Here is a 54,698-nt window from a genome sequence, read left to right as displayed (position 1 = left end):
GGCGAAGAAGCTTGACTCCAAACAATAATAGAAAGCATGCTGATTATTCAAGCTGTGACAGAGTCTCAACGATGAGGTGAACGATGGAGTGCAATGAAGAACAGCACGCTGTGGTGTCGGTGATCAACACCCTCGCCGGCAGGTTTCCCGGCCGCCCCAGGGCCGACATCGAGGACGCCGTCTGCGAGGAGTATTCAGCGTTCAACTCGGGCCCGGTGCGGACGATGGTTCCCGTCCTGGTCGAGCGCGCCGCCACCAAGCGACTTCAGGGCAGCCCCGTCTAGCAGTGCTGCGGACACCTTCCCCATGGTCCACGCCCTGCGCTGCCGGCATACCGACCATCGTGGTCAACGAGCCCCAGCAGGGACGACACCTACTCATCCGGGCCCAACAGGCGCACGCGCGTACGTCACCGCAGCTGACCGACCCTTCTCAGGCACCTGGGGGCTGCCGCTGGGGGAACCTGCGGGGATGACCACAGTCGCCGGCGGCGGCACGTATCGTGCGCACCGTCAGTGAAAATGGCAGCGAGAGCAACGCGCCCTCAATGGCGAGTAGTAGCCTGCTAAAAACCCTTAGATTATGCGGCTAAAGCCCTATTCATTCAGTTGAATGATTGCTAAAATTGAGGTAGCAAGTCAGCCAGACGAACGAAACTCATTTGATACGAAACCAGGTGCTGAAAATGACTGCTTCACCCACCGCTTACACGGTCTACACCAAGCCCGACTGCCCGAACTGTGAGAAGACGAAGGACTACTTCGACTCCAAGGGCATCACCTACACGGCCGTAGACATCACCGAAGTGCCGGCAGCACTGGAGTACATCACCGCCGAACTCGGCTACTCCCAGGCGCCCGTCGTCGTGAACAACGCCGATGACGAGGACCACTGGTCCGGGCTGCGCCGCGACAAGCTCGTCCAGGCGGCCATGAGCCACAAGGCAGCGTGAGGACCGTGACCACCCTGCCCCCGGCCGTCGGGTACAAACTGAGCCCACGGATCCCATTGGAGGTGGACCTGTTCCGGCAGGTCAACCCCAGCGGCAGGATTCCCACCGACGTTGTGGACCCCTACGTTGTGGAGCCCGCCATCGTGGAACCCCTCGTTGAGGATCTATACGACGACTACGCCAACTCAGGTAACGGTGGGGATGACCGGTACCTTGATGCGATCAACCTCGCCCCGCTCGGGGAGGGCGGGCTCTGGGACGAACACACCGCGGACCAGTACCAACCCAACGACCTCACCCACGAGGAACCGGGTGGGACGGAACTTCAGAACGAACCCACAACACCCACCGAGAACATCACCAGCACACGGGGAAAAGGAACCATCATGGCCGGCGAAACCACCATCACAGTCATTGGAAACCTGACATCGGACCCGGAGCTGCGCTTCACTCCGGTTTCCCGTGAGTTCGGTAAAACTGAAGGTACTCCGGTCGCGAACTTCACCATTGCATCCACGCCCAGGGTGTTTGATCCCCAGAGTAAGGAGTGGAAGGACGGAGAGACTCTCTTCCTCCGGTCCACGGTCTGGCGGGAGGCGGCAGAGCACGTCGCGGCGTCCCTGACGAAGGGCAGCCGGGTGGTCGCCAGCGGCCGGTTGAAGCCGCGCACCTACGAGACGAAGGAGGGGGAGAAGCGGACCGTTATCGAATTCGAGGTCGAAGAGATCGGGCTCTCCCTTCGCTTTACTGCGGCTCAGGCCATCGATTCGCCGGCGAAGCAGCCGGCCCAGGAACGACCTTCGGCACAGCAGGAAGTGCCCGTACAGGACGAGACACCCTCGGCGGGCGAGCTCCCGCGCATCGGTTGGCGGGACCGGCTCAAGGCCCAGCAGGACGCAGCTGCCGCTGAAGGCGGGAACGCTGGGTACGCCCACGACGATCCATGGTTCGGCAAAAACGCCCCGCGTACCGGGTATGTCCAGACGGACCGCTCAGTGGAGCCCACGTTCTGACATCGGACGAGAACCCGCATCAGAGAGAACCTCACCGCAAGAAAGCAGCGGATGCCAATTCCCAAGAAGACGAGCACCGTCTCCCCATACTTCACAGAGGCGGACGCGGACCAGATCCGCGCAGCCCTCCAGGCCGTAGGACACCTGGAGGGCTACTCCTCCATCAGCGAACTCGTCGAAGCAGCGACCCTGCGTGAACTCCGGCGACTGCAGCGCAAATACAACGCCGGCAAGAAATGGCCAGGAGTACCCGCGGGGCAGCTCCGCCGGGGCCAGCGAACCCGTGACGAGGCCCGCAGGAGCGCTATCAGGGTGGACAGGTCTGCCGGTTCATGAGCCCGCAGTACTCTTGGGACCCGCTTGGGACGACGGCCTCCCCGCCCAAGGTTTTTCCACTCTGGCTTGCGTAGCCTCGAGCCAATGGATCAGTCTGTCCCTGTTGGGAGGAGGCACAGATGAACGTTCTAGGTCCGCTGGGCCGTCCGGCCGCTGCAGCGCGTTCAGTGACGGAAGCGAGTCTACGCGCCATGATCCGCGGGCTGGTTGGCGTACTGGTCCTGCTCCTCTTGGTCCTGGCGCCCCTTGCGCCGGCAGGCGCCCACGACGCGATCGAGGGGGCCGAGCCCGCCGACGGCTCCGTTCTGCCAGCCGTTCCGGCAGCGGTTGAGCTGACCTTCAATAACCCGCCGCTGGCTCTTGGCGCCGTCGTTCAGGTCGTGGACCAGGCGGGTGTCAACCAGTCTGATGGCGGCATCGCCATCACCGACAATGTCGTCACCCAGCCTTTGAAGGCAGGAGCTCCTTCCGGCCGGTACACGGTCTCTTGGCGTGTAGTGTCATCGGACTCCCACCCCATCGAGGGCCGGTTCACCTTCACGGCCGGAAGCGCGTCGGCGGAGTCCTCGACCGCGTCGCCTGTTCCCGCCACGGCCCCCGCCCGTGATGAACCGGCCGATGCGGCAGTTACTCTCTGGACATTGGCTTTAGGGGTTCTGGTGCTCGCCTTCGGGCTGGTCGCACGGTCCCGCTTGTCCCGCAGCGGTTCGTCATGAGCGCTCCGAGATGGGGCACCTGGCCTGCTCCCACCGTAAAATCGGGTGCGGCTCTGCCGCAGATCGCGCCGGGGCAAGGTCGAAAGGAACGCCGATGACGCCTCGCGCCTCGTTCCGGTTGTTCCGCACCGGCCTCATCGGATCAATCGTCCTCGGACTGGCGGCTGGAGCGCACTCAGCCGGTGGCGGCGAGCTGCCCGCCCTGCCGCTCCTTGCCGCCGTGTGTGCGGTGACAATGGTCCCGATCGCTGCGCTGACCCGTTTCCGCCTCTCGTTTCCACTCCTAACCGGCGTCATCGGCGCCGGCCAGTTGTGGCTGCACTGGGCGTTCGATTCCCTTGCTGCAGGAAGCCCACCGTCACTGGCCGTGACCGCCGCCATGCTCACGGGCCACGCCGACCACGCCGGTCATTCTCTGCCAACGCGGGCAGCGGACGCACTGGCCATCACTGCTGCTCCCGCCCACACGGGATCCCCGGACGCGCTCATGACGCTGGCGCACGTGGTGGCCACCCTGGCCACTGCGCTGCTGTTGGCCCGCGGTGAACGGGCCCTTAGTATCTTGGCCAGCTGGTTCGAACCGCTCCTGCAGACCACTGCACCGGCCATCATCCTCCCGCCGCGCGAACCACGCCTGTCCGTCCTGATGGTCGTTGTCCCGTCCTCACAGCCCACGCTGCTGCTCCCGTCACGGCGCGGCCCACCCCTGGGTGCCTTCGCCGCCTGACGCCTTTCCTCCTTGGCAGGAACCGACGGCGGCATCAAACCGCTTTTACCGGACCCCGTCCCTCGTGGCACGGGTTCCGTTCCTGACCAACCCCTTTTGTGAAAGGCATCCGCCATGAAGACCTCCATCCGTCGTACCCTCACAACGACCGGAACCGCCACGCTCACCGCCATCCTGCTCGCCGCCGGCACCACCGCCGCACGTGACGGTGGATCCCTCCGTGACCGAAGAGGGCGGCTTCACGAAGCTGACCTTCAGCGTCCCGAATGAATCGGCCACCGCCAAAACCGACCGGCTCGAAGTGAAGCTGCCCACCGACACTCCGCTGAGCTCAGTGTCGGTCAAGCCCATCGACGGCTGGACCGCCCAAGTCATCACCAGCGACCTGCCCGCCCCGGTCCAGGTCAACGGGGCTACCGTCACCAAGGCACCGTCCAGTGTCATCTGGACCGCCGACACCGCCCACCAGATCGGGCAGAACGAGTTCCAGATGTTCACCATTTCCGTGGGCAGGCTCCCGGCGGCCGGGACCACGATCGTGCTGCCCGCGGCCCAGGGCTACACCGACGGGACCACTGTCAATTGGGCCGACACAGAAGCAGCCGGCCACGACCACGCCGCGACGTCGCCTTCAACTGCGTCGGCCGAGGCGCCGTCCCACCCGGCACCATCTTTCGTGGTCACGGCAGCAGGAGCCGAAGCCACCCAGACCGCGTCCACCGAGACGACGTCCACCGCACCGGCTGCCGCTGCCTCCTCGGACGGCGGGAACACGGCCGGCTGGTTCGGACTCGCAGCGGGCCTGATCGGCCTCGCAGCGGGCGTGACCGCGCTGGCACGCACCCGTCCCGCCAAGACCAACTAGGCCCCTGCTTCCTGCATTCGACGGCCCCGCCGGGCATGACCGGCGCGGGTTCCTTTGCACTGCCTAACGCCCGGTGCTGCCGTGGACCGATCCGCCCACGGCAGCACCGATGAGACGCGAAAGACAAAGACCATGACTGTATTAGCCAACCCCCAAAGCCAAACCCCAACAGATCCGGACGCACCCGGTGGGGACAAGACCGCACCGGCAAGCCGGGGCTGGTTCCGCCAGTTCCTGCTACGGCTCCACTTCTACGCCGGCATCCTCGCCGGCCCGTTCCTGCTGATCGCCGCCCTCACCGGCGGGCTCTACGCCATCACACCCCAGCTCGAACACGCCCTCTACGCCAAGGAACTCCACGTTCCCGCCGTGACCGACCCGCAGCCCCTGTCTGCCCAGGTGCAGGCAGCCATGGACGCCACTGGCGGCGCCAGCCCGGTCGCGGTTCGTCCCGCGCCCGGCCCGGAAGACACCACCCGTGTGCTGTTCGCGGACCCGTCCCTGGGCGAATCCGAAAACCGGACCATCTTCATCGACCCCGGAACGGCCGCAATCCGTGGGGACCTGACAACCTATGGCAGCAGCGGCGCCCTGCCCATGCGGACCTGGATTTCCAACCTGCACCGCTCCCTCAATCTGGGGGAACCCGGCCGGATCTACAGCGAGCTGGCTGCCTCCTGGCTCTGGGTCGTGGCCCTGGGCGGCCTGCTCCTCTGGATCGGCAGATTTCGCCCGCGCCAAGGCACCCCCAAGAGGGAACGCCCCGTCTCCGGCCGGAAACGGCTCCTCTGGCTCCACGGCACCACCGGCACGGTCCTCCTGGCGGGGTTTTTATTCCTCTCAGCCTCCGGGCTGACCTGGTCGGCCAACGCCGGCGCCAACATCACGGCGCTGCGGACCAGCCTGGGCTGGCTGACACCCAAGGTCTCGACCGCTCTGAACAACCAACCGGCAGCAGCAGGAGGAGCTGATCACTCCGGCCACGGAGCCGGGGCAGCACGCGCTGCCGGGACCGTGGTGGACCCGGCCCTCTACGACACGGTCCAGCAGATCGCACGCGAAGACATCATCACCGCGCGCGCGATTGCCATCAAGCCACCGGCAACAGCCGGGACAGCATGGACGGTGACCGAGATCGGCCGCGAATGGCCCGCTACCGCCAGCGCCGTCGCCATCGACCCGGCGACTGAAAAGGTCACCAGCCGCGCCGACTTCGCCGACTTCGGCCCCGCGGCCAAGCTGACCAGCTGGGCGATCGCCGCGCACATGGGACTGCTCTTCGGCCTGCCCAACCAACTCGTACTCCTCGCCATCGCCGCCGGACTGGCCGCCATGGTCATCTGGGGCTACGTAATGTGGTGGAAGCGCCGCCCCACCCGCGGCAGTACCTGGGCTGTTGGCAGGCCAGCGCCCCGCGGAGCGTTCCTCCGCGGCGACTGGCCAGGGATCCTCGCCACCATCACCGCCATGGTCCTCCTCGGCCTCGCAGTCCCCCTGCTCGGCTGGAGCCTGCTCGGCTTTGTCCTGCTGGACACGGCCATCGGTGAAATCAAACGCCATAGAGTGCGCACTTAAGCGTCCAGAGACACCGCGAAACCTCGTCACCTGAGAGGGCTTCGGGACATATCGGTTTGTCCCGGGGCCCTCCATGCGGACTTGGATTGGCGGGTCTCAGTGGATGTGGTCTGTGGTGCTGAGGTAGCGTTCAGCGCCCTTGACGCTGAGGCCGAAAAGGTCGCAGAGCCGGCGCGCGTCCCGGGTCGCGTGTGCTTCATCGAGGATCCGGTCTTCCCGAATGGCCTGGGCGGACATACCCAGGGTAGTGGTGACCCAGACATTGCTGACCTGCGTGGTTCTAACGGCGCTTTGTTTGTTGATGAACAGGTAAGGATTCGGGGTCCCCGGCCACCTCTTGGCACGGTAGTCCAGCCATGCTGCAAGGCTTCGCCGGACGTGGACTGCCAGGAGCACGGTCCGGTCAGGAAGGTGGATCCGCCGGTCGCGGACATCCGTGAGCAGGAGTCCGCGGACTTGCTGGCTGCGCAGCGCGTGAAATCCGATAAGGGCAGCTAAGGCAGCGCGGGCCGTGTCCTCGGAGTTGAGGGCAGTGCGCATCGAATCTTCATTGACGGGCAAGGGGATCCGGGTCTCCGCCCGGCCGGTCCGAAAATGAGTTGCCGGGTTGGCGAAAACGAGGCGCCTTGCCTTCAACGTCCGGAACAGTGACCGAAGGGCCGCACCGACGAGGGCCCGGTCACTGCCCTGCGACGGCAGAACGGCCTTGATGTCGTCACGGGAGATCTGCCGCAAGGACTGGCAGCCCTCCAAAACCCAGGAGTTCACTGCGGGCAGTGCCGCGCGGACGCTTCCCTTAATCGTTGACCGTGCTCTTGGGCGCGATCTTGGCGCGGTGGAACTACCGTGCAGCATGACATCGAACCACACCCTCAGTTCTTCGGCGATGGGTTCCGGAAGGCCGCGCACTTTCTGGGCGAACCAGGCCAGAATCGAGGGCTCCCGGTCGTCCTGCAACAGCCCGGCAGCGGCCAGCACCTCGAGGATTGGCTGGCTGCTGAAAGCCGGACGGAGTCGCGCGACTTCACTGGCCCTGATCGGGGCGCCGGGGGTGTCCTGGGTGCACGCCAGGATCCGCAGCCCTTGCCGGGCGGTGGTGACCCGTGTCTTGCTCCAGCCATGCACCCGGGCATGATCACGCACAGACTGGTCAAGGACCAGGGCAAAAACCGGGTCGGGTGGGACAAAGTGGTCGGGGATCCGGGATAGGTCCCGGGGAACGTCCAGCAGCGTCAGCTGCTGATAGCTCACCGGATAGGGGTGGTTGCGCAGTGTCTTGGCGCCGGGCGGAGGTTTGAGTGGACGTTTTTGCCGGAACAGTCCCACGAAGTAGAGCTGCTGCCCGTGCCGGTTTATTTCTATGACGCTCGGCCCGGTTCCATGAGGACGGGCACCGACGGCGGTGCGCCAGCAGAGCCGGCAAAAACCCTCTGTGCTCAGAGGCTTTGACCACCGGCATGACCGGCAGGGACCGACGTCAGGGAAACGCCGCCGCCAGCTCCTGCAGGGCTCGCAGATCCACCCGGTGGTCCTGGTGACGCCCCAGCCGAGGCAGTCACGGCAGCTATCGATAAGGTGCGGTGCAAAGCGGTGACACCGTCGGCACAGGCCACCGGAGAAGTACAGGTCGTTGGAGCCGCATTTGCGGCAGGGCGGGGGAGTGAACGGCCCGCCGGGCATGCACTGATAACAGGAGGCATCCCGGGCGGTTGCTACCGGACGTTCGCCGCACTGCGGGCAGGTCCGTGGTGCGCTCACGCCGGCGGCAGGGTGCGGTTACGCCCAAGTCTTGGCGTGATGACCTGCCCGCCGCCGACCACGGCGATGTTTTCCTTCACAGGGCGCCGCGCAGCGACCGCATCGGGTTCCCTGATGAGCAGTTCGGTTGGCTCGCAGTCCAGGACATGGCAGATGACGTCGAGGTCATCGAGCCGGACCGAGGTGGGGGTCCCGGTCCAAAGTGCGGACATTTTCCCGGCGCTGATGTCGAGGCCTGCCTCGGACAGGCGCCGGCGCAGTTCGGTGGATTTCCAGATGCCGCGTTCTGCGGCCTTCATGCGTAAATTCCAACGCATTGGTTCACCTCGTTCCTGTTCCCCATCGCAATGCGACGCGATCGTTCGCCACGGCCCATGCGGCTTCCACATGGTTGTCGTGGACGTGGATATAACGGTGGTTGTTGAAAGCCATTCATGTCCGAGCAGATCCTGGATTGCCTTCAGATCCATTCCGCGTTCATACATGGAGGATGCGCAAAAGTGGCGCATCCCGTGAGGAGTCAGCCGGCCCGACCATTCAGGTAGCCACAGCGCGACTGCTTTAGCGAAACCTTAGGGCGTCATCCCCGGCCCTGCGGCTGCATCCGAGCGCCACGTCGCGTCGTTCGCTAGGAAACAGCGGCGCTTCAGGGTTTTCCCAGTCGTCCCCGAACTGATGGCGGACATCAGCGAGCCACCAGTTCAGCAAGGCATCGACACCGTTGATCGCCGGGACCATCCTCGTCTTGGGTCCGCGGCCCATACTGCCCTTACCGAAGCGGACATGCAGCTTGCCCCGCTCACCCAGATCCGGTCGCCAATCACGGATGTCGAGCATGACGGTTTCGCTGATTCGCAGCCCAACCCGGCGCCACAGCGAGGCAGCGAGGTAGTCCCGTGCTGCGGGGAGGTATTTACGGGCGCCCGGCAACGCCTCACGCCATCCTGAAAACATCGCCTCCACCTCGGCCGCGGCCGGTGGCACACGAATCTTGCCGCCGTAATCGGCCTTAGCTGGTCGATTAAATTCATCCACCGGCTGCGTGACCACGTGCCCCGTGAGCTGGTGAATCTCGCCCTGATAGCGGCTGGTCAGGAAGTCGAAAAAGCGTGCAAGAGTTCCGGCCTTCGAATGGATCGTGGCTTTGGCCAGTCCACGCATCTTTCGTTCCCTGTGGAGGAAACGGTCGACGTCTTCGGGCTGCGCGGCCCACAGGTAGTTACCGAGGAACCGCAGGAAGCCAAAGATTACCGACCGTTCCTGGGAAATATGGTCGTCCGTGACGCCGGCCGCGGCCGCCGCGAGAGCGAATTGGTCAACGAGCTCCTGCTCGAAATCGTCCAATTCCTGCGGCGACAAGGCACGCCGGGCCATGGCCGGGCGGACGACCGCCAGCTTAACCACGCGCACCTCACTTCAACCCGTATGAAAGAACCTCGGCAATACAATAGTTCTTTCGGGAATCCTGAAAAAAACTCATTACGGGGGTGGATGGGCGAGTCTCCTTGCGTTTGCTGGCCTCATGTCCCAGTTGAGAAGAAGAAGCATTAGGCAACCCACGACAGTTGCGACAAGTGGGTCTGCGGTAGGGAACTTCACCATCGCGTCCACGCCCAGGACGTTCGACCGGCAGTCCAACGAGTGGAAGGACGGGGAGACGCTTTTCCTCCGTGCCAGCGTGTGGCGGGAAGCGGCCGAGAACGCGGCCGAGTCCCTGACCAAGGGCATGCGTGTGATTGTGACGGGCCGGCTGAAGTCCCGGTCCTACGAAACCAAGGAAGGCGAGAAGCGCACCGTAATCGAACTCGAAGTCGACGAAATCGGCCCCTCACTGCGGTATGCGAATGCCAAGGTCAACCGCTCCCAGCGCAGCAACCAGGGCGGACAAGCCGACGGTGGCTTTGGCGGCCAGGGGAACGTCAACCAGGGCTCGCAGTCAGCCCCGCAGGATGACCCGTGGGGCATTCCGGCGACCAGCAACGCTGCCGGCGGCTGGGGCAAGGGACCCGACTCCGAACCCCCTTTCTAAGCACTACAACTGTAGGGGTCAGCGGATACGCTGGCTCCTACAGGCTTTCCCATTTACCGGATCACGAGCACAAGGGACACGATGACGCACGCAGGAGCCCTCCGGCACGACAACGGCAGCCACCAACACTCCGATATCCGCTTCGACGAGGACATCTCCGTGACCCTCCGCCGGCGGTTTTTGGGAAGCCTGCATCTGTGGCCGACGGCCCAGCATGCCGCGTAGGACGGGCACCTGTTTGATGGCCAGAGAGAAGAAGATACCCGCGTTCACTCCGTACTACACGGAGGACCAGGCGGGGCAGGTCCGGGCTGCGTTCAAGGCTGCCGGTTTGGCCGAAGGGGATGCGAGCGTTTCGGACTTAATCGTGCGGGCGACGATGCGTGAGGTAAAGCGCCTGCAGCGCAAGTACAACGGCGGCAAAGCATGGCCTCCCGTGAAGGCCGGCGAACTTCGCCGCGGACAGAGAACGATGGACGAACTGCAGCACCGAAACGAGGAAAGATAAACCGTGGCTAAGCGGACCGAGGAAGTACGCAAGAACAGCGCGCCGGTGGCTGTCCCGTTTTCCAGGATGCTGACGTTGGACCAGGTCGAGGAAGTCCTGAACCTTGGCAAACCGCTGGTATACGCGCTGGTTCGGAGTGGCGAGTTGCGGGCGGCGCAGTTCGGCGGGAGGGGTGTCTGGAGAGTCCGGGAAGACGATCTGGCCGCGTACATCGACGCGGCCTACGCGAAGACGGCGGAGCGTATCGCCGCGGGGCAGGTCGATGAAGGCGATGCACCCGCTGAGGACTGACAACGAAGCCCGAAACGCTGCGAAGGCCGGCACCATCAAAGGTGCCGGCCTTCGCAGCGTTTTCGAGGCACGTCGTTTCAACTAGGAATGGATCAAAAGGTCTACTCATCACCGATGGATGAGGCCGTTTCCTGGTCAGTTCCCTGTTCCGGACCGGCGGACCGCTTTGATGTCCGACGGCGCTTCACCGCCGATGGTTCCAGACCGAGCTTCTTCAATTCGTCTGCACTCCATCCGTCCCGGGTGGCCTGCACATAGGCGCGCTTGTCATCGCGCTCGGCGGCAACAAGCTGGTCCCGCAGATCGTTGATTCTTTGGCGGCTCTTTACCAGGGCGGTGACGGATTCAATGCGGGAGTCCAGCAGCGCGCGGGCTTGGTTTCGTGTCTGTTCAATGTCGAGGGTAGCCATGGATCCAGCCTAACGATCACCCCGACGCCGGCTCCGCCGGACGCGCCCATCCTGGCATGACATGTCCGAGGTAGCCGGAGGATCTTGCGCCAAGAGGTGGGCGTTCCGGGGATCGTTGAACCAGTCCCGCAGATATTCGTCAGAGTAGCTGATGGTGCGTGCTGTGAACTGGAAGTATTCGGGACCGATGCCGCGCCGCCGCCATTGCCGCAGCTGCGCCGGGGAGACTCCGTATTGCCTGGCCACTTTGGTGGGTGAGATGAGAGCCAAAACTGTACCTTTCGCTTGCCCTATGCCGCGTTCCTTTCGGCGCGCCCGAAAGCACTTGGCCGGTGAAGGAATTGGCCAGTCGGAGCGGCCGGACCGTGGAATACCGGAGCGCAGCGAGGATATGCCGCGAAAGCCGGCTGCGGAGACTTGCCAAGGAAGGACCGGGCAGTAGCCTCAACCAGCCGAAACGGAACGACGCAGTCGTTTTGAACAAGTCAGACGCGCAGCGTCCTGCAGGGCAGTGCCCAGGAACCACCCCAACCGCCAAATGCAGGTGCAGGTGATTTTGCGGAGCAAGCTAGGCGGTTATGTGCCATAACCCGCGTGTTGATCCACAGCCTGCGGCCCTGGATGCGGCACACTCGTCAGTGTGGCCCGGAGATTCCGGGGCGCTGCGCTGGGCATTGGGGGAGGGGACCGGGATGACTGAAGAGCCGAAGTCGCCACGCCGGATCTCCCGCCGCCGCCGCGCCAACATTGACGGCGACACCCAGTACGTGCGGGTGTCGATGTCGGAGTTCGAACGCGCTCAGTTGAAGGTGCTGGAGGAACGGACCGGGCGCAGCCCGTCGGAGATCCTTGTCAGCGCTGCCCTGTACGCGGAGAACTCGGAGTCGCTGGCCGAGCGGCGGGCGATGGCCGTGGAATTCATCGCGGCCCGCCGCTACCTCGCTGCCCTGTCAAACAACGTCAACCAGCTCGCCCGGCACGCGAACGCCACGGACGAATTCCCGGAAGCAGCCCCCACTGTTTTGACCCGGGTACGGGGGGTTGCTGACCGCATCAATACGATGCTGGATTCGATGGTGCGCTGATGATTCCCAACATCACCAAGGGCACCCGCATGCACGGGCTTATCGCATACCTTGCCGGTCCCGGGCGGACGAACGAGCACACCGATCCGCACCTTGTCGCTGGCTCACCGTCGATCATGGCCTGGCACAACGACGATGAACTGAACGCCGATGCCGCCCAGGCCATTGCCAAGGAACTGGACCGGGCCAGGAGCGTCCTGGGCGTCGAGATTCCCGGCGGGCATGTCTGGCACTGCTCCCTTTCGCTGCGAGCCGAGGAAGGCGACCTTACCGACCAAAAGTGGGCTGAGATTGCGCAGGACTTCATGGACGAGATGGGGTTCACCGAAGCCAGCGGACGGGCGCCGGCCCAGTGGGTGGCGATCCGTCACGGTCACAGCAAAGCCGGGAATGACCACATCCACATCGCCGCGTCCATGGTCCGCGAGGACGGCACGAAGTGGAGCAGCTGGCGGGACTTCCCCCGCGCACAACAAGCCGCCCGCGAGCTTGAGAAAAAGTACGGTCTGGAAGAACTTTCACCCACGCATTCCACCCGTGGCCTCTGGCCCGGTGAACGTGAAGCCTCCGAACGGCGGGGAGCGCCGGAACCGGAACGCCGGTCCCTGGAACGCAAAGTCCGTGCCTGCGCGACTTCCGCCCAGGATGAGGCCGAATTCATTCGACGCCTTCGCCGCACCGGTGCCCTTGTCAGGCCGCGGTACGCGTCCGGACGTGACGACGTCGTGGTCGGCTACAGCGTGGCAGAACGTCCCCCCAAAGGTGGCCGGCCTGTTTGGTTCGGAGGCGGTCACCTCGCCAAAGACCTCGCCCTGCCCAAACTCCGTGGCGAGTGGCCTGACAGCCCACAAGGTGCCGCCGATGCGGTCGCAGAATGGCAGGCAGCTGCACGCGGACGCCGGCCGGTCACCATCGGCCGAGAAGCCAACGAACCGGACCCGCAAATGTGGGAGCAGTACAGCGACGAAGTTGCCCGGCTCCGCGAAACGCTGCGTTCCGTCCCGCTGGACGATCACGCGACCTGGGCGCACGTTGCACGGGAGACATCCGGTGCCTTCGCGGCCTGGTCCACGGCGACCGAGGCAACGCCCGGACCACTTGCAGCAGCAGCCGACGAGCTGTCCAAGACAGCACAACTGCGACGCTACCCAGTCCGCCCCATCCGCAGCGCAGGACCATCTGCCCGCGGAGCCTCGCTCATGCTCATGGCAGCTTCGATGGGCGGCACCGGAACCGCCGCGCAGGCAATCATGCTGCGCCAGCTGCTCAACGTCGCCAAGGCCGTCCACGACATGCACAAGGCCTCAAATGATCTGCGCAGAGCACGCCAGATCAGCCACATGGTCAAGCACCACCTGAGCCAGGTCGCAGCCGCACTACCCAGCGTCCCAGCAACCACGCCCACAGCGGATAGCGAAGCGACCGCCGCGGTACGCGCGAGTACAGCCGGCCAGGTTGCCGGTCGGTCCGCGGGCTCCGTGCTGCCGCCGAAATACGTGCAGGCACGCACCCACGCGAGCACCCGAAGCGGGAGCACCCGCCCAGACATTGAGAGATAACACCAAGGAGGGGAACCATGAGCGAATCTGACGGCATTGATGAGGCTCTTGAGGGAATGTCGCGCGTTGCGCTGACTGTCGCCGGCCGGCTCGGTGAGCAACTGGCCAGGGCACGCGAGCAAGAGCTGCGCCGCGCCCAAGCCGCCGAGGAACAACAGGCCCGCGAACTGCAGGCCCGGTTCGATGCGGAGCGGGCGGCTGCCCGTGCACAGCTCGCCCCCGTCATGGACAACCGGTGGTGGGACACAGCCACCGGCCGCGACGTCGAAAGGGCACATGAGGCGGCCACCGCATGGAAAGACCACGACCCGGCGGCGAGCGACGCGGCAGAGGTGATCCGCGACCAGGTACAGCGACGGTACGGCTTGGACGTGGACAACCTTGGCGCGAATGAAGCAACGGTGGCGGAGTCCTTGGCTAAAGCCGAGCGGGACCGCGAACAGGCAGAACAGGAACGCCGTGCCGGCCATGATGAAAACGCCCAGGCTGTGCAACTGCTGGCCGAGGCCGACCGGGAAGACAGGAAACGCGCGGAGGCCGTTGATCGGCCCTCAAAGGAGGACTTGGACGAAGCGCTGGCCTGGCTCCGGGAGACCAAACCCATCGAAGCGCACAACTGGGAACAGCGGCACAAATTTGCAGACAGCGTGGCCGAGGAGGACGACATGGAAAGGCGGCTGATCACAAACTGGACAGCCGCCCGTGCCAATCACCGCCCCGAGCAGTTGCGTGACGAAGCAGGAGCCACATACGACTCAGCCGAGCGCCGACAGGAACTGGCGGCCAGCCTCGAAGGGGTTGTTGACCGCGAGGCTGTACAAGCACGGCTCAATTCCGATCAAGACCAGGCCACACCGCCCAGCGCAGCCGTAGGCAAGGGATCAAGGCCTGCGAAGGCCCGCAAGACGCGCGGAGCCAACGGCCCGACAAAGCTCCTTCAAAAGGGCATGAGCCGGTAAGCCCTGCAGGCCGTCCAGCCCAAGGAAATCTCACGGGTTGGCCGGGGCCCGCAAACTGGCCCCGGCTGGCTGCTGCTCACATTAGGATGTCCGGGTGACCGCTGAACACGACAAGCGCCGCTTTTTGACCATCGAGCAGGTCGCCGAAGAACTGAACTCCAAAAGCAGCCTCATCCGGAACCTCATTCATACTGGAGAGCTTCGCGCTTTTCAGGTTGGAGCGAGGGGGCTCTGGCGCGTCGGCCGCCAGGATCTCGAGGACTATATCGCAGATGCATACCGGCGCACCGCCGAGCGGATCGCCGCGGGCGAACTGGCGGACGACGTGTCGGAAGGGGAATAGGGACGCTGAAGGGGCGGAAACCCTTGTGCTCCGGGGCGGTCCGGCATCGCTCCAAGCGCCCTACGCTGGCGTGCGCTCATCCGCGGATACACCCTCCCAGCCTTTCTGGCACCCCGCCGGCTGATCCCGAAAGCCCTGCCGATCTTTCCCCAAGAGACGCCCCCGCCCTCGCGGTGGCCACGGCTTCATCGAGCAGGCCTCCAGCTCCTTGAGGCCCCCGTCCAAGGTGCGGATGCGGTGCAGCGACACGTCCGGGGCGACATGGCGGTGCCAAACACCGGAGCAGAGCGGCCGTAAATGCTGCCACTGCATCCTGAGTCACAGTCACCCCCCAAACGTTCTGCCCTTCGAAGCAGCCAGGACAAATCATCCCCGGCACAGTCAGACCCGAATGGGACTCCTTGCACTCAAGAAGTAGTAGTAGGAAGCGTGTACTCCTACTCCTACTCCTACTCCTACTCTTTTCGTGGACGCGATCGTCCCCAAGGCAAGGCTCTTGGGCGGCGCCCCACGAGGGATCCCGCTACCCAGCCCCTCGCCTGAGGCCTACCCCACCCAACATGGACGGGGGCCGCGGGCTCGGGACAGCGCGGTATTGCCTATGAGTAGTAGTAGGAGTAGTTTTGTTACTACTCCTACTACTTTTAAGGGTTTTCGAATGAGCTCGAGTGCTAGAGACCGGGTTTTTGCTGCTGCTGAGCAGATCAGCGCCGAGCGGCGCCCCACCGTGTCCACTGTTCGATCTGCTGCGGGCGTTAGTAACGCCGACGCCACCCGCTATCTGAAGGAATGGGCCGAGGAGAAGCAGTCCGCAGGAGGTCAGGTCGCGGCGACCCCGCCGGCCATCCTCGAGCAGGCGGCGCGTCTGGCCGGGGCTGTCTGGGCGGAAGCGTCCACCCTTGCGAACGAGCGCCACGCCGCCACCGGCGAGCTCTGGGCCCGGGAGAAAAAGGAGCTAAATGAAGAAGTCGCCGAGCTTGTTGCCGACCTCGACAAAGTGACGGCCGACAAGGAGTCCGCTGTCTCCGAGCTGGTGGCCAAAATAGAGGAGCTGGAACGCCAGCTAACGACCAATGCCGAGCAGTTAGAACAGGCCCGCTCAGCCGGCCAGGAAGCAACGGCCGAAGCTGCGGCAGCAGCAACCCGGGCGGCCGCCGCGCAAGCCCGCGCGGACGCGCTCCAGGAAGCCCATGACGCGCTGCTGCAGCGCATTACCCCCGAGCAGCCTCAGAGTGGCGAAGAACCTGATGCCTGATCTAGCCGGCGCTCGGAAGATGTCCTTGATTTCACGGGCGAGCTCCGAGGACCGGTAGACCGTACAGTTCGGCTACACGGTGGAATTCAGGGTCCGGTCCGACATTTTCGGAGGTCAGCTGCAGGAGGCCGTTGCGGCTGGGGGAGAGGCCTTCGTCAGCCCGACGGTCCCAGTAGGCCCAGCACCTTCCAGTCAGTGTTTTTGATGGGTAGCTGATACCCAGTGGTTCTGAGCCATCGTCTAACACCGTTCCGCGGATGACATGCGCGAGCAGGGTTGTCAGATCACGGTCGTCACCGGTGAGGGAGCCGGCCGTGAGGAGCTGCAGGCGTTCGGTCAGCCCCGCCGTGGTTGGTGTGAGGGCTTCAAGGGCGCGGAGGGTGGCCGCGTCGTCTATCTGAACCCACCACCCCTGACCAGGGAGGCGAATTTCGTAAATCGAACGGTCCATTTGCCAGTCAACGGATATGGCCCATGGGACGTCAATCCCGTTCTCCTCGGCCTGGGCCCGGACACTGGTGATGTAGTCCTCGACCGTCCATCCGATGGATTCCGCGGCCTTGGCTACGGACGCGCGCTGCTGCCGGAAGCCGAGCAACACCTCGGCGTAGGCGCACTGGCGGGAGTCGGCGAGGTAGACCGTTGAGCCTATGCTGTCGTACCGTCCCCGGGAATCGCTGGTCGCGGCCGTTCCGATGGGCATCGGGCCAACGATGGAATTTTTCCTGACCGACACCGCACCGTAGCGGTCCTTCGCCACCCTGAACGAAATCTGGCCGGCGGCCTGGACAAGGGTGAGCCCCGTCGAGGCGCACCGGCGCCCCTTGGCGGTCGTGATCATGCGGCGTAGGTGTCATTCACGAATGCTTCGGCGGCTCCCAAAACCTCACGGGAACGCAGCTGCTGAATGTAAAGGACAGGAAGTTCCTCGTCCAGGCGCGGATTGGCACCCATCAGCCAGGCCAACGCGACATGCTTTCCTTCAGCGAGCTCAAGGGTCTTCCAGACGCGATGACCCAGGCGCAGGCGGGACTCGACTTCCGGGCGGGGCTCCGGGCCGTCAGGCTTCGCCCAACGGAACGGAGACGTGCGGTCCTTCACGCCGGCCATGGTCTGGACGACCGTCGTACCCAGATTCTCATTGAGTTCGCGCACAAGGTCGTGAATGTTCATCCGGGTGGTCCCCAAATGAATGTCATGCCGGGTCGTTGCTTCCATGTCTCAATCGTCGCAGGCTTGCAAAAGTAAAACAACTGAAATGCAACATAAAACGCGCGAAATGTCGGCTCGTCGAGTGGAGGGGTGACGTTCAGGGGAAGTTTCGCACCGCTGGCGCGTGTTCCGGATGGCGCAGCACGCGGGGTGGATGTAACCTAAAGATGAGAGATTACTTGAATATTAAAGCAAACAACTTTACATAATATCCATTATCGGCTCTTTCGAAATGGGCGGGGGAGTGCCTGCAGAAGGTGCTGTTTCCTGCTGTCATTGTAGGGTTTTCTCCCCCACAATCCCCTGATCAACCTCGGGCTGATACATTTCAGCCTGCGCGAGCTGCAGCTTCTGGCGTATCTGATCCGGCTTGATGGCCGGGTCGCAAGCGCGGAACAAATCAGTGAGGCAGTGTGGGGCAAACCGCCGGCCACCAATACCATCGCGGTACACATCACACGACTCCGCGTAAAACTGGGTGACAACCGCAAACAAGGCGACATGATCCGGACCGTCAACGGCGCCGGATACCGCCTCGGCCCTGCCCTAAGCAGCTAAACCGGTACCTCCTCAACCCAACGCCCCCACCGGGACCACTGGGGGCGGATCGGGCGATGGGCCTAGAGGCTCGTGATGGTCGCCGCTGCCCGTTCCAGCGCCCCGGGAACCAGGGAGTAGTAGGCCCACGTACCGCGCTTTTCGCGGTGCAGCAGGCCGGCGTCAACCAAGATCTTGAGGTGGTGTGACACCGTGGGCTGGCCCAGGTCCAGCGGCTCGGTGAGGTCACACACGCACGACTCCCCCGTATCGCACGCCTTGACGATGGATAGCAGGCGAAGCCGGTTCGGATCCGCCAGAGCCTTCAGCAGCGTCGCACGCTTCTTTGCCTCGACGCCGCCCAGGGCAGCTTCCTTTGCAGGGGTGTAGCACTCCTTGATCACGGGCTGTTCGTGAAGATGCGCGACGGTCATGCATCCATTATGCACATAATTGACAGTGATCGATATGTCTGGTCATACTTCTAACCGACGTACATCAATCATTCAGGAGCACCGTGACCACGCTGACCACGAACTGTGCCCGCGGCTGCCGTCGTTGGTAATCTCTCCTCCCCTGACCGTTTCCTGGTATGGGTCATTGCCGCCACGGCGCTGGGCCTGCTTCTGGGCAGCATGATCCCCGAATTGAACACCGCCCTTGAGGCCATGAAGATTGGTGAGGTCGCACTACACATCGCCGTCGGTCTGCTGGTGAAAATGTACCCGGGGCGAGGGTCCGCTACGACCAGAACGCATCCCACCTCGATACCGTCACCGTCGAACTGGATATCCAGGTTGACTGCAGCTGCCCCAAAACTAAACTCCTTACGTCAAGATCGAGGCCCGCTGATGGATCCGAGAACGAAGAAACGAGCGGTTTATTATCGCTCGTTGGGCCTGGAAAGGGCCGAGGCTGGGAGAACAGCGGAGTGGAGAAGATGCTGAACAGGTCAGGCGCATCAATGGACGCCCGGCAGATGGCTGGATTTCAGGCCCGTGTAGCAAAGTACGCCGCGCTGGCGGACCCTGCGCGGCTGCACATCGTTGACCTTCTGACCTTGGGCGATCTGTCACAACACGCCACCAGTCGGAGGCGGATAGGCGGCGCAGCTACGTGGTACTTACCCCCGGAGCCCTCGAGCTACAAAGGAGCATGCAGGAAGTCCGTGTACGCCGGGTCCTGTTCGTGTGCACGTCCAACAACGCCCGATCTCAATTCGCCGCGGCACTTTGGCAGCAAGTCAGTGAGATCCCCTCGGCCTCTGCAGGCCCGCACCCCGCTAAGAAGATCACCAGAAGAGTCATCAAAGTCGCCAGCCGCCACGGGGTGGACCTCACAGGGCTCACCCCGCGCCAGCTCGACGACGCAGTGGGTGGAGATGACTTCATCGTCACCGTGTGCGACAAGGCCCACGAGGAGCTGCCCGAGCTTAGCGGCATCCACTGGTCCGTGCCCGATCCGCTACGGCTTAACAGTGAGAGGGCGCTTCAGGACGCATTTGCCGACATTTCATACCGCGTCCATGACTTGGCCCCGCGTCTGCGTGCAACCTAGAGACCCTTCTATGGTGGTGAGTCATGGCCTATGCAAGCGAATACACCCTGGTGGTCAGCGCACTTCAATGGTGGATGCCTTCGACAGCAAGAAGCGCGTCAGCCCGCTCGCACCAGCGACTGCCGGCAGGATTCGGAAGCTTGGTCGCTAGCAATTCAAAGAGGTCGGGACCTCTCTCTTCCGCACCACGCGGGAGCGGCATCACTCACGCTCCTGCCCGCGCTTCAGAAGGCCCTAACCACGCTCGTCTGCCAAGGGCCCGTTTGAGCGCCGACCAGATCGACGCGATTGTCTTCTCTCTCGGATGACCCGAGGTTGGCAGTGGACCAGGAGTCATCGAACTGCTCGACGGCACCGGACACCAGCCAACTATGGTCGACGACCAGACTCGCGAGTCGCAAGCGTTGGCGTGGGGGTCAAGCGGCACTAACGTGGGACATTGCGGAGCCCTGCTGGTCGCTTCAGCGGTTGTCTAAGCAATTCCACTGTGCAGCCGGAGGTCCTCATCCGTGAGTTAAGGACTCTAGTGAGTCATCATATTCACCGAACCAACGTCCCCTGGGCAATACACGTTTCCAGCACGACAACCTTTGATTGACGATGGCACGGTCATCGGTGGGGTCGACACCCACAAGCACACCCACTACGCCGCCGGGTTTGACGACCACGGTCGCATGCTCATCCACCAGCAGTTCGCCACCACCTCTGCCGGGTACGAGGCACTACGGTCATGGATGCACGGTTATGGCAACCTCGCCTCGATTGGAGTGGAGAGCACGGGAACGTTCGGCGCCGTCCTCGTTCGTGAACTAACCCGTCAACGTGAACGCGTAATCGAGGTCAACCGACGGTTTGTCCGCTGCAGGCTCAATCAGCAGCATCGGCCTTGGGGGTTGGAGTCCTGACGGTCGGTCCGGTCCCGCCAGAACCCGCGCTCGCTCAGGACAGGCGTGCTGTGGCCTGCGGCCCGGTGGTGCTCCATGTACTTGGCGTAGGCATCGGCCCCCAGCACGCCGCCGAAGTAACGCGCGAACTCCCGGAACCCTTGGGCAACCGCGGCGAGTCCGGAACTCATCAGTGGTGGCCTGCCCTCTCGAACCTCAACTCGGCGGGGACCTTGTCCCACTCAGCCATCAGCTCCCGTTCCGCCGGCGTCGGAATGAGCCCAGCGGGGGCGAAGACGCGCGACGGCCGGGCGGGGTCCTCGTTGCCCTTGCCGGCTGTCCCGTCCGCACGGGTGCGGAACGCCTTGATGGTGGCAAGCACGGCCGTCGCGATCACAATGATGCTGAGCACCACGAAGATCACCGACAGCCAGCCCTGGATGGCGGTGTTACGCACCACGGCTTCCATGGCGGCCACGGACTTAGCTGTGCCGAACTCCGTCTTCCCGTCGGCCAGGGCCTTGCTGAAGGCGGCGTTGTTGGCGAAGTACCCCACAGCCGGGGTGGGCGAGAAGATCTTCTGGTAGCTCGCCGTGATGGTGACCACCGCTGCGAACGCCAAAGGCAGTGCCACGATCCACAGGTACTTGAAGGTTCCGCGCTTGGCGACAATAGCCAGGCATACGGACAAGGCGATGGCGGCCAGCAACTGGTTGGCGATGCCGAACAGCGGGAACAGCGTGTTGATGCCGCCCAGCGGATCGGTGACGCCCATCAGCAGCACGGCACCCCAGGCACCTACCATGATGGCGGTGCACAACCAGGCGCCGGGACGCCAGGAGTGCTCCTTGAACTTGGGGACGAAGTTGCCGATCGAGTCCTGCAGCATGAACCGGGCCACGCGAGTGCCGGCGTCAACTGCCGTGAGGATGAACAGGGCCTCGAACATGATGGCGAAGTGGTACCAGAAGGCCATCATGGCGGTGCCGCCAATGAACTGCTGCATGATGTGCGCCAGGCCGACGGCCAGGGTGGGAGCGCCACCGGTGCGCGAGACGATACTTTCCTCACCGACGTTGGCGGCCGTTTGGGACAGGAATTCGGGAGTGAGATTGACACCGGTCAGGCCCAGGCTGTTGACCCACGTGGCGGCTGTTTCGACCGTTCCGCCTGTCAGTGCCGCCGGGGAGTTCATGGCGAAGTAGAGGCCGCGGTCAATGGAGATCGCGGCGACCAGGGCCATGATGGCTACGAACGATTCCATCAGCATGCCGCCGTAGCCGATGAAACGGGTCTGCCGTTCCTTTTCCACAAGCTTCGGGGTGGTGCCCGAGGAAATCAGGGCGTGGAAGCCGGAAAGGGCGCCGCAGGCGATGGTGACGAACAGGAACGGGAACAGTGAACCGGGGAACACCGGGCCGTTGTCCCTGCTGGCGAACTCGCTGAAGGCCGGGACGGTGATCTCTGGGCGGACCACGATGATGGCCAGCGCGAGCATCACGATCACGCCGATCTTCATAAAGGTGGACAGGTAGTCGCGGGGTGCCAGGAGCAGCCACACCGGGAGGATGGCAGCGATGAAGCCGTAGATGATGAGACCCCAGGCGATGGTGACCTTGTCCAGGGTGAAGAGCTCGGCGCCCCACGGGGTTTCGGCCACGATGCCGCCGCCGATGATGGCCGCCATCAGCAGTACGAAGCCGATGAGAGAAACTTCCATGATTTTGCCGGGCCGCAGGTAGCGGAGGTAGACGCCCATAAACAGGGCGATCGGGATGGTCAGGCCGACGGAGAAGACGCCCCAAGGGCTTTCGCCCAGTGCGTTGACGACGACCAGGGCAAGGATGGCCACAATGATGACCATGATGAGCAGGGTGGCGATCAGCGCGGCGGTGCCGCCGATGACGCCGAGTTCCTCACGGGCCATCTGTCCCAGGGAGCGCCCGCCGCGCCGCATCGAGAAGAACATCACCAGGTAGTCCTGCACTGCACCGGCCAGGACCACGCCGATGATGATCCAGATGGTGCCGGGCAGGTATCCCATCTGGGCTGCGATGACTGGGCCCACCAGCGGCCCGGCACCGGCGATGGCGGCGAAGTGGTGGCCGAACAGGACGTTGCGGTCCGTGCGGACGTAGTCCTTGCCGTCCGCCTTGTACTCTGCGGGCGTGGCCCGGCGGTCATCGGGCCGGGTGATGTAGCGTTCGATGACCTTTGAGTAGAAGCGGTAGCCGATGAGGTAGGTGCAGACCGAGGCGAACACGAACCAGATGGCGTTGACCGTCTCGCCGCGGATGATCGCGAGCATGAACCAGGCGACGCCGCCCAGCAGGGCAATTGCGGCCCAGAGCGCGATCTTCCCGGGCGTCCATTTTTTGTCTTCCGCCTCGCGGACCTTTTCATCCAGCGCCGAAGGAGGGAGGACGGTATCGGTGGCCACCGATCCTTCTCCCCGGGCTGCGTTCCGTCGACTTTCAGGCGTTTCGGCCATGTCTCCTCCTTGAGATTCTTTCCGCTTCTGCTGACAGGCGCCCTACCAACGACGTGTGAGGAGTTGGATGGTCACTTACTGTCTTACATCCATTGGTGAAGGCCGAGGAAAAGGGTGTTCTATTCATCGACTGTTGTCAATAGAATCCTGATATCGATCACTGAGATCAGCTCCGGTGGCAGAATGAAACCTTCCCCGGATCAGGGCGAGCGAGTTGGGGTGAGTTGCGGAGAAGCCGTCTCGGGTCACCATCCATCGAGTTGTATGTAGGAGCTTCGGTGGCACGAGTCAGAATTGGCTTGATCGACACCTTGGCGATATAGTGAGAGGTTACTATCTCGCCGCGCCCAAGGAGAGGTTGATCGCGGTCGCGCGGCACGGGCACCGTCTTTCGTGATCCTCGACGATCGCGACGAACCCGGCGGAGCGTGGATCAATGGTTGGGACAGCCTTCGGTTGTTCTCACCAGCCGCATCGAGTTCTCTGCCCGGCCAGCAGATGCCCCCGTGGGGCGGCCCAGGCACCCCTTCGGCGGAACGCGTCGTGTCCTATCTGGCCGGCTATGAACAGCGATACGGCCTCCCCGTGTCTCGTCCGGAGAGGTGCGCTCGGTGATCAAGAAAAAAGAGGGGTGGTGGCGCACTGCCCTGCGCCTAGATTGACATTCATCGATATGGATGTGAATATTGCGTATATCGATGATCATCAGTTTTGCCGCTGTACGCCGCGGTGCCAGCCAAGAGCCGGAAGTAGGGAACCCCGCATGAACACCACCCAGACCATCCAGATCGAGAACGTCGGACACCAGGACACGGTCACCGTCCATCTGGACCTGGACGTCAGCTGTGACAGCCAGGCAGGCAGCTACATCACCACCGCACCTACCAAGACCAAGAAGCAGGCATGAAATCCCATGGCCGGGCCCTGACTTTCCTGCTCGCCACCACGTGCCGGCCACTTTGGGGAGAGCTGTCACCATGAGCGAGCACTTTGATGTCGTGTGTCTCGGCGGCGGCCCTGGTGGCTACGTCGCGGCCATCCGCGCCGCCCAGCTCGGATTGTCCGTCGCTGTCGTGGAAGAAAAGTACTGGGGCGGGGTGTGCCTGAACATTGGTTGCATCCCGTCCAAGGCTTTGCTGCGCAACGCAGAACTCGCCCACATTTTCCACACCCAGGCGAAAACATTTGGTATCTCCGGGGAAGTCACCTTCGACTTCGGCGCGGCCGTCGACCGCAGCCGCGAAGTCGCCGACGGGCGCGCCAGAGGCGTCCACTTCCTGATGAAGAAGAACAAGATCACTGAATACGACGGGCGGGGCTCCTTCGTCGACGGACACACCCTTGCGGTGACCCTCAACTCCGGGGAAACGACAACCATTACTTTCGAGAACGCCATCATCGCCACTGGGTCGACTGTGCGGCTGCTGCCCGGAGTCGAACTCAGCGACAACGTCGTCACCTACGAGCGCCAGATCCTGGACCGCACCTTGCCCCGGTCGATCGTGATTGTCGGGGCCGGCGCCATCGGAATGGAATTCGCCTACGTCCTGCGGAACTACGGCGTGGAAGTAACCATCATCGAGTTTCTCGACCGGGCCCTTCCCAACGAGGACGCGGACATCTCCAAGGAAATCGCCAAACAGTACAAGAAGCTGGGCGTGAAGATCCTCACCTCGACAAAGGTCGAAACGGTGACCGACCATGGCGCTGCCGTCACCATCACCTACACCGGGAGCGACGGCGCCCCCGGAAGTATCGAAGCGGACCGGGTACTGATGTCGATCGGATTCGCGCCGATGACCACAGGCTTCGGCCTGGAAAACACGGGCGTGGAGCTCACGGACCGCGGGGCGGTCGCGATCGATGACTTCATGCGCACGAACATCCCGCACATCTACGCAATCGGCGACGTGACAGCCAAACTCCAACTCGCGCACGTCGCCGAAGCGCAGGGCGTCGTCGCGGCGGAGAGCATCGCCGGAGCGGAAACCATGACCTTCGGTGACTACCGGATGATGCCTCGCGCCACCTTCTGCCAGCCCCAGGTAGCCAGCTTCGGCCTGACCGAACAACAAGCACGCGATGAGGGCCACGACGTCACGATCGGCACCTTCCCCTTCAGCGCCAATGGCAAGGCACACGGGCTCGGCGACACCACGGGATTCGTCAAACTCGTCGCCGAAGCCGAACACGGGGAACTGCTCGGTGCTCACCTCATCGGACCCGACGTCTCCGAACTGCTGCCAGAACTGACCCTTGCCCAGAAATGGGACCTGACCGCCACGGAACTCGCCCGCAACATCCACACACACCCGACCCTTAGCGAGGCCATGCAGGAGTGCTTCCACGGGCTCACGGGACACATGATCAACTTATAAACCGCCCCGCGACCTCCGTCATTCGATCCCGGACCGCTCCTTGCCATGCGGCCGGCCTTGACGTTTGTCAGCCATGTCATGACGCCTTCAGGGTTCAGCTCATGGTGCTGCTCCCGCCGGGACTCCAATGATCAATTGCGCCATTCGGATTGTACCGAACGGCGCGACCACAGGCTGGCGTACCTCACGGACTCAAGTCCGATTGCGACTTCGGACATACGATCAGGCCGGCTCCGACTGATACCAGCGTGGCGTTGCCTTCTGGCTGCGGTTATGGGTCGCGTCGGCTGTCGGCCGGCAGCTTGCCGGTGTTTCGGCAAAGCTGCCGGTTTGCGTCGGTGACGGCGGCCCGGGCCATGACGCCGATGAGGGTGGCGGAGGCCGGTCCGCACCAGTCTCCGTAGCCGAGGAAATACAGCCCGGGAACATCGGCCGAGCGGGTGGTCAGGCGGGCGGTGGTTGCCGGTACACCGTCCTGCAGGATCAGCCCCAGCGGGTCCAGGTACTTCAGGTCAGGCCGGAATCCGGTGCACCAGATGACGGCGTCGGCCTCCTGCCGGCGCCCGTCCTCCCACCGGACACCGCCCGGGGTCAGCGACGGGAACATGGGCAGGGCCGTCAGGAGTCCGGCTTTCCGGACCGGCGGGACCGCGACGATGTCACCGAAGGAGGCCACCGCTCCGGGGGTGGGCTCGCCGCGGGCGATGGCACGGGCGTGGGCGATCCGGAACAGAGCATGTCCGTCGATCTCGTCGGGCAGGTAGCGCGGGGGGCTTACGGGTACCCCAGGTCACGGAGGCCCAGAGGTGGTGCACGAGGATTTGCCATGTCGCAGGTTCGTTGTCGCTGATCAAGTTGGGCTCCACACCGCTGAGCAGCTCCTGGGCCCTGGCACTGGTGAGGCCGGAATTCGCGGCGGTCGCATGGCCGTGGGACTGCGGCGCCGACACCCCTCCCTCGACGACCCTGTCCCCAACGTTCCCGGATGTCATCTCCGCACCACCGACAGCAGGCCTGAGCCAGAGGAGGCCAACAACACCACAGGAACCGGCTGGGCGTACTTGCAGCCGGGGCAGCGCTGCATGTCAACCGCCGAAGCTGTCGACATGAACGCGTCCCCGTGGGATGCCGGCGCGGTCCAGCGCCGCGAGGCGGCGGAGATCATCGCGGGAGCACCGGCAAGGTATACGTCAGATTCCTGCATATCGCTGAGTCCGGCGATGGCCTGGTCGATCCGGCCCGTGACGGTGCGGACCCCGACGGGGGCATCCATCGGTGTGTCGTTGTTCTCGATGGCCAGGGCGGCATGAAAGTCCGGTGAGGTCCGGGTCCAGGAGCCGATGTCCTCGAGGTCGTAGAAGTCGTCCGCTTCGCGGTTGCCCCTGATCAGTTGGATGGGCTGGCACAGGTTGAGTGCGAGCCCGGGTGTCATCAAGGGGGGTGTCCCTATGCTTTTGGTCAAGCGGCCAGGGCGGGTTTGTCCTCGTAGAAGGTTCCGTGTTTGAGCATGGAGTAGATGACGTCGCAGCGCCGGCGGGCCAGGCAGATGACGGCGGCGTTGTGCTTCTTCCCCTGTGCCCGTTTCTTTTGGTAGTAAGCCTTCGATGCGGGGTGGTGGCAGCTGGCGATCCAGGCGGATCTGAACAGGGCGTTCTTGAGTTGCTTGTTTCCTGATCGTGCGGGGAATTCACCGCGTATCGAGGTGCCGGAGCGCCGTGTGACAGGGGCGATGCCTGCGTAGGCAGCGAGGTGCCCGGCAGAGGTGAAGGTGCCGGCATCGCCGATGGTCAGGAGTATCGTCGCTGCGGTCTTGATGCCGACTCCTGGCATGGACATCAAGACCTGGGAAAGAGGGAAGTCATCAAGGAGTTTTTCGACTTCTTCGGCCACGATGGCGCGCTGGTGTTTGAGCTCCTTGATTTGCGCCGCGACGCGGGGAATGACCAGTTCAACGGCTTGGGTGCCAATGACTGTGACGGTCTGCTCGCCCAGCGCCGTGAAGATCGCGTCAACCAGGTTCACGGGGTCTTTCCGGCTGTGGCTCCTGGCCCACCGCAGCACGTTGCCTCGGCCTGCGGTCCGTAGTCCAGTCGGTCCGGAGTACTTGATGAACAGCTCCAGGACCAGGCCGCGGGTCAGCACGGTCCCCGGGAAGACGCGCTCCAAGGCGGGGAAAATCTGGAGCAGCAGGGACCGCAAACGGTTGATTGCCCTGGTGCATTCATGGGTCAGATCAGCGTCGGATCCGGAGAGCACTTTCAGCGCCGCAAGTACCTCGCTGTCCCGGTCGACGCCCCGTAGCGTGTGCGGCATGGTACGTGCCGTCTCGGCGATGATGAACGCGTCCCGGGCGTCCGTTTTAGACTTTCCCGGGTACAGGTCAGCGGCTTTGCGCATCGCCAGGCCCGGCAGGTAGGCAACGGTGCACCCGCAGTCCCGCGCCACCGCTATTGGCAGCGCGCCGATGGTGTTTGGGCTGGTCGACGATGACCAGCACCCTGCCGTGCTGCTGCAGCCCAGTGAACAGCTCGCGCAGTAGCGTCTCGTCCTGCGGCAACGGCTTGTCGAAAAACCGTTCGCCGACCGCATTCAACGCCGCGGCGTGATGCTCAGACTTACCGACATCAAGCCCGCAGTAAACCTCGTACCCTTCGTCCATTCGGCGCTCCTTTGCACCAACTCATGGCCGCAGTCATGACACCCGATGCTGGCACCCACGTTACAAAGAGACCTCGCCCCTCGGAAGGAGCCGGCCGTGTCCCTATCAGCAGTCAACGCGTGTCTCCGAACCTGGCGACAACACCCCCCGGATCATCAGTGACAGGGCAAGAAAGTCATACCAGGTCCAGCGACCAAATCCCCGGCCCTCGGGGACGGAATAAATGTAACGGGCGAGCCGGGTCCGGGTGCCGGCATCTTCAATGCTCCTCACCGTCAGGCGGATGCGGCGCTCCGGATGGGGAAGCACGTCGTGCCATTCCAGTTGTTCGCGGCGGGCCAGCAGATCATCTTCGATGACGTGATGGACCTCGGGGCGGTGCTCAAGATCCAGCACCGAGGCCAGCGGGGGAACGTGATCGCGTTCACCGGGCAGGTGTTCGCGCAGGTCGTGCAGCCCACCATGCAGTTCAACGGGTCTGCGACAACAGCTTTCTGCTCGTCGTTGTCGTAACGGTAGACCAGGCTGCGGCACCCGGTGACACAGGTGCGGCATCCGATACACGCATTGAGATTGACGGTGGGGTTCCGCGCGATCTTTTTGCGCGGAACCCCGTGCCAGGGCTTTGTGAACTTTGGATCCGGCATCGCAGGCGACCGTTCTCGGGCTTCGAACCAGAAGGGGATTTACGACGGCTCCGGGGCCGCCGGCATCCGGCAGGGCCATAAGGCCCGAGGGAGACTATGCCGGCGTCATGGCGGCGCGGGCGATGGCCTGAGATTCCGCTGCCAGGCACCCGGAGCGGACCGTCAGTTCCCGGGGGCTACCGCGACGATGGTGCCGTGGACGTCGCAGACGGCGGCGAGAGTGTTGTACACGGTGCCGTACTGGCTGAGGTTGCGGTGCAGGAGCTCGAGGCGGCGCGGGCTTTCGCTGGTGACGATGCGGATTTCGTACTCGATCCCGACGAATTTCGGCGGACTGTCCTGGCGGCGGGCCTGGACGTCGATCTCGGCGCTCTGGTAACTGAAGGGCATCATCGCGCCGGAGCGTTCCAGATTCTTCAGCAAGCAGGCAGTGAAGGCCGCGGCGAGCAGTTCAGCCGGGCCGGGCAGCCCGGACGGCTGGTCAGCGCCCCAGCTGGCATCGATCGGGATCCTCTGGTTGCCGGCCTGGATGGACGCTTTCCGGCCTGCCGCACCGTGCCCGTGGACCCGGTATGTCGTGGGTGGCGTTCGCATCAGGGTTCCTTCGGGGTCGTTGGGGAAGATGGCCGGGGCGGCGGTCCATGCAAGTATCTTGAAGCCCAGGCTTCGGGTAGATCCACGGGAACTTTGGGTTTCGGCGCATCGAATCCCGTCTCGTAGGGACTGTGAAACCTGGCCGGCGGGAGAACATCACGGTTGACGACGTCGGTGCGCCGGGCCTCCGCGAGGGGTGCCGGAAGCCGGGCATCGGGGAGTTCCCGGACGGTGTAATGCTCGGCGGGGCGGCTGGGCAGCAGCACGGTGCGCACCCAATTCCATTGGACGGCCTCGTTGACTGCTACGAGTTCGGCTTTGTCGGCCGGGCTGAGTGTTCCGCTGTCGGTGAGTGAGTCATCGAGGAGGGCGGCGTCCCAGCGAACGATCAGCGGCGGGAAGAATCCGGGTTCTTCCCGCACTTCCCAGGTGGTTCCTGTGGAGATTTCCCTGACCACGAACTGCACCCCGAAGGAGTTATCCAGCAGATGCGTGCCGTGCCGGGCCCGGCCTCCGGTCAGGTAGGCGGCGATGTCGCCCAGGCAGGGGCTGTTTTTGGAGACAACAACGAGGTTGGTGCGGTCAAAGACCCCGTCCGGGAATGCTGTCGAGGCCAATGCGGCAAAGGCATAGGCTCCGCGGAGCAGTCCGTCGCAGGCATGGCCGTGGAAGAGGATCAGGTCCGCGACGCTGACTGTTTTGGTCCGTGTTTCGATCCGGCCCTGCGCGGACCTGGTGTCCAGGACCTGGAACCGGGGCAGGTCCGCCGCTTCCGCCAGCCAGGACGGGACGTCCCACCGCGGATCCGCGGGCTGTTCGCCGGCCGGGTTCTGGTCCCCGCCGTTGTTCGTTTCGGTCATGTCAGAAGCTGATCACTGCCGCGCCTTCGAGCGCGTAGCGGACGAAGGCATCACGGGCGAACTCCAGGCTCAGTCCCCGCGTGGTGAGCGCTTCGGCCGTGCCGGCGGCGTTCGCCGCGTTCAGGCACGCGTGGACGGTGACGCCGGCGGTAACCAGGGCATCAATCTGCTCGCGGTAGCCTGCACGGACCGGGTCGCTGCTGTTTTCGGTGAGGGCGGCCTGCGCCGGACCGAAGCAGAACACCTCCAGTTCCACGCCCTGGCCGCCGGCGACCTGCCGGACCCTCTCAGCGACGTGGGAACCTGCGTCCAGTGAAGCGTTGTCGTCGTGGAACAGGAAAATTACGGTCTTTGCCATACGGTCATCATCCTCCATAGCTCTCAGCTTGCCCGTCGTCGGTGACGGCGGTGCGTTGGGTTTCCGGGGATCCGGACAAGCCTTGAAGGCGGCAGGCTGACCCCCGGGGCAGGGGTCAGCTTGCCGCGGTTGCTGCGCTGAGCAGTTCGCGCAGCTGTATCGGGGTGGGGACCCGGCCGGAGATGAGGACTTCCTCATTGACGACCAGGGCGGGGGTGCCCATGACGCCGTATCCGGCGATCGCGGCGTAATCTTCGACTTTTTCGATGGTGGCGTCGAGGCCGAGGTCTTTGATGGCCTCTTTGGTGACGCGTTCGAGGGTCTTGCAGTTGGTGCAGCCGGGGCCGAGGACTTTGATGATCACGAGGTGATTCCTTCCGGAGGTTATGTTGCAGGCTTGTGTTGCGGGGTTATCTTGCGAGGATGAAGTTGAAGAGGTAACCGACGCCGACGATCCCGGCACCGGTGACGGTGACGAAGATTGCCAGCAGGGGGAGTTTGAGGACCCGGCGCAGGAGGATCATTTCGGGCAGTGACAGGGCGACGACGGCCATCATGAAGGCCAGCAGCGTGCCCATGGGGAGGCCCTTTTCATAGAGGGCCTGGACCATCGGCATGATGCCGGCTGCATTGGAGTACAGCGGGATGCCGATCAGGACAGCGATCAGGACGCCGAAACCGTTGCCGGGTCCGGCATAGGTGGCGAAGAAGTCAGCCGGCGCCCATCCGTGGATGAGGGCCCCGAGCCCGATGCCGACGAGCAGGTAGATCCAGATCTTGCTGATAATGGACCGAACCTCCTCGACCCCCATCTGGATACGTTCTCCGAAGGTCAGTCCGAGGGATGGATCGATGGTCTTACCGCCGAGCTTGACGTCGAAGACGAACGGCTCGATCCAGCGTTCGGCCCCGAGTCGGCCGATGATCCAGCCCGCCACCACGGCAATGACCAGCCCGGAGACGACATACAGCGCGGTGATCTGCCAGCCGAACAGGGACAGCAGGAGCCCGATGGCGATTTCGTTCACCAGCGGACTGGCGATGAGGAAGCTCATCGTGACCCCGAGGGGAACCCCCGCGGCGACGAACCCGATGAACGCGGGCACGGCACTGCAGGAACAGAACGGGGTGATCACACCCAAGCCCGCCGCGAGGATATTCCCCACGCCCTCGCGCCTGCCGCCCAGCAGGGCGCGGGTGCGCTCGACGCTCATGAAGGACCGCAGCACCGTGACCACGAAGATGATCCCGGCCAGGAGCAGCAGAATCTTCAGGGTGTCATAGATGAAGAAATGGACGGTTTCGGTGATTCGGTTCGCCGGATCAAGCCCCACGAGGTCGTAGAGGATGACGTCCCAAAGCCGCTCATTGACCCAGTACAACAGGGCCCACAGACCGGCGGCGGCGGCCAGTGCGCCGACCCGGCCCCGGGTGCTGGTCGGTACCCGCTCAGCAACAGTCATCGCCTGCTCCGTTTCCGTTGATCCGAAATATTCGACGTTCATCTAATACGTAGCATGACGACCTCTTTGATATATGTCAAATCTCTGGGAGGATTGATCCATGCCCAAGACTCTCCCGGTACTGGATGACCCCTTGCCGATCTCGTGCCCGCCACTGGGAAGCGCCCCGCGTCTCGATCCCGGCGACGCTGTTGCCTTCGCCGTGCGCCTCAAGGCCCTTGCCGATCCCGTGCGCCTTCAACTCATCGACTATCTGCTGGCGCAGCCGGATCAGGAGGCCTGCACCTGTGATCTTGCGCCGGTCGTCAGATTGTCCGAGCCAACGGTCAGCCATCATCTGAAGAAACTCGAGGCCAACGGTCTTCTGACCAAGGAACGCCGCGGGATGAGCGTGCACTACAGGGTCGTCCCAGAGGCCATCCGCGCCATCGCCAACGCCCTGGGCCCAAGCGTCGCCTGACCCTTTCATGCCGAGGCATGGCCAGCCATGGCCTCTGCTCGCCTGGAGTCAGGGCGAGCAAGAGCGCCGGGCCGCGACGCAGGGAGGCCCGTCCCGGAAAATGGGCCTTTACTTTCACCGGCAGGCTGCAGGTCTCCGGCCTCCCGTAGCGACTCATGTCAAGATGCTCGCGAAAGTGTGGTGCGTGCCTCAGCTATTTCTGATCGCGTGGCTGATGCTTCCAATGCCCGTGTTTTCGCTGCGGCGAGGGCGATCAGTTGGCTCTGGATGGTGGTGATGCCGCGGGCGAGATCGGCCGGGTTCGTGGCGTCCATCAGGTCGGCGAGTTCAGCGGCTTTGGTTTCGGTGAGGATTCCGGAGTCGTGACTCGTTGGTATGGGGTCCGTGGCTTGTCATAGATGCGGGTCTTCTTCCCGTGCTTATTCGAGTGCCAACCGACGGCTTTCGTGGTGGCGGTGAAGAGGTTCAGGCGGACCCGGACGAGGGCGTAGAGGGCGTTGAGCAGCTTCAGCTCAGCGGCGGTGTCGTAGCGGTAGTGGAAGGCGTGCCGGCGGACCACGTCGCCGTTTTTCTGCTCGACGTGGGCGTTGTCGTTGGACTTGTACGGCCGGGCCCGGGTGAAGTAGATGTCCTTCTCGTCAGCCCATTTGATCAGGGCGTAGTTGATGAATTCCCCTCCGTTGTCGGTGTCCAGGCCGACCAGGGGAAATGGCAGCCGGGCCACGATCTCGTCCATGGCTGCGAGCACCCATTTGTGCGCGCCGTTGCGGACCGCGAGGTTCTCCGTCCAGCCGGTGAACACGTCCGTGGCCGTCAGGGTTCTGGCGAATTCCCCGGCCAGAGTGGGGCCGCAGTGGACGACTATGTCAGCTTCGATAAACCCCGGGCTTGTTCGTGTTCTTCCCCGGCTTTGCGGACCGTGATCGAGTTGCGCAGCAGCGGCCCGGCCTTCGTCGCGGACAAGCCCTTGGGTCTGGCTGCGTCCCTGGTGGGCTTGAGGAGCCGGTCGATCGTGGCCCCGGAGACCAACATCAGCTGCGCGCCCACTGCTGGCGTCAGCCGCTTCGTGTCGAGTTCCCCGAAGGTCTGAAGCCTGGGCAGCCACAGGTCCATGGTCGCCGCCAAATACATACCGGAGGGCATCCCGGCGAGCCGCCACACACTGATCAGGACCTTCAGGGTGTCATAGCCGTACGTCCGTCCCCGCGGCTTCCGCACCACCGCTTTCGTCGGGCCTTTCCGCTTCCGCGCCGTGGACAGTGCTTGGCGTGCGTTCGCCCGGGACCACCCCGTAACAGCCACAAGCTCGTCCAGAATCAGCCCCTTGGCGTTCTTCGACGACTTCGCATAATCGGCGGCGTACTTCTTTGTGACTTCCCTACGCGTTGCCATCGACAGGTCCATCCCTCATCGTCACCGCCGCGCCCGGAGCGGCCCATGATTTCGCGAGCGTTTCAACCCCGTTTCGCAAGCACTATTGGTGAGTCTCGTCGCCCCCTTCCATGCATCGATGAATGTCGATACCATAAATGGGGAGTCGCATTCACGCTGGCTAAGTCCCCGCCGGGACAACGGCCTGAATGAGTGTCGCTCTGTGTTTCGGTATCGAATCGAACCGCCATGAATGTCAAGGAGAACCACATGCCTGCTATCCGAATCTACGAATCCGCTCTCTGCTGTGACACCGGTGTGTGCGGCCCCGACGTGGACCAGTCCTTGGTGGATGTGACCGCCGACGTGCGTCACCTTCAGGGCCTCGGTGCAGACATTGCGCGCCTCAATTTAGCGAGTGACCCGACCGCCTTCGCCGGGGACGATGTCGTCCGCGGCTATATGCACGCCGTCGGGTCCAAAGGGCTCCCCCTGACCGTCGTGGACGGAGTGACAGTGGCAACCGGCACGTACCCGAGCCGGGAACAGCTGGTCAGTTTCGCCGGACTTGAGGGTCCCGGTACGTCGATCCAAGAAGATCTCTCGGCGGATGGTGCAACGTGTGACATCACGTGCCGTCCGGAAAACAGTGGGGAAGTCTGCTGTGATCCCTCGTCGGACGGTTCGGAGACGTCTTCCGGGTGCTGTGGCCCGTCTTCGAAGAACACTGAAAAGTCCATCGCGGGCAGCCCGTCCGGGTGCTGCTGAGCATGAACGAACCCAAATTCCTCTCTGATGCACCCCGCTTCCTGTTCTTCACCGGCAAGGGCGGCGTTGGCAAGACCTCTGTAGCCTGCGCGACCGCCCTGGTCCTGGCAAAAGCCGGCAAGCAGGTGCTCCTGGTCAGCACCGACCCCGCCTCGAACGTCGGACAGGTCTTCGGCGTGACTATCGGAAATACAGTCACGCCCATACAGGATGTGCCGGGCCTCTCCGCACTGGAGATCGACCCGGAGCAGGCCGCCGAGGCCTACCGTGAACGGATCATCGCGCCCGTCCGCGGGCTCCTGCCGGAGACGGAACTGGCCGGCATCGCCGAGAGCCTCTCAGGTTCCTGCACCACGGAGATCGCTTCCTTCGATGAGTTCACCAACCTGCTCGCCGACGACAGCTCCTACTGGGAGTATGACCACATCGTTTTCGATACCGCCCCGACAGGCCACACGATCCGTCTGCTGCAGCTGCCGGGCTCCTGGACGGATTTTCTTGAGGCCGGCAAGGGAGACCCCTCCTGCCTGGGCCCTCTCTCGGGACTCGAGAAGCACAAGCAGGTGTACGCCAAAGCAGTCCAGGCCCTCACGGACCCGGCGAGGACCCGGCTCGTCCTGGTCGCCCGCGCGCAGACATCGTCACTGAGCGAAATTGAGCGGACGTATCTGGAACTCAACCAGATTGGGATCGGGGGAGGATACGTCGTCATCAACGGCGTCCTCCCGGAAGCCGCAGGGGACGAGGAACTGGCGCAGGCACTGCGTGCCCGTGAAACGGCGGCCATCGCGGCCATCCCCGAGGCGGTCGCCGGTCTGCCCCGCGATGTCCTGGATCTGAAACCAGGCAACATGGTCGGCATTCCCGCGCTTGAGTCCCTGTTCGCGGCCACTTCCGGCGCCGAAATCACTGATGACGCCGCCCTGGTCCCCGAGATTGAGGGCGCCCCGCTGACTGCCCTGGTGAACGAACTGGAGCTCGACGGCCACGGCCTCGTCATGTGCATGGGCAAGGGCGGGGTCGGGAAGACCACCGTCGCTGCCGCCATCGCGGTCGCCCTGGCCAAACGCGGGCATGCCGTGCACCTCACCACGACCGATCCGGCGGCACACCTCACCGAAACACTCCACGGTTCCATCCCGGGCCTGACGGTTTCGCGCATCGACCCGGAAGGGGCCATTCAGGAGTATCGAAGCCATGTGATGGAGACCAAAGGCCGGAGCCTGGACGATGAAGGACGCGCGGCCCTTGCTGAAGACCTGCTGTCCCCCTGCACCGACGAGGTGGCTGTGTTCCGGCAGTTCTCCAAGGTGGTCCAGGAATCCCGCCGACACTTCGTGGTGATAGACACCGCACCAACCGGCCACACCCTACTGCTCCTGGACGCCACCGGCTCCTACCACCGGGAGATTGCCCGCCAGGTCGGCGACACCATGGGATTCGTGACGCCCCTGATGCGGCTGCAGGACCCGGCGCAGACCAAGGTTGTTCTCGTCACGTTGGCCGAAACAACACCGGTGCTGGAAGCCGAAGAGTTGAAGGCTGACCTGGAACGGGCCGGCATCTACCCGTGGGCCTGGGTCATCAACAACTCGATCGCCGCCGCACACCCGCAGACGCCGTTCCTGCGGGCCCGCGCCGCGAGCGAAATCGAACAGATCACGAAGGTGCACACCCTGACGGACCGGTTCGCCCTCATTCCGCTGCTGCCCGCAGAGCCCACTGGTGAAGAGAAGTTGTCGGCCCTGACCGCCCTCAGCTCCCTGCCTGCCTGACACGGACAGAGCCCCCGCCGGCGCTCGTGCGGCGGGGGCTCTGTCGTGTCCAATTAGCCGTCCAGGCGCTTGGCCAGCAGTGCTTCGATGTCCCGGGCGGTGGCGTCGAGCTTGGCGATCGTGTCCCGCTGGATCACCCGCAGGTACTCGGCATCCGACTCGCCGTCCTGTACCCAGTTCTCGTCGCCCGGAGAATCCATCGCCTGGCGCGTGTTGGCAGTTGCCGTCCTGATGTTCTCCAGCATGGTGCGCAGCCGGTCCTCGGTGGTGGGAGTTTCGGTGTGCATGGTGTTCTCCTTGCTTGCGGTCCTGTTGTCAGGTCGTTGGGGTGACTCTGTCGACGAATGCGTCGCAGGAACTAAATAGCCGGTGTGCATTCAAATGCAGCGGGCACGCCCAGAATCAGCCCCCGCCGTACCTACGTCGCCCTCAGCGTCGGTCTGCCAATCGGGAGTTATCATGGCGCCCCTCGACCGGGCGGCCTCGAGGCTTGGCCGACGCGGTCTTCGTCGGCTCTTACATTGTCACCAGCTGCCGGGGGCATCACTCCTCAGCTTGACCTAAAGAATTACATCACCCAGCATTGTACCAATGAGCATTGAACCAACTTTCAGCCTGGGGACCCTGGGTAGCCAAGCATGGGGCTCTAGCCGATCCGGCCCGGCTGCACATCATTGACCTCCTGACCTTGGGGGATTATTCCCCAACGGAGCTGCAGGGCGAGCTGGGGATGCCGTCAAATTTACTGTCCCACCACCTACGTGTCCTGGAAGAAGCAGAGCCGGTAACCCGCCGCCGCACAGAAGCGGATAGGCGACGCAGCTATCTCCAGCTTGCCCCTGGTGCCTTGCTTGGCCTGGTACCGGGGGTCAACCACGCGGCGCGCCGCATACTGTCCGTCTCCAGCAGAACAGTGCCCGGTCCCAGCTGGCCGCCGCCCTCTGGAGGCAGGTCAGCGATATCCCATCGGCGTCCGCGGGACCGCAGCCCGCATCGCACCAGGTATCATCGAGGTCGCCCGCCGTCACGGGGTGGACCTTGAGGATATTCCGCCACGCAAGTTGGATCAGGTGGCGGGGGAAGGGGACCTGCTGGGGACCGTATGCGATAGAGCCCACGAAGAGTTGACCGGACTGGGCGACCTCCACTGGTCAGTGGCGGATCCACTGCCCCTAAGCACGGACGAGGCGTTCGAGAACGCCTTTTAAAGACATCTCCTCCCGAATTATCGACCTCGCGCCGCGCGTGCTCGCAGCCTAACCACCGCCACTTCAACGCCCCCAGCCCATCCTCCACGGGTTGCTGCCGGGTAGCCGTGCGCTGCCCACCGGCGGCGAACTCATCGACCAGTACCCCACCCCGCGCGCCGCCCCCTCCGAACAACTGCTGCAGCGCTTGAAGGCCCTCCCCGGACAGCCGGGGGAAGCGTACTCCTTCCGCGTGCTGAACGGTGATGTTGCCAGCGCTATTGAACGGCTGGCGGACAGCATTGGCGCGCCAATGGTCATCGTAGGCGCCGGCCTAGAGCTCTCGCATGGATCGCCAGGCATCTGGAAGGACGGGTTGCCGAGGCCCTGATCAGCGGACGGGCACTGCCGGTCCTCGTTTTCCGGACATCGGAACATGGCAGGGCCTCAGGGCACTTGGGTTCTAGCAGTCGTTGCAACACTCAGAATTTTTGGGAGTTGCAACGACCGTGTCGTCTCTAGCGAAAGAAACGTCCAGCAGGAGGAAGTACACGCCGGAGCAGAAGGATCAGTTCTTCGGAGTGCTCGACCGTGTCGGCAGCGTTACTGCTGCCGCCGCTGAGCTCGGGCTCAATCGGATGACCTGCTATCAGTGGACCCGCAAGGCCGGCGTTCCGCTTGGGAACGCCCGGAAACGACCGGCTGGCAACAGGAAATACGCGCCGGAGCAGAAGGACCGGTTCTTCGCCGTGCTGGACCGCGTCGGCAGCGTGGCGGCGGCTGCTGGGGAGCTGGGGCTGAACGTGAATACGTGTTATCAATGGGCCGCGAAGGCCGGCATCGCGAGCAAGCGCCCAGGGCATGGGCGGCGTGAGGTGTTCCTCCGGCTGCGTAAAACCGGGGTGAGCCGGCGAGAGGCAGCCAAGACGCTGGGGGTTCATACCAGGACCGCCAAGGACTGGGACTGCGGAATCCGGAAGTCCAATGGCCGACGCATTTACCCGGATGGACGGGTTGTCGACTACAAACGTGGTGTGACCACCATGACGACTCCCGCCGGTCCTGCTCTCGGCGCTGGAGAGACCCGTCGACCCGCGGTACCTGTCCGTGCAGGAGCGGGAGAAGATCCGGGACATGTCCGCCGCCGGCACCTCGCAGCGGGCGATCGCGTCCTTACTGGGCAGGTCGCCCTCGACCATCAGCCGCGAGCTCTCCCGCAACAGCAGCCAGAACCTGGGCTATCAGCCTTATGCGGCGCAACGGGCTGCTGCCGCCCGCCGGCCCCGGCCCAAAGACCGGAAGCTGCTGACCTTGCCCCGGCTGCGGGAATACGTCGAGGCCAAACTGCTCGTGCGTCTGTCTCCCGAGCAGATCAGCAACACTTTGATCAAGGAATTTCCCCACGATCAGGAGATGCGCGTGACCCACGAAACGATCTACCAGGCCCTCTATGTCCAGGGCAGGGGCGGACTGCGCCGCGAGGTCGCCGCCGCGCTCCGGACCGGGCGGACCCGCCGCAAGGCCCACAAATCCGGCGAGGCACGTCAGTCCCGGTTCGTGGACCCGATGGTCATGATTTCCGAGCGTCCGCCCGAGATCGAGGACCGGGCCGTCCCCGGCCATTGGGAAGGGGACCTCATCACCGGGACGCTGAACCAGTCAGCGATCGGCACCCTCGTCGAGCGCACCACCCGCTACGTGATGCTCGTCCATCTGCCCGTTGACGACACCGCAGAGTCGGTCCGTGACGGGCTCGTAAAGACCATGGGCAGCCTGCCAGAGCATTTTCGCGGCTCCCTGACCTGGGACCAGGGCGCCGAAATGGCCGCCCACAAATCCTTCACCATGGCCACCGACATGGACGTCTACTTCTGCGACCCGGGCAGCCCTTGGCAGCGCGGCTCCAACGAGAACACCAATGGGCTGCGCCAGTACTTCCCCAAAGGCACCGACCTGACCGCCTACGGCCCGGAAGACCTCGAGCATGTTGCCCAGGAGCTCAATGCCCGACCACGCAAAACGCTCGGCTGGGATACCCCGGCCCAGCGCCTGCGTGATCTACTGATAACTACCTAGCCACCAGAGGTGTTGCAACGACCCCTAGAAACCGCCGCATACCCGGCAGCCGCGGTCACTGGCATTTATGATCAAGCCGGTCGCGCGCCCAGATAGTTTTGAAGTTTTCCTCAAAGAATGCTTCGTTCCGGCTGTGGGGCCCTCACGAAGAGGGTGATGTGGGTGCGGGCAGGCGTCACCGGGCACCGGTCCCCGGAAGGCGGGTGTGAGGGCCGGTGCGGAGGCGGTTGCCCTCGTGTGGTGCTGTTCTCTGGTGGAGTCAGGTGAAGAGGTGGTCGCCGATGAAGCCGCCGGGTCCGCACCCGGGTGGGATGGCGAAAACGGCGGAACCGACCGGGGTGGTCCATTGGTTCAGCAGGTCCAGTTCGTCCAGGCGGCGCTGGATCGGCACGAACTGCCGGTCGACGTCGGCCTGGTACGAGGCGAAGATCAGCCCGGAGTCGGAGACGCTTCCGGTGCCGGGGGCGGCGTCGTAGTTGAAGCCGCGCCGGAAGATCCGCTGGGACTGATCCTCCGGGCGCGCCCGGCGCAGGTGGGCGAAGTCCGCAATAACGGGGAACCCTACGGGGTTCACGGCGTTGAAGTCCGGTTCGTCATGTTCGGCCGTCCCGGTCAGCGGGGCGCCGTTGGAGAGTTTCCTTCCCACCGAATCTTCCCGCCCGGAGCGGTCGAGCGCGTCCCATTTGTCCAAGTTCATGCTGATCCGGCGTATCACCAGAGAGGTCCCGTGCGCGGCCCAAGCCGGTATCCGGTCATCGCCGAAGACGACCCGTTCGAAAGCCTCCGTTCCCGGGGACGGGTTGGAGGTCCCGTCGACCTGGCCGAAGAGGTTCCGCATGGTTGTTCTGGACTGCTCCGTGCCGTAGGCGCGGCGGAACCCGGACTGCACCCACCGAAGTGTGGTGAAGCTCCGGCTGTCCTTGAGCAGCATCCGCTGCGCATGGGCCACGGTCAGCGGATCGTCCGCGCCTATCTGCAACAGCAAATCCCCGCCGGTGAACTCCGGCACCAGCCGGTCGATCGAAAACGCCGGCAGGGGTTTGAGCCAGGACGGGGCCCGGCCCGGGGCGATGACCTTCATCAGGCCGGGCCCGAAGCCGAATGTCACGGTCAGCCGGGCAGGGCGGAACGCCAGTTCGGCTTCCGTGTCCGCCAGCGCCGGTATGCCTTGGGTCAGGTTCGCCGCGTCATCGCTGAGCAGCTTCAACAGGGCCCTGACCCGTACCGGCGTGATTCCTGGGCGCAGGTCCAACGCCACGAACACGCCGTGTGCCTGCGGAGACGTGCTGATTCCGGACTGCCGATCCCCGTGGAACGGGACCGTCCCGGCACCATTGGATCTTTCCTCCCGTGCCGGTGCCGGGGCTGCCCGCCGGGTGCCAGTACTGGCGATCTGCGCTCCGGCAGCTGCGATGGCGCCGAGCCCGGCGGCCGCGCCGCCGAAGAGCAGGTGCCGCCGCCCCAAACCGCCTGCCCCGCCTGCCTGGCCCACCGCATCCGTCGCGGCCGTTTCCGGTACCGGTGCTCGCCGGTCCGGTGTTTGCGGTTCGCTCGTGGGGTTTTCCTGGGCCATTACTTCGAGGGCGACGAAGAGGGCGCCGGGGTCTGCTCTCCGCTGTAGTTCTCGTTGGCGCCGGTGAAGTCCTTGCCCTGGGCGGTGAAACTCACGGTGTTGCCGTCCGAGAGTTTGAGGTCAAAGGTGATCTCGTCCCCGGCTTGGACCGGCTTGGAAAGGCCCATCAGCATGATGTGGTTCGCGCCGGGTTCGAGTTTGAGTTCGCCCTTGGCCGGGATCACGAAGCCGCCCTTTTTTGGCTTCATCTGCATCGACCCGTTGGCGCCCATCACCGTTTCATGGAGTTCGACCATCGGGGAGGCCGGGGTGAAGGCGCTGACGATGGTGACGTCCTTGTCCGTGGTGTTCCTGATGGTTCCGAACGCAGCCGACATCCCGGACGCTGCGGCCTTGACCCACGGGTCGCTGACCGTCAGGGCGGCCGTGGACTGGCTAGGCGATGCGGACTGTGAGGGGGCCGGCGAGGTGCCGGCCTGCCCGCAGCCGGTCAGGGCCAGCGACGCGGCGGCGAGAACGGACAGAACTGGGTAAATGAGTTTTCTAGTCATGATGACGCTCCTGAAGGGGGCCCTGCCGGTTACCGAGGCGGTCCGGGCAGGGGAAAGGTCGTTGTCTGTGGTGCTTAGTTGTCAGTGGTGGTGGTGCGCCGGAGGCGCCGAACAGCCAGGTAAGCCAGGTAGAGACCGAGCCCGGCCGCGAATCCGATTCCCGCGGCGATCAGCCAGCCAGGAAGCACTGGTGCCGCCGCAGCTGCGGCGGCATCCGGAACTGCACTGGTCACGGGACCGGTCTCCGAGCCGGGAGCCGGAACGGTACCTGCCTGCGCGCCGGGGCCGACGAGGAATGAATAGCTGCCGCTGATGGGGTGTCCATCGCCGGAGACCACCCGCCACCGGACCTGATACTCGCCCTCGGGCAAGCCTGGGGCGAGTGGCTGGGTCAGGGTTTCCCGGGCCAGGACAGCATCGCCCTGGACCCAGTTTTTCGATGCGGCATCGACAACACGGATTTCGTGGCCGAGAGTCAGCAGCGGTGCAGTGAATTTCAATGCAACGCTCGATGGCGCCCCGGCCAGGCGTTCACCGGTGGCTGGGGTCGACGAAACCAACTGGTCATGCGCGGACGCTGCCGGTGCGCTGGCCAAGCCCAAGGCAAGGCACAGCAACACGACGGCAAACAGGAAAGATCCGCGTCGTCCAGGGTTCCGCCATGAAAAAGAATGCAAGGAATGTCTTGCCATGGCTGCTTCCCGCCCCGCTGCCCGCGAAGGGGCCCGGCGGGGCTTCATGGGGGTGAAGGCGCGCTGCGCCTAGGACACGACAGGAAGCAGCGGCGGTCCTCTGTGGCGCATGACCAACAACGAGGCGCCCAGATTGCGCAGCGGCCTGACCGGCCAATCCGCGGGAATGACCGGTGCGCCGGATTCAACGGCCAGCGGCAGGAAGACCGGGAGGAAAATAACCACCCGCAGGTGAAGCGCCGCGATCAGACGCACCGCCGAGACTTCGCCGTGCCGCAGAACCGCGAACGTGGCCAGGGCCGCCAGCGCATGCCCGGCCCACATCAGCGGCGAGGCATGATCCATCACCATGGTCCCGGTCCCGGGCAGCCCGGAAACGGACACTGCAGCCACCGTGTGGGCGGCGTGCCCGGTGTGCGATGCCGCGGGAACAGCGGTCCCGGCGGCAGACGAAGCGGATCCCAGGCTGAACAGCCCGTGGAACAAGCCCTGGCTGAAGACGATAGCGGCCGACAGCCGCCACAGGGACAGCACCCGGCCTGCCAGGGCAGTGCAGACCAGCCCCGACAGTGCCAGGGACAACAGCAGAACAGATGTTTCAGGGGCAGGGCCGCCGGAAAGCACATGGGAGAAGGCCGCGATGCAGGTCGCCGCGACGGCCGCGGCCCAGCCGCGCACAAAGCGCACTCCGCGTGCCGTCATCGTTCCCTCCCTGCGCTCTCCGGGAGCCGGCATGATGCCGACCCACGAAAGATTATCCCCCAATTCTACACAACGTCGAAACCCCTAGCCAGGGCTGGCGCACATGACGGCGCTCCTGCCGCCGCGGGCGTCCCGCACTACCACCGGCGCGGGCTGAGGGCGGCGACGATCATCTCTCCGAGATGCTGCGCCGGTGGTGTGGCGGGACTTCGCTGCCTTCATCGCTGCTGCGGCGACGGCAGATGAAGGAGCGGGCGCCGTGCTTCTTCAGCCACGTCTGAATTCTGGCCCGTACGGCCACGCCCGCGACATAGATCAGCGCCCCGATGACGTCCCAACGGTTGGGCCGGAACCCGTCGAAGGCCATTCCCCACGCCAGCGACCCCGCAACGAACACTCCACCGTACGCAGCGAGGATCCTTCCGAAGTGCGCGTCGGGCTGCAGGGTTGCAACGAAGCCGTACAAACCCAAGGCAATAATTCCGATCCCGGACCACCACCAGGCGCGACTCTCCCGAACGGCCTGGCACACCATCCATGCGCCGCCAATCTGCGCGACTGCCACCAGGACGAACAGCAGCACAGACCCAATAATGGTCATGATCCTCATCATGCCGCACATTTGCAGACATCCCACGATGGCACCGACAGGGGCAGGGCTTGGCTAACGGGAAAGGAGCTTTTCACCGTCGGGTCGCAGTTCCCCGGTCGGTGACACGTGCCGGTACAGGGTCTGCCGCAACGCTGCCCCTGCAGTTGCCCGGTCTGCGCACCGGCGCTACCATCATCTGGGCACTGGCCTCCTTGCTGCTGCTCCTGCTCATCGCCGCAACCGGGGTGCACTGGGTCCGGCACCGAGAGACCGCCACAAGCCACCACAGCCATCCGGTGATGGCGCACTTCTACGGCGCACCGCCCATGGCACTGCTCACCGTCGGGGCCGGGACCCTGCTGCTGGGCAAAGACATCCTGGGTGAATAACTGGCGCTCGGCATCGATGCGGTGCTGTGGACCGCCGGGACCGTGCTGGGCCTGGCTAGCGCCGTCGCCGTCCCGTACCTGCAGTTCACCCGGCACGAGGTCACACAGGACAGCGCGTTCGGCGGTTGGCTGATGCCCGTGGTCCCGCCGATGGTCTCTGCCTCCACCGGAGCCCTGCTGCTGCCCTACATCCCGGCCGGACAAGCACGGATGACCCTGCTGACGGGCTGCTACGCGATGTTCGGCCTGAGCGTGCTGGCCTCCATCATCATCACCACCCTGATCTGGAACCGGCTGGCAGGGCACAAGATCGGGGGCCGCCGCGGCGGTTCCCACCCTGTGGATCGTGCTGGGGCCGCTCGGCCAGTCCATTACCGCAGCGAACCCTTCTGGGCGGGAACGCCCACCTTGCGGTGTCCGGGACCCTGGCCCGGGCGATGGAAGCCTTCGGCGTCCTGTACGGGGTGCCGGTCATGGGCTTCGTGCTCATGATGCTCCTATGGGTGTCAATTCGGGATTTCGGCTGTTTGCCCAGCCATTTGGGGTGCGCCGTGGCGGGGTTGTCTATGAGGCCAGTCACCTTGAGGGACGAGGCCACAACGTCCGCGTCGGTCGCTGGTCATCATCCGTTGTGCCGTCGAGTTGTATGCAGGAGCTTCGGTGGCACGAGTCAGAGTTGGCTTGATCGACACCTGTCGATATAGTGAGCGTATTCGAAGAGAAGGAAAATTGAGATGACTCACCTGCTCGCCGTCGGTGGAAGTGATGCTGGCATCGCTGCTGCCTTGCGCGCCCGCGAATTAGACCCGTCTGCAGATGTTACGGTCATACTTGCCGATGAGTTTCCGAACTACTCTATCTGCGGAATCCCTTACTGGGTTTCCGGGGATGTGGCCTCGCAAGGGGCACTGGCGCACCGGTCCACAGGGGATCTCGAGGCCGCCGGCATTCAACTGATGACCAGTACCCGGGCGGTGGGTATCGATGTCGCAGGTCGACGGGTTCATGTTCTCCATGAAGGCGCATCCCGCTCGGTTTCGTATGACGAACTGATCATCGGCACGGGCGCTCGTCCTAAAGTCCCGGCCGGGCTTAGCGCGGGACGTCCTGGCGTCCACCCACTCCACACGATGAAAGATGCCGAGGTTGTTGTCAAAGCCGTCCAGGCCCTGAACCCCGGCGCACGGGTAGCTGTCATTGGTGCCGGTTACATCGGACTGGAAATGGCCGACGCCCTCGTGGCGCAGGGCATGGAGGTGACGCTGGTCCAGCGGGGCGCTGAGGTGCTGAGCGCGCTGGATGCCGGTCTCGGCTCCCTCGTCACCGCAGAACTGCGTGCGCACGGGGTCGCCGTCGCGACCAAAACGACCGTGCATAAAATCGAAGAGCATCCTTCGGGATGGACCGTCCTCGCCGAGGGGCCCGATGCTGCTCTCGACCTGCTCACGGACCCGTTCAAACTCGTTGTCGTCTGCTTGGGTGTGGAACCCGTGGCAGATCTTGCAGTCCTCGCGGGCGCACGGCTTGGTGCTCAGGGTGCCGTCGTCGTCGACGAGGGCATGAGAACGGGAGTTCCGCATGTGTTCGCGGCGGGAGACTGCGCTGTCACTCATCACCGCATCCTGGGGCAGACGTGGCTGCCCCTCGGGACGACCGCCCACAAGCAGGGCCGGGTAGCAGGCGAGAATGCCCTTGGCGGAGAACGTCGTTTTGCGGGCTCTGTCGGTACGCAAGTCGTGAAAGTTTTCGATCTTGTCGCTGCCCGCACAGGGCTTCGTGACGCTGATGCCGCTGCTTTCACTGGCGCGGCGACGTTCTCAGCAGTGGCGATGCCCGATGATCACAAGGCCTATTACCCGGGAGCTGTCCCGCTGTCCATCTCTGTCACGGGCGACCGGGCCTCAGGGCGACTGCTGGGAGCGCAAATCGTCGGTCACCGGTCCGCGGAGGTGTCCAAGCGAATCGATGTTTTTGCAGCCGCACTTTTTGCCGGTCTGACCGTCGACGAGATCAACGATCTCGATCTCAGCTACACGCCTCCCCTTGGGTCTCCGTGGGATGCCATCCAGGTGGCAGCGCAGAACTGGGACCGGCTGCGGACGGCACGCCCGTGACGGTGGCGACTGACCGGGAGCACGTTGACGTCATCGTCGTCGGCGGCGGCCAGTCCGGCCTTGCCCTCGGTTACTATCTCGCCCGCGCCCAAGGAGAGGTTGATCGCGGTCGCGCGGCACGGGCACCGTCTTTCGTGATCCTCGACGATCGCGACGAACCCGGCGGAGCGTGGATCAATGGTTGGGACAGCCTTCGGTTGTTCTCACCAGCCGCATCGAGTTCTCTGCCGGGCCAGCAGATGCCCCCGTGGGGCGGCCCAGGCACCCCCCCCGGCGGAACACGTCGTGTCCTATCTGGCCGGCTATGAACAGCGATACGGCCTCCCCGTGTCTCGTCCGGAAAAGGTGCACTCGGTAATCCAGAAGAAAGGCGGTTTCTTCACGGTTGCCAGCAGTAGAGGAATTCGAACGATCTCGTCGGTAGTCATGGCCACCGGTACCTGGGGCAAGCCCTACGTACCGGCCGTTCCCGGCATGACCGGTTTCGTCGGACGCCAGCTTCACACAAGCGACTACCGCGGTTCCGAATCCTTTGCAGGAATGCGGGTGTTGGTCGTGGGCGGGGGAAACAGTGGCGCACAAATTGCTGCTGACGTCTCCGCTGTGGCCCACGTCACCTGGATGACCAGGCGTGCACCCAGGTACCTGCCCGACGATGTTGATGGTCGAGCGTTGTTCGAACTTGCGACTGCTCAGATTGAACACGGCGGCCGGGGATTGGCGGAACTGGGTGACATCGTTGTTGTCCCGCCGGTCAAGGCAGCACGGGATCAAGGACGCCTCCAGCCACGTGAGATGTTCACACAGATGACACCCAACGGTGTCATCTGGTCAAACGGCGCATCGGAGTACATCGACGCCATCATCTGGTGCACGGGCTTCCGGCCAGACCTGCCGGACCTGACGGGGCTGCATCTCACATGCCGGCACGGAGTGCCGGCGACGCGGGCAGACCTGCCCGTCGCTTCAGCGGATGTCCCGGGTCTGTACTTCGTCGGCTACGGCGACTGGTGCGGAACTGCGTCCGCAACGCTTATCGGCGTCGGGAGCCCGGCCAGATCGACAGTTCGCGAACTCACGAGTTGATACATCGACTTGCGTCAATGTAACATTCATTGACACAAGTCGATCAATGATCGTCGCTGCACCCCCCATTCCCGTGCCCTAAGGAGCCCAGACGCCCATGACCGTGGTCGCTATCTTGATCTTCCTCGCCACATTGACGCTCGTCATATGGCAACCCAAGGGCCTTGGCATCGGCTGGTCCGCGCTCGGCGGCGCGGTGCTCGCCCTCATCACGACCGTCGTCAGTTTCTCGGACATCCCGACTGTGTGGAGCATCGTCTGGAACGCGACGTTCGCATTCGTCGCAATTGTGATCATCTCGCTGATCCTCGACGAGTCGGGTTTCTTCGAATGGGCCGCCCTGCACGTGGCCCGCTGGGGGCGGGGTAACGGTCGCTTGCTCTTCACGCTGATCGTGCTGCTGGGCGCGGTGATTGCCGCGGTCTTCGCCAATGACGGTGCGGCCCTGATCCTGACGCCGATCGTGATCCAGATGCTGCTCGCCCTCAAGTTTCCCGCCAAGGCCTCGCTCGCCTTCGTCATCGCCTGCGGCTTCATCGCCGATGCCGGCAGCTTGCCGCTCGTCGTATCGAACCTGGTCAACATCGTCACCGCGGACTTCTTCGATATCGGCTTCGCCCGCTACGCCGCTGTCATGGTGCCCGTCGGCGTCGTCGCCGTCGCCGCCAGCCTGGCGGTGATGCTGCTCTTCTTCCGCAAGGCGATCCCTCGTCGCTACGACGTGTCCGTCCTGGCCGCTCCCCGGTCCGCCGTCCGCGACGCGTTAACCTTCAAGGCAGGCTGGGTCGTACTGGCTGTGCTGTTGGTCGGGTACTTCGCCGCCGAACCACTACACATACCACTATCGGCCGTCGCCGGTCTCGGCGCCCTCGTGTTGATGATCGTCGCATCCCGCCAGCCCGCCTTTCTCTTCCGTCGCACGCCGGCGGAAGGTGCCACCGCAGGCCCGACTGCGCAAGTCCACCACCCTCTTGGTGATTTCCGCAACGCGGCGGACGCCGGCATCGACGCGGCCGGGGACATGAACACGGGAGGTGTAGCCACCGCCCAGCGGATCTCCGGCCAGCGTATCTCCGTCACGAAGGTCCTCAGGGAAGCCCCGTGGCAGATCGTGCTGTTCTCGATCGGCATGTACCTAGTCGTCTATGGGCTGCGGAACCAGGGGCTCACCGACCGGCTGGCCGGCGTCTTCGCGGGCATCGGCGAGAACGGCGTGCTGGTCTCGGCGCTCGGTGTGGGCATGATCGTCGCGGTGCTGGCCTCGCTGATGAACAACATGCCGACGGTACTCATCGCCGCCCTGGCCATCGGCTCGGCCGGAGCGACCGGGCTCACCCAGGAGGCGATGATCTACGCCAATGTCATCGGCTCCGACCTTGGCCCGAAGATCACGCCGATCGGCAGCCTCGCCACCCTGCTCTGGCTGCACGTACTCGACCGCAAAGGCATCCACATCGGCTGGGGTCAGTACTTCCGCACAGGAATCGTGTTGACGATCCCCGTCCTTGTCATCACCCTCGCGGCTCTCGCGGGATGGCTCATGATAATCGGCTGATCCCTTGGGGTATTGACACTCATCGATATTATCTGTCATGATCGGAACATCGACAATTATCAATGAAGGCGGGAGGGGCATAAGCTCCAAACACCCAGAATGGCGTGGTGGGATCCCTCACGAAGTCCGCCCCCTGGGTGCACTGGTTTACGTTGCCCTTGGGCACGCAAAGACTACTTCGCCGGGGCCCCCCGACGCCTGCGAGGTAAACCCAAACCACATTATCATCGGACCTGAAGGAAACATCATGAGCACCCAGCAGACTATTTACAAGACCATCCGAATCGAGAACATCAAGGATCTCGACTCCATCACCGTGCACCTGGATCTCGACGTCAGCTGCAGCGGCCCGTCGGCCGGAAGCTACATCACCACTGCACCCATCAAGAAATCCGAAAACCCGCGATGACCACCGATACCGCCAGGAGGCCTTCCGTCCTGTTCGTCTGCGTCCACAACGCCGGCCGTTCCCAGATGGCCGCCGCGTTCCTGACCACCCTTGGCAAGGGCGAGATCGAGGTCCGCTCTGCCGGATCCCAGCCCGCCGACAAGATCAACCCGGCCGCGGTTGAGGCCATGGCCGAGCTGGGCATCGACATGTCCGCCGAGGTTCCCAAGGTCCTCACCACCGAGGCCGTGAAGGAATCGGACGTGGTGATCACCATGGGCTGCGGCGACGAATGCCCGTACTTCCCGGGTAAGCGCTACGAGGACTGGGTCCTGGAGGACCCGGCCGGCAAGGGCGTCGAATCCGTCCGCCCCATCCGGGATCAGATCAAGGGCCGCATTGAGGACCTGATCGCATCCCTCGTCCCGGCCGCCAAGTAGCCCGTCCCGGATCCCAGGAGAGACACGCATGAGCAGCAACAGCGCAACACCCGCACCCGCCAAAACCGAGCAGCTGATCATCATCGGCTCCGGCCCTGCCGGCTACACCGCGGCCATCTACGCTGCCCGTGCCGGCCTGCAGCCTTTGGTCCTGGCCGGATCGGTCACAGCGGGAGGCGCGCTGATGAACACCACCGAAGTAGAAAACTTCCCGGGCTTCCCGGGCGGTGTGCAGGGACCCGAGCTGATGGACGGGCTGCAGGAGCAGGCCGAGAAGTTCGGTGCCAAAGTTTCGGTGCCAAAGTACAGTTCGACGACGTCACCGAAGTCCAGCTGAAGGGCCACCTCAAGCGCGCGGTCACCGGCGGCGGTGAAACCTATGAAGCTCCGGCCGTTATCCTCGCGACCGGTTCTGCGTACAAGGAACTTGGCCTGCCGGAGGAGAAGAAGTTCAGCGGCCACGGGGTTTCCTGGTGTGCCACCTGCGACGGGTTCTTCTTCCGCGAACAGGACATCATTGTCGTCGGCGGCGGTGACTCGGCCATGGAGGAAGCGACCTTCCTGACCCGGTTCGGCAAGTCCGTCACCGTCGTCGTCCGCAAGGGCGAACTTCGTGCCTCCCGCATCATGGCCCAGCGCGCCAAGGACAACCCCAAGATCAGCTTCGCCTGGAACTCCGCCATCACCAAGATCCATGGCGACGGCAAGGTCACCGGCGTCACCCTGACGGACACCGTCACCGGCGAAACCCGGGAGCAGGCCGCCACCGGCATCTTTGTGGCCATCGGCCACGTGCCGCGCACCGAACTCCTGACGGGCCAGGTGGACCTGGACGACGAGGGGTACATCAAGGTCGACTCCCCGACGACCGTCACCAACCTGACCGGCGTCTTCGCGTGCGGGGACGCCGTGGACCACCGCTACCGGCAGGCCATCACCGCCGCCGGCACCGGCTGCGCCGCAGCCCTGGACGCCGAACGCTACCTCGCCGCGCTGGAGGATGCGGACAGCATCGCCACTGCCCTGGTGGAGGAGCCCACCCACGCCTGACCTCTCCATCGGGAAGGGGGTGAAATCCATGCCTAACGGATGCTGCGGCGATGACTGCTGCGACAACGACCAGGACTGCTGCTGACCCCAGCCCGACCCGGCCTGCCGGCCACCTGGCCGGCAGGCCCCGGAACCCAGCCAAGAACAACGGATGAAAGAGGACACCATGGATTCAGAGAAGAACCTTCCCGTCGCCGTGATCGGCGCCGGGCCAGTGGGCCTGGCAGCCGCCGCCCACCTGCTCGAACGCGGCCTGGAGCCGATCATCTTCGAAGCAGGCCCATCCGCAGGTGCCGCCATCGAGGCCTGGCGCCACATCCGGCTCTTCTCCCCCTGGCGGTTCAACATCGACGCCGCCGCCGCCCGCCTGCTCGAAGCCTCCGGCTGGGAGTCACCCCGCCCCACCGCCCTGCCTTACGGCGGGGAGCTCGTCGACAACTACCTGACACCCCTGACGGCCCTCCCCGAGCTTGCCACCAGGCTCCAGACCAACACGCGCGTCCTGTCCGTGACCCGCCAGGGCATGGACAAAACGCATACCCGGGACCGCGACACCACCCCCTTCACCGTCCGTGTCCAGCTCGGCACCGGCGAAACCCGCGACGTCGCGGCCGCGGCCGTCATCGACGCCTCCGGCACCTGGTCCACCCGCAACCCGCTCGGCACCTCAGGTCTGCCCGCGATCGGAGAAGAAGCCGCCGCCGGGCTTATCTCCTCCCCTCTCCCGGACGTCGCCGGCCGCGACCGCGCCGCCTTCGCCGGCCGCGACCGCGCCGCCTTCGCCGGCCGCCGCATCCTCGTCGTCGGTGCGGGACACTCCGCAGCCAACACCCTGATCAACCTCGCCGACCTTGCCAAGGAAGAACCGGACACCCGTATCCTCTGGGCAGTCCGGGGAGCCTCCGCCGAAAAGGTCTACGGCGGCGGGGACGCCGACGGCCTGCCCGCCCGCGGCCAGCTCGGCTCCAGGCTCCGCCGCCTCGTGGAGGCAGGAACCATCGAACTGCACACCGGCTTCGGCATCAGCTCCCTCAAAGCACTCGAATCAGGGGTGACTGTGGAAGCCGTGGACGGCCGCACCGTAGAGGCTGACGTCCTGGTGCCCTGCACAGGGTTCCGCCCGGACCTGGACATCCTGCGGGAACTGCGCCTGGACCTGGACCCCGCCGTGGAAGCACCACGGGAACTCGGCCCGCTGATCGACCCCGAATTCCACTCCTGCGGCACCGTCCCGCCCCACGGCGCGACCTTGCTGGCGCACCCGGACAAGGACTTCTACATCGTGGGGATGAGGTCTTACGGCCGGGCACCGACCTTCCTGCTGGCCACCGGCTACGAACAGGTCCGCTCCGTCGCCGCAGCCCTGGCCGGAGACCGCGAAGCCGCCGACACCGTCCAGCTCGAACTCCCCGAAACAGGGGTCTGCTCCTCAGACGCCGGCACCAGCTGCGATGTCCCCGCCGCGGCCGCTTCACCTGCGGAGTCCTCGTGCTGCGCGGCTCCGGAACCGGTTCTGGTCGGGTTCCCCACCGGCCTCTCCCACGGCCGCTCCGGCCTGTCCTGACCCCCAGTCCGAACCCACCCCGTGAAGAGGAAGAGACTGGCATGACCGATCACGGCACCACGCTGGGCCTGCAGGACAACACCGAGCTCCTGTACCGGATCAGCGAACGGCTGTCGACGCGTTTCGCAGGGCTGTTCGCCGCGGAAACAGTTGAGCGGTACGTCTTTGAGTCCTACGCCGCCCTGGCGCGCACGGCCCGTGTCACCGCCTACCTGCCGGCCACCACTGAGCATTTCGCCAGTGAACGGCTGCGCGCCCTGGCCAGGTCCAAGGCAGACGTTGCCTCCGACACCCCGGAGGTTCTGTTCGTCTGCGTGCAGAACGCCGGCCGCTCCCAGATGGCCGCTGCCCTGTTGAACGTCGAGGCCAAGGGCAGAATCCATGTCCGGTCGGCAGGATCCATGCCGGCAGCGGCGTTGGACTCCAACGTTGTGGCGGCGATGGCGGAGATGGGGCTGCACCTTTCAAAGGATTACCCCAAGCCGCTCACTGACGAGGTCGTCCGCGCTTCGGACGTTGTCATCACCATGGGTTGCGGTGATTCCTGCCCCATTTACCCGGGCAAACGTTATGAAGACTGGGAACTGCCTGACCCCGCTGACCAGTCCCTGGATACAGTGCGGGCCGTCCGGGACGACATCCACGACCGGGTCCGGGTTCTCGCCGCGTCCCTGCTGAAGAAGGAAGAATCACAGGCATGACCGACACCACGAAAACCCCGTCCGTCCTGTTCGTCTGCAAAAAGAACGGCGGCAAGTCCCAGCTCGCCGCCGGACTCATGAGGGACCTCGCCAAGGATGATGTCACCGTGTACTCGGCCGGGACTAAACCCGCCGAGAAGCTCAATGCCCAGTCCGTTGAGTCACTGGCAGAACTTGGCATCGACATCACCTCGGAGTACCCGAAACCGGTGACCGACGAGGTCCTGGACGCCGTCGACGTCGTGATCGTCCTGGGCAACGAAGCCAAACTCGAGCCTCGCGAAGGCAAACGCTTCGAAACCTGGGAAACGGACGAACCGTCCGAGCGCGGCATCGAAGGCATGGAACGCATGCGCCTGGTCCGCGATGACATCAAGGCCCGGGTCCAAAAGCTGCACGCCGAGCTTACCGGAAACTGATCCGCTGAATCACCAGCGCGGCGCCGGCAGCGGTAGTGCTCCAGAAAATAGGGTTTGCCGTCACGTTTTCATTCGCACCTGCGGAAGCCGGGGGTGAAAGCTTGCCTGTCTTAGTCGGCGCCGGTGCGTCCGACGCTGCCGATGGCCTGGAACAGCAGCGAGGGGCGCCCGCCGAGGCTGTTGATGAAAATCGTGGTGACTGACAGGGCCATGGCGACCATGGCCCAGACCGGGTAGACCAGCCCGGTTGTCGCGGCGGGGATCCCAATGCCGTTGAACAGGAACGCCAGGGCAACATTCTGGCGGGTCTGCCTGTAGCTGGAGCGGCTGTTCTCCTGCGCGACCAGGATTAGCCGCAGGTCATTGCGGACAATCACGACGTCAGCGGATTCCATCGCGATGTCCGTTCCGCCGCCCATGGCGATGCCGACATCGGCCTGCATCAGCGCGGGGGCGTCGTTGATGCCGTCTCCGACCATCGCTACCCGGGTGCCGCCGGCCTGCAGTTCGCGGACCAGTGCGGCCTTCTGCTCGGGCAGAATACCGGCGTGAAGCTCCTCGATGCCGACCTCCGCCCCGACGTGCGCGGCTGCGCGCGCGTTGTCCCCGGTCGCCAGCACCGGGCGGATGCCCGCCTCCTTCATGGCTCTGACCGCCTCGATGGCATCGGGACGGATGTCATCGCCCAGGGCAATGATGCCCTGCAGCTGCCCGTCCGCGGCGACTGCGATCACCGTCCGGCCGATGTCCTCAAGTTCTTGGACTGCAGCGGCCAGCGGTGCGGTATCCACTCCCTTCTCCTGAAGGAATTGCGGCCGACCGACGATGAGGGGCCGCCCGTTCATGCGGGCGATGACCCCGAACCCTGTGACGGATTCAAAGTCGCGGGCAGCAGGTATGGCGATCCGGCGCTGTTCCGCCGCGGCCACGACGGACCGGGCGAGTGGGTGCTCGGACGGGCTTTCCGCGGCGGCGGCCAGCATCAGCAGCTCGACCTCGTCGCCAAGAGCCCGTGTTTCCCGGACGGTGGGGCGGCCTTCGGTGAGGGTTCCGGTTTTATCCAGAACGATCGTGCGTACGTGTCCGAAGGTCTGGAAGGCTTCACCGGTGCGCATGATGATGCCCTGGTCTGCTGCCTCGCCGGCGGCGCGGACGATTGCCAGCGGAGCTGCGATGCCGACCGCGCACGGGTAGCCCATCACCAATACCCCGATGCCGGCGAAC

At 64.4% G+C, this 54,698-nt stretch carries 57 protein-coding genes and 11 pseudogenes (1 of these 68 only partly in view); 40 read left to right on the top strand and 28 right to left on the bottom strand.

All coding sequences use genetic code 11. From position 1 onward, the window contains the following. Positions 1–83 precede the first annotated feature (83 nt). From AC4BCK_RS21520 to AC4BCK_RS21480, 9 genes are all read left to right on the top strand, one after another. Entirely contained in the window at positions 84–284 is a 201-nt protein-coding gene (locus AC4BCK_RS21520) for a three-helix bundle dimerization domain-containing protein (protein ID WP_490566975.1), read from the top strand. A 401-nt stretch (positions 285–685) separates the two neighbouring features. Beyond that, positions 686–952, top strand: coding sequence for a glutaredoxin family protein (locus AC4BCK_RS21515; protein WP_490566974.1), 267 nt, complete (start codon positions 686–688; stop codon positions 950–952). A gap of 5 nt (positions 953–957) precedes the next feature. Then, positions 958–1,965, top strand: coding sequence for a single-stranded DNA-binding protein (locus AC4BCK_RS21510; protein WP_490566973.1), 1,008 nt, complete (start codon positions 958–960; stop codon positions 1,963–1,965). A gap of 51 nt (positions 1,966–2,016) precedes the next feature. Continuing rightward, a complete protein-coding gene (locus AC4BCK_RS21505; protein ID WP_490566972.1) occupies positions 2,017–2,301 on the top strand; it encodes a ParB family protein in 285 nt (94 codons plus the stop codon). 119 nt (positions 2,302–2,420) lie between these two features. Beyond that, a complete protein-coding gene (locus AC4BCK_RS21500) occupies positions 2,421–3,017 on the top strand; it encodes a copper resistance CopC family protein (RefSeq protein ID WP_490566971.1) in 597 nt (198 codons plus the stop codon). A 94-nt stretch (positions 3,018–3,111) separates the two neighbouring features. After that, entirely contained in the window at positions 3,112–3,744 is a 633-nt protein-coding gene (locus tag AC4BCK_RS21495; protein ID WP_490566970.1) for a hypothetical protein, read from the top strand. A gap of 114 nt (positions 3,745–3,858) precedes the next feature. Then, on the top strand, positions 3,859–4,014 hold the full coding sequence (locus AC4BCK_RS21490; protein WP_490566969.1) for a hypothetical protein: 156 nt from the start codon (positions 3,859–3,861) through the stop codon (positions 4,012–4,014). Beyond that, the gene (locus tag AC4BCK_RS21485) at positions 3,965–4,609 is read left to right on the top strand and encodes a YcnI family copper-binding membrane protein (RefSeq protein ID WP_490566968.1); all 645 of its coding nucleotides are present in this window, start codon (positions 3,965–3,967) and stop codon (positions 4,607–4,609) included. Before AC4BCK_RS21490 ends, AC4BCK_RS21485 begins: the two co-directional genes overlap by 50 nt. A gap of 132 nt (positions 4,610–4,741) precedes the next feature. Further along, positions 4,742–6,184, top strand: coding sequence for a PepSY-associated TM helix domain-containing protein (locus AC4BCK_RS21480; protein WP_490566967.1), 1,443 nt, complete (start codon positions 4,742–4,744; stop codon positions 6,182–6,184). A gap of 96 nt (positions 6,185–6,280) precedes the next feature. On the opposite strand, the gene AC4BCK_RS21475 is transcribed toward AC4BCK_RS21480, so the two are convergent. The 3 genes and pseudogenes from AC4BCK_RS21475 to AC4BCK_RS21465 all read right to left on the bottom strand — a co-directional run bounded on the left by AC4BCK_RS21475 (position 6,281) and on the right by AC4BCK_RS21465 (position 9,316). Further along, on the bottom strand, positions 6,281–7,435 hold the full coding sequence (locus AC4BCK_RS21475) for a hypothetical protein (protein ID WP_490566966.1): 1,155 nt from the start codon (positions 7,433–7,435) through the stop codon (positions 6,281–6,283). 503 nt (positions 7,436–7,938) lie between these two features. Then, complete coding sequence (locus AC4BCK_RS21470; protein WP_490566965.1) at positions 7,939–8,259, bottom strand: helix-turn-helix domain-containing protein; 321 nt, start codon at positions 8,257–8,259, stop codon at positions 7,939–7,941. A 4-nt stretch (positions 8,260–8,263) separates the two neighbouring features. Continuing rightward, a pseudogene (locus AC4BCK_RS21465) lies at positions 8,264–9,316 on the bottom strand (tyrosine-type recombinase/integrase). 148 nt (positions 9,317–9,464) lie between these two features. Here AC4BCK_RS21465 and AC4BCK_RS21460 point away from each other — a divergent pair. The 4 genes from AC4BCK_RS21460 to AC4BCK_RS21445 all read left to right on the top strand — a co-directional run bounded on the left by AC4BCK_RS21460 (position 9,465) and on the right by AC4BCK_RS21445 (position 10,770). Continuing rightward, entirely contained in the window at positions 9,465–9,971 is a 507-nt protein-coding gene (locus tag AC4BCK_RS21460) for a single-stranded DNA-binding protein (protein WP_490566964.1), read from the top strand. 81 nt (positions 9,972–10,052) lie between these two features. After that, the gene (locus AC4BCK_RS21455) at positions 10,053–10,196 is read left to right on the top strand and encodes a hypothetical protein (RefSeq protein WP_490566963.1); all 144 of its coding nucleotides are present in this window, start codon (positions 10,053–10,055) and stop codon (positions 10,194–10,196) included. Between the two features lie 16 nt (positions 10,197–10,212). Continuing rightward, a complete protein-coding gene (locus AC4BCK_RS21450; protein WP_490566962.1) occupies positions 10,213–10,479 on the top strand; it encodes a ParB family protein in 267 nt (88 codons plus the stop codon). A 3-nt stretch (positions 10,480–10,482) separates the two neighbouring features. Next, positions 10,483–10,770, top strand: a complete 288-nt coding sequence (locus AC4BCK_RS21445) for a helix-turn-helix domain-containing protein (RefSeq protein WP_490566961.1) — start codon at positions 10,483–10,485, stop codon at positions 10,768–10,770. 101 nt (positions 10,771–10,871) lie between these two features. On the opposite strand, the gene AC4BCK_RS21440 is transcribed toward AC4BCK_RS21445, so the two are convergent. Then, the gene (locus tag AC4BCK_RS21440) at positions 10,872–11,180 is read right to left on the bottom strand and encodes a hypothetical protein (RefSeq protein WP_490566960.1); all 309 of its coding nucleotides are present in this window, start codon (positions 11,178–11,180) and stop codon (positions 10,872–10,874) included. A gap of 692 nt (positions 11,181–11,872) precedes the next feature. Here AC4BCK_RS21440 and mobC point away from each other — a divergent pair. From mobC to AC4BCK_RS21415, 5 genes are all read left to right on the top strand, one after another. Beyond that, entirely contained in the window at positions 11,873–12,265 is a 393-nt protein-coding gene (gene mobC, locus AC4BCK_RS21435) for a plasmid mobilization relaxosome protein MobC (RefSeq protein WP_490566959.1), read from the top strand. Next, positions 12,265–13,824 carry a relaxase/mobilization nuclease domain-containing protein gene (locus AC4BCK_RS21430; RefSeq protein ID WP_490566958.1) on the top strand — a complete coding sequence of 520 codons (1,560 nt, stop codon included), beginning with the start codon at positions 12,265–12,267 and terminating at the stop codon, positions 13,822–13,824. Before mobC ends, AC4BCK_RS21430 begins: the two co-directional genes overlap by 1 nt. A 17-nt stretch (positions 13,825–13,841) precedes the next feature. Beyond that, positions 13,842–14,783 carry a hypothetical protein gene (locus AC4BCK_RS21425; RefSeq protein ID WP_490566957.1) on the top strand — a complete coding sequence of 314 codons (942 nt, stop codon included), beginning with the start codon at positions 13,842–13,844 and terminating at the stop codon, positions 14,781–14,783. Between the two features lie 94 nt (positions 14,784–14,877). Beyond that, a complete protein-coding gene (locus AC4BCK_RS21420; RefSeq protein ID WP_490566956.1) occupies positions 14,878–15,126 on the top strand; it encodes a helix-turn-helix domain-containing protein in 249 nt (82 codons plus the stop codon). A 658-nt stretch (positions 15,127–15,784) separates the two neighbouring features. Beyond that, positions 15,785–16,381: a DNA-binding protein gene (locus AC4BCK_RS21415; protein WP_490566955.1), complete on the top strand. Its 597-nt coding sequence runs from the start codon at positions 15,785–15,787 to the stop codon at positions 16,379–16,381. 31 nt (positions 16,382–16,412) lie between these two features. Here the strand turns inward: AC4BCK_RS21415 and AC4BCK_RS21410 are convergent, their stop codons facing one another. Then, positions 16,413–17,222: a hypothetical protein gene (locus AC4BCK_RS21410; protein ID WP_490566954.1), complete on the bottom strand. Its 810-nt coding sequence runs from the start codon at positions 17,220–17,222 to the stop codon at positions 16,413–16,415. Then, entirely contained in the window at positions 17,219–17,599 is a 381-nt protein-coding gene (locus AC4BCK_RS21405) for a hypothetical protein (RefSeq protein ID WP_012311538.1), read from the bottom strand. Before AC4BCK_RS21405 ends, AC4BCK_RS21410 begins: the two co-directional genes overlap by 4 nt. 297 nt (positions 17,600–17,896) lie before the next feature. On the opposite strand from AC4BCK_RS21405, the gene AC4BCK_RS21400 reads away from it, so the two are divergent. After that, positions 17,897–18,151: a winged helix-turn-helix domain-containing protein gene (locus AC4BCK_RS21400; RefSeq protein ID WP_490567080.1), complete on the top strand. Its 255-nt coding sequence runs from the start codon at positions 17,897–17,899 to the stop codon at positions 18,149–18,151. 62 nt (positions 18,152–18,213) lie between these two features. Here AC4BCK_RS21400 and AC4BCK_RS21395 read toward each other — a convergent pair whose 3' ends face one another. Beyond that, the gene (locus tag AC4BCK_RS21395; RefSeq protein ID WP_490566953.1) at positions 18,214–18,564 is read right to left on the bottom strand and encodes an ArsR/SmtB family transcription factor; all 351 of its coding nucleotides are present in this window, start codon (positions 18,562–18,564) and stop codon (positions 18,214–18,216) included. 721 nt (positions 18,565–19,285) lie between these two features. Between AC4BCK_RS21395 and AC4BCK_RS21390 the strand changes: the two genes are divergently transcribed. Next, positions 19,286–19,687 (top strand): arsenate-mycothiol transferase ArsC, encoded by a 402-nt coding sequence (locus tag AC4BCK_RS21390; RefSeq protein WP_490566952.1) that lies wholly within the window; start codon positions 19,286–19,288, stop codon positions 19,685–19,687. 590 nt (positions 19,688–20,277) lie between these two features. Then, positions 20,278–20,535 (top strand): annotated as a pseudogene (locus tag AC4BCK_RS21385) (IS110 family transposase); the annotation flags it as partial. Between the two features lie 23 nt (positions 20,536–20,558). Here the strand turns inward: AC4BCK_RS21385 and AC4BCK_RS21380 are convergent. Both AC4BCK_RS21380 and AC4BCK_RS21375 read right to left on the bottom strand, forming a co-directional pair. Then, positions 20,559–20,762 carry a YbdD/YjiX family protein gene (locus AC4BCK_RS21380; RefSeq protein ID WP_490566951.1) on the bottom strand — a complete coding sequence of 68 codons (204 nt, stop codon included), beginning with the start codon at positions 20,760–20,762 and terminating at the stop codon, positions 20,559–20,561. Next, positions 20,762–23,062 carry a carbon starvation CstA family protein gene (locus AC4BCK_RS21375; protein ID WP_490566950.1) on the bottom strand — a complete coding sequence of 767 codons (2,301 nt, stop codon included), beginning with the start codon at positions 23,060–23,062 and terminating at the stop codon, positions 20,762–20,764. Before AC4BCK_RS21375 ends, AC4BCK_RS21380 begins: the two co-directional genes overlap by 1 nt. Before the next feature lie 387 nt (positions 23,063–23,449). On the opposite strand from AC4BCK_RS21375, the pseudogene AC4BCK_RS21370 reads away from it, so the two are divergent. From AC4BCK_RS21370 to lpdA, 3 genes and pseudogenes are all read left to right on the top strand, one after another. Continuing rightward, positions 23,450–23,665, top strand: a pseudogene (locus tag AC4BCK_RS21370) (pyridine nucleotide-disulfide oxidoreductase); the annotation flags it as partial. A gap of 160 nt (positions 23,666–23,825) precedes the next feature. Further along, positions 23,826–23,969, top strand: coding sequence for a hypothetical protein (locus AC4BCK_RS21365; protein WP_490566949.1), 144 nt, complete (start codon positions 23,826–23,828; stop codon positions 23,967–23,969). A 70-nt stretch (positions 23,970–24,039) separates the two neighbouring features. Next, on the top strand, positions 24,040–25,440 hold the full coding sequence (gene lpdA, locus AC4BCK_RS21360) for a dihydrolipoyl dehydrogenase (protein ID WP_490566948.1): 1,401 nt from the start codon (positions 24,040–24,042) through the stop codon (positions 25,438–25,440). Positions 25,441–25,711: 271 nt separating this feature from the next. Here lpdA and AC4BCK_RS21355 read toward each other — a convergent pair whose 3' ends face one another. From AC4BCK_RS21355 to AC4BCK_RS21315, 9 genes and pseudogenes are all read right to left on the bottom strand, one after another. Beyond that, positions 25,712–26,116 (bottom strand): hypothetical protein, encoded by a 405-nt coding sequence (locus AC4BCK_RS21355; RefSeq protein ID WP_490566947.1) that lies wholly within the window; start codon positions 26,114–26,116, stop codon positions 25,712–25,714. Between the two features lie 312 nt (positions 26,117–26,428). Next, the gene (locus tag AC4BCK_RS21350; RefSeq protein WP_490566946.1) at positions 26,429–26,872 is read right to left on the bottom strand and encodes a ferredoxin reductase domain-containing protein; all 444 of its coding nucleotides are present in this window, start codon (positions 26,870–26,872) and stop codon (positions 26,429–26,431) included. A gap of 26 nt (positions 26,873–26,898) precedes the next feature. Continuing rightward, a pseudogene (locus AC4BCK_RS21345) lies at positions 26,899–28,099 on the bottom strand (IS110 family RNA-guided transposase). Positions 28,100–28,374: 275 nt separating this feature from the next. Beyond that, on the bottom strand, positions 28,375–28,746 hold the full coding sequence (locus AC4BCK_RS21340; RefSeq protein WP_490566945.1) for a 4Fe-4S dicluster domain-containing protein: 372 nt from the start codon (positions 28,744–28,746) through the stop codon (positions 28,375–28,377). Positions 28,747–28,908: 162 nt separating this feature from the next. Then, the gene (locus tag AC4BCK_RS21335) at positions 28,909–29,340 is read right to left on the bottom strand and encodes an OsmC family protein (RefSeq protein ID WP_490566944.1); all 432 of its coding nucleotides are present in this window, start codon (positions 29,338–29,340) and stop codon (positions 28,909–28,911) included. Further along, complete coding sequence (locus tag AC4BCK_RS21330; RefSeq protein WP_490566943.1) at positions 29,340–30,200, bottom strand: formylmethanofuran dehydrogenase subunit E family protein; 861 nt, start codon at positions 30,198–30,200, stop codon at positions 29,340–29,342. Before AC4BCK_RS21330 ends, AC4BCK_RS21335 begins: the two co-directional genes overlap by 1 nt. A 1-nt stretch (position 30,201) precedes the next feature. Then, complete coding sequence (locus AC4BCK_RS21325) at positions 30,202–30,558, bottom strand: DsrE family protein (protein ID WP_490567075.1); 357 nt, start codon at positions 30,556–30,558, stop codon at positions 30,202–30,204. 115 nt (positions 30,559–30,673) lie between these two features. After that, positions 30,674–30,922 (bottom strand): thioredoxin family protein, encoded by a 249-nt coding sequence (locus tag AC4BCK_RS21320; protein WP_490567074.1) that lies wholly within the window; start codon positions 30,920–30,922, stop codon positions 30,674–30,676. Positions 30,923–30,968: 46 nt separating this feature from the next. After that, entirely contained in the window at positions 30,969–32,021 is a 1,053-nt protein-coding gene (locus AC4BCK_RS21315) for a permease (protein WP_490567079.1), read from the bottom strand. A gap of 100 nt (positions 32,022–32,121) precedes the next feature. Between AC4BCK_RS21315 and AC4BCK_RS21310 the strand changes: the two genes are divergently transcribed. Then, positions 32,122–32,481, top strand: a complete 360-nt coding sequence (locus AC4BCK_RS21310; protein WP_490567073.1) for a metalloregulator ArsR/SmtB family transcription factor — start codon at positions 32,122–32,124, stop codon at positions 32,479–32,481. 313 nt (positions 32,482–32,794) lie between these two features. On the opposite strand, the gene AC4BCK_RS21305 is transcribed toward AC4BCK_RS21310, so the two are convergent. Beyond that, complete coding sequence (locus tag AC4BCK_RS21305) at positions 32,795–33,322, bottom strand: integrase catalytic domain-containing protein (protein ID WP_490567078.1); 528 nt, start codon at positions 33,320–33,322, stop codon at positions 32,795–32,797. Between the two features lie 20 nt (positions 33,323–33,342). Next, entirely contained in the window at positions 33,343–33,873 is a 531-nt protein-coding gene (locus tag AC4BCK_RS21300) for a hypothetical protein (protein WP_490567086.1), read from the bottom strand. A gap of 228 nt (positions 33,874–34,101) precedes the next feature. On the opposite strand from AC4BCK_RS21300, the gene arsD reads away from it, so the two are divergent. Continuing rightward, positions 34,102–34,620 carry an arsenite efflux transporter metallochaperone ArsD gene (gene arsD, locus AC4BCK_RS21295; RefSeq protein WP_490567072.1) on the top strand — a complete coding sequence of 173 codons (519 nt, stop codon included), beginning with the start codon at positions 34,102–34,104 and terminating at the stop codon, positions 34,618–34,620. A 2-nt stretch (positions 34,621–34,622) separates the two neighbouring features. Continuing rightward, the gene (gene arsA, locus AC4BCK_RS21290; protein ID WP_490567071.1) at positions 34,623–36,395 is read left to right on the top strand and encodes an arsenical pump-driving ATPase; all 1,773 of its coding nucleotides are present in this window, start codon (positions 34,623–34,625) and stop codon (positions 36,393–36,395) included. A 53-nt stretch (positions 36,396–36,448) separates the two neighbouring features. Here arsA and AC4BCK_RS21285 read toward each other — a convergent pair whose 3' ends face one another. Continuing rightward, positions 36,449–36,682 (bottom strand): hypothetical protein, encoded by a 234-nt coding sequence (locus AC4BCK_RS21285; protein ID WP_490567070.1) that lies wholly within the window; start codon positions 36,680–36,682, stop codon positions 36,449–36,451. 311 nt (positions 36,683–36,993) lie between these two features. Here AC4BCK_RS21285 and AC4BCK_RS21280 point away from each other — a divergent pair. The 3 genes and pseudogenes from AC4BCK_RS21280 to AC4BCK_RS21270 all read left to right on the top strand — a co-directional run bounded on the left by AC4BCK_RS21280 (position 36,994) and on the right by AC4BCK_RS21270 (position 39,658). Continuing rightward, positions 36,994–37,655, top strand: a pseudogene (locus AC4BCK_RS21280) (ArsR family transcriptional regulator). Positions 37,656–37,694: 39 nt separating this feature from the next. Continuing rightward, positions 37,695–37,973, top strand: a complete 279-nt coding sequence (locus tag AC4BCK_RS21275) for a hypothetical protein (protein ID WP_490567069.1) — start codon at positions 37,695–37,697, stop codon at positions 37,971–37,973. Between the two features lie 511 nt (positions 37,974–38,484). Beyond that, positions 38,485–39,658: pseudogene (locus AC4BCK_RS21270) on the top strand (IS30 family transposase). A gap of 259 nt (positions 39,659–39,917) precedes the next feature. Here the strand turns inward: AC4BCK_RS21270 and AC4BCK_RS21265 are convergent. The 6 genes and pseudogenes from AC4BCK_RS21265 to AC4BCK_RS21240 form a co-directional block, all read right to left on the bottom strand. Further along, positions 39,918–41,231, bottom strand: a complete 1,314-nt coding sequence (locus AC4BCK_RS21265; RefSeq protein ID WP_490567068.1) for a Dyp-type peroxidase — start codon at positions 41,229–41,231, stop codon at positions 39,918–39,920. Next, on the bottom strand, positions 41,231–41,782 hold the full coding sequence (locus tag AC4BCK_RS21260) for a copper chaperone PCu(A)C (protein WP_490567067.1): 552 nt from the start codon (positions 41,780–41,782) through the stop codon (positions 41,231–41,233). Before AC4BCK_RS21260 ends, AC4BCK_RS21265 begins: the two co-directional genes overlap by 1 nt. Before the next feature lie 74 nt (positions 41,783–41,856). Beyond that, positions 41,857–42,282 carry a copper resistance CopC family protein gene (locus AC4BCK_RS21255; RefSeq protein WP_490567066.1) on the bottom strand — a complete coding sequence of 142 codons (426 nt, stop codon included), beginning with the start codon at positions 42,280–42,282 and terminating at the stop codon, positions 41,857–41,859. A gap of 261 nt (positions 42,283–42,543) precedes the next feature. Further along, positions 42,544–43,176, bottom strand: coding sequence for a hypothetical protein (locus AC4BCK_RS21250; protein ID WP_490567065.1), 633 nt, complete (start codon positions 43,174–43,176; stop codon positions 42,544–42,546). Between the two features lie 292 nt (positions 43,177–43,468). Further along, positions 43,469–43,777: pseudogene (locus tag AC4BCK_RS21245) on the bottom strand (YnfA family protein); the annotation flags it as partial. Between the two features lie 63 nt (positions 43,778–43,840). Beyond that, positions 43,841–43,915 (bottom strand): annotated as a pseudogene (locus AC4BCK_RS21240) (recombinase family protein); the annotation flags it as partial. Here AC4BCK_RS21240 and AC4BCK_RS21235 point away from each other — a divergent pair. The 10 genes and pseudogenes from AC4BCK_RS21235 (at position 43,888) to AC4BCK_RS21190 (ending at position 53,474) form a co-directional block, all read left to right on the top strand. Continuing rightward, positions 43,888–44,649: pseudogene (locus AC4BCK_RS21235) on the top strand (SLAC1 family transporter). The pseudogenes AC4BCK_RS21240 and AC4BCK_RS21235 sit on opposite strands and share 28 nt — an antisense overlap. 236 nt (positions 44,650–44,885) lie before the next feature. Next, a complete protein-coding gene (locus AC4BCK_RS21230; RefSeq protein WP_490567077.1) occupies positions 44,886–46,271 on the top strand; it encodes an FAD-dependent oxidoreductase in 1,386 nt (461 codons plus the stop codon). 285 nt (positions 46,272–46,556) lie between these two features. Further along, positions 46,557–47,357: an NAD(P)-binding domain-containing protein gene (locus tag AC4BCK_RS21225; RefSeq protein WP_490567064.1), complete on the top strand. Its 801-nt coding sequence runs from the start codon at positions 46,557–46,559 to the stop codon at positions 47,355–47,357. Between the two features lie 97 nt (positions 47,358–47,454). After that, the gene (locus AC4BCK_RS21220) at positions 47,455–48,912 is read left to right on the top strand and encodes an arsenic transporter (protein ID WP_490567063.1); all 1,458 of its coding nucleotides are present in this window, start codon (positions 47,455–47,457) and stop codon (positions 48,910–48,912) included. Between the two features lie 247 nt (positions 48,913–49,159). Next, positions 49,160–49,321: a hypothetical protein gene (locus AC4BCK_RS21215; RefSeq protein ID WP_490567062.1), complete on the top strand. Its 162-nt coding sequence runs from the start codon at positions 49,160–49,162 to the stop codon at positions 49,319–49,321. Continuing rightward, complete coding sequence (locus tag AC4BCK_RS21210) at positions 49,318–49,740, top strand: arsenate reductase ArsC (protein WP_490567061.1); 423 nt, start codon at positions 49,318–49,320, stop codon at positions 49,738–49,740. The genes AC4BCK_RS21215 and AC4BCK_RS21210 overlap by 4 nt, the downstream gene beginning before the upstream one ends. 28 nt (positions 49,741–49,768) lie before the next feature. Further along, positions 49,769–50,790, top strand: a pseudogene (gene trxB, locus AC4BCK_RS21205) (thioredoxin-disulfide reductase). Positions 50,791–50,956: 166 nt separating this feature from the next. Next, positions 50,957–52,354, top strand: coding sequence for an FAD-dependent oxidoreductase (locus tag AC4BCK_RS21200; protein ID WP_490567060.1), 1,398 nt, complete (start codon positions 50,957–50,959; stop codon positions 52,352–52,354). Between the two features lie 41 nt (positions 52,355–52,395). After that, positions 52,396–53,055 (top strand): arsenate reductase ArsC, encoded by a 660-nt coding sequence (locus tag AC4BCK_RS21195; protein WP_490567059.1) that lies wholly within the window; start codon positions 52,396–52,398, stop codon positions 53,053–53,055. Further along, positions 53,052–53,474, top strand: a complete 423-nt coding sequence (locus tag AC4BCK_RS21190) for an arsenate-mycothiol transferase ArsC (protein ID WP_490567002.1) — start codon at positions 53,052–53,054, stop codon at positions 53,472–53,474. The genes AC4BCK_RS21195 and AC4BCK_RS21190 overlap by 4 nt, the downstream gene beginning before the upstream one ends. A 110-nt stretch (positions 53,475–53,584) precedes the next feature. Here the strand turns inward: AC4BCK_RS21190 and AC4BCK_RS21185 are convergent. Further along, positions 53,585–54,698: pseudogene (locus AC4BCK_RS21185) on the bottom strand (heavy metal translocating P-type ATPase) (its annotated part continues 464 nt past the right edge of the window); the annotation flags it as partial.

The organism is Pseudarthrobacter sp. As-47 (assembly GCF_058215595.1).
This window is presented reverse-complemented; position numbering and strand designations above follow the sequence as displayed.

Bases quoted from the DNA above. Each gene is read 5' to 3' on its own strand.
- AC4BCK_RS21520 (WP_490566975.1), top strand. From the start codon at position 84: ATGGAGTGCAATGAAGAACAGCACGCTGTGGTGTCGGTGATCAACACC.
- AC4BCK_RS21515 (WP_490566974.1), top strand. From the start codon at position 686: ATGACTGCTTCACCCACCGCTTACACGGTCTACACCAAGCCCGACTGC.
- AC4BCK_RS21505 (WP_490566972.1), top strand. From the start codon at position 2,017: ATGCCAATTCCCAAGAAGACGAGCACCGTCTCCCCATACTTCACAGAG.
- AC4BCK_RS21500 (WP_490566971.1), top strand. From the start codon at position 2,421: ATGAACGTTCTAGGTCCGCTGGGCCGTCCGGCCGCTGCAGCGCGTTCA.
- AC4BCK_RS21495 (WP_490566970.1), top strand. From the start codon at position 3,112: ATGACGCCTCGCGCCTCGTTCCGGTTGTTCCGCACCGGCCTCATCGGA.
- AC4BCK_RS21490 (WP_490566969.1), top strand. From the start codon at position 3,859: ATGAAGACCTCCATCCGTCGTACCCTCACAACGACCGGAACCGCCACG.
- AC4BCK_RS21480 (WP_490566967.1), top strand. From the start codon at position 4,742: ATGACTGTATTAGCCAACCCCCAAAGCCAAACCCCAACAGATCCGGAC.
- AC4BCK_RS21470 (WP_490566965.1), bottom strand. From the start codon at position 8,259: ATGCGTTGGAATTTACGCATGAAGGCCGCAGAACGCGGCATCTGGAAA.
- AC4BCK_RS21460 (WP_490566964.1), top strand. From the start codon at position 9,465: ATGTCCCAGTTGAGAAGAAGAAGCATTAGGCAACCCACGACAGTTGCG.
- AC4BCK_RS21455 (WP_490566963.1), top strand. From the start codon at position 10,053: ATGACGCACGCAGGAGCCCTCCGGCACGACAACGGCAGCCACCAACAC.
- AC4BCK_RS21450 (WP_490566962.1), top strand. From the start codon at position 10,213: ATGGCCAGAGAGAAGAAGATACCCGCGTTCACTCCGTACTACACGGAG.
- AC4BCK_RS21440 (WP_490566960.1), bottom strand. From the start codon at position 11,180: ATGGCTACCCTCGACATTGAACAGACACGAAACCAAGCCCGCGCGCTG.
- mobC (WP_490566959.1), top strand. From the start codon at position 11,873: ATGACTGAAGAGCCGAAGTCGCCACGCCGGATCTCCCGCCGCCGCCGC.
- AC4BCK_RS21430 (WP_490566958.1), top strand. From the start codon at position 12,265: ATGATTCCCAACATCACCAAGGGCACCCGCATGCACGGGCTTATCGCA.
- AC4BCK_RS21425 (WP_490566957.1), top strand. From the start codon at position 13,842: ATGAGCGAATCTGACGGCATTGATGAGGCTCTTGAGGGAATGTCGCGC.
- AC4BCK_RS21415 (WP_490566955.1), top strand. From the start codon at position 15,785: ATGAGCTCGAGTGCTAGAGACCGGGTTTTTGCTGCTGCTGAGCAGATC.
- AC4BCK_RS21410 (WP_490566954.1), bottom strand. From the start codon at position 17,222: ATGATCACGACCGCCAAGGGGCGCCGGTGCGCCTCGACGGGGCTCACC.
- AC4BCK_RS21405 (WP_012311538.1), bottom strand. From the start codon at position 17,599: ATGGAAGCAACGACCCGGCATGACATTCATTTGGGGACCACCCGGATG.
- AC4BCK_RS21395 (WP_490566953.1), bottom strand. From the start codon at position 18,564: ATGACCGTCGCGCATCTTCACGAACAGCCCGTGATCAAGGAGTGCTAC.
- AC4BCK_RS21390 (WP_490566952.1), top strand. From the start codon at position 19,286: ATGCAGGAAGTCCGTGTACGCCGGGTCCTGTTCGTGTGCACGTCCAAC.
- AC4BCK_RS21380 (WP_490566951.1), bottom strand. From the start codon at position 20,762: ATGAGTTCCGGACTCGCCGCGGTTGCCCAAGGGTTCCGGGAGTTCGCG.
- AC4BCK_RS21375 (WP_490566950.1), bottom strand. From the start codon at position 23,062: ATGGCCGAAACGCCTGAAAGTCGACGGAACGCAGCCCGGGGAGAAGGA.
- AC4BCK_RS21365 (WP_490566949.1), top strand. From the start codon at position 23,826: ATGAACACCACCCAGACCATCCAGATCGAGAACGTCGGACACCAGGAC.
- lpdA (WP_490566948.1), top strand. From the start codon at position 24,040: ATGAGCGAGCACTTTGATGTCGTGTGTCTCGGCGGCGGCCCTGGTGGC.
- AC4BCK_RS21350 (WP_490566946.1), bottom strand. From the start codon at position 26,872: ATGACACCCGGGCTCGCACTCAACCTGTGCCAGCCCATCCAACTGATC.
- AC4BCK_RS21340 (WP_490566945.1), bottom strand. From the start codon at position 28,746: ATGCCGGATCCAAAGTTCACAAAGCCCTGGCACGGGGTTCCGCGCAAA.
- AC4BCK_RS21335 (WP_490566944.1), bottom strand. From the start codon at position 29,340: ATGCGAACGCCACCCACGACATACCGGGTCCACGGGCACGGTGCGGCA.
- AC4BCK_RS21330 (WP_490566943.1), bottom strand. From the start codon at position 30,200: ATGACCGAAACGAACAACGGCGGGGACCAGAACCCGGCCGGCGAACAG.
- AC4BCK_RS21325 (WP_490567075.1), bottom strand. From the start codon at position 30,558: ATGGCAAAGACCGTAATTTTCCTGTTCCACGACGACAACGCTTCACTG.
- AC4BCK_RS21315 (WP_490567079.1), bottom strand. From the start codon at position 32,021: ATGACTGTTGCTGAGCGGGTACCGACCAGCACCCGGGGCCGGGTCGGC.
- AC4BCK_RS21310 (WP_490567073.1), top strand. From the start codon at position 32,122: ATGCCCAAGACTCTCCCGGTACTGGATGACCCCTTGCCGATCTCGTGC.
- AC4BCK_RS21300 (WP_490567086.1), bottom strand. From the start codon at position 33,873: ATGGCAACGCGTAGGGAAGTCACAAAGAAGTACGCCGCCGATTATGCG.
- arsD (WP_490567072.1), top strand. From the start codon at position 34,102: ATGAATGTCAAGGAGAACCACATGCCTGCTATCCGAATCTACGAATCC.
- arsA (WP_490567071.1), top strand. From the start codon at position 34,623: ATGAACGAACCCAAATTCCTCTCTGATGCACCCCGCTTCCTGTTCTTC.
- AC4BCK_RS21285 (WP_490567070.1), bottom strand. From the start codon at position 36,682: ATGCACACCGAAACTCCCACCACCGAGGACCGGCTGCGCACCATGCTG.
- AC4BCK_RS21265 (WP_490567068.1), bottom strand. From the start codon at position 41,231: ATGGCCCAGGAAAACCCCACGAGCGAACCGCAAACACCGGACCGGCGA.
- AC4BCK_RS21260 (WP_490567067.1), bottom strand. From the start codon at position 41,782: ATGACTAGAAAACTCATTTACCCAGTTCTGTCCGTTCTCGCCGCCGCG.
- AC4BCK_RS21250 (WP_490567065.1), bottom strand. From the start codon at position 43,176: ATGACGGCACGCGGAGTGCGCTTTGTGCGCGGCTGGGCCGCGGCCGTC.
- AC4BCK_RS21220 (WP_490567063.1), top strand. From the start codon at position 47,455: ATGACCGTGGTCGCTATCTTGATCTTCCTCGCCACATTGACGCTCGTC.
- AC4BCK_RS21215 (WP_490567062.1), top strand. From the start codon at position 49,160: ATGAGCACCCAGCAGACTATTTACAAGACCATCCGAATCGAGAACATC.
- AC4BCK_RS21210 (WP_490567061.1), top strand. From the start codon at position 49,318: ATGACCACCGATACCGCCAGGAGGCCTTCCGTCCTGTTCGTCTGCGTC.
- AC4BCK_RS21200 (WP_490567060.1), top strand. From the start codon at position 50,957: ATGGATTCAGAGAAGAACCTTCCCGTCGCCGTGATCGGCGCCGGGCCA.
- AC4BCK_RS21195 (WP_490567059.1), top strand. From the start codon at position 52,396: ATGACCGATCACGGCACCACGCTGGGCCTGCAGGACAACACCGAGCTC.
- AC4BCK_RS21190 (WP_490567002.1), top strand. From the start codon at position 53,052: ATGACCGACACCACGAAAACCCCGTCCGTCCTGTTCGTCTGCAAAAAG.